Origin of the sequence: Massilia orientalis, from assembly GCF_030411975.2 — a bacterium.
Taxonomy (GTDB): domain Bacteria; phylum Pseudomonadota; class Gammaproteobacteria; order Burkholderiales; family Burkholderiaceae_D; genus Telluria; species Telluria orientalis.
This window is the reverse complement of the sequence record NZ_JASNRB020000014.1, coordinates 113,230-170,900: the sequence shown is the minus strand read 5'-3', so window position 1 is coordinate 170,900 and position 57,671 is coordinate 113,230. Positions and strand designations below refer to the sequence as shown.

Here is a 57,671-nt window from a genome sequence, read left to right as displayed (position 1 = left end):
CAACTGGAACCGTCCGACGACGGGCGCCGCCAGCTCCGCGCCGTTCGGCGGCGTGGGCAAGTCCGGCAACCACCGTCCGAGCGCCTATTATGCGGCCGACTACTGCGCGTACCCGGTCGCCTCCATCGAAACATCCGAACTGGACATGCCGGCCAAGCTGTCGCCCGGTCTCACCTTCTGAACGATATGCGCAACGCACGCGAATTCAACTTCGACGGCCTCGTGGGCCCGTCGCACAACTACGCCGGTCTCTCGTTCGGCAACGTCGCCTCGTTCAACAATGTGCGGAGCGCGTCGAACCCGCGCCAGGCCGCGCTGCAGGGCCTCGCCAAGATGCGCGCACTGGCCGCACGCGGCTTCGCGCAAGGCTTGCTGCCGCCGCAGGCGCGTCCGAACTTCCGTCTGCTGCGCCGCCTCGGCTTCACGGGCACGGATGCCGACGTGCTGGCACGGGCGTACCGCGAATCTCCGGTGATCCTCGCGTGCGCATACTCCGCATCGCCGATGTGGACCGCGAACGCCGCCACCGTCAGCCCGTCGGCCGACACGGCGGACGGCCGCGTGCACTTCACCGCCGCGAACCTGAACAACAAGCTGCACCGCGCGGAAGAACACGTGCAGGCGACGCGCACGCTGCGCGCCCTGTTCGCAAACCCGGACCGCTTCGTCGTGCACGACCCGCTGCCGTCGACGCCCGCGTTCGGCGACGAGGGCGCCGCCAACCACACGCGCTTCGCCAGCGCACACGGCGCGGCCGGCGTCGAATTCTTCGTGTATGGCCGCGTCGAGTTCGACCCGTCCGCGCCCGCGCCGACCAAGTATCCGGCACGCCAGACGCTGGAAGCATCGCAGGCCGTGGCCCGCCTGCATGGCCTGGACGCGGCACGTACCGTGTTCGCGTCGCAGAATCCGGCCGTGATCGACCAGGGCGTGTTTCATAACGACGTGATCGCGGTCGGCAACGGCAACGTGCTGTTCTACCACGACCAGGCGTTCGCCGACGAAGCGGCCACGCTGGAAGCGCTGCGCCGCGCGCTGGGCGTCACCGGCACCGACCTGCGCGCCGTGCGCGTGGACACGGGCGTCGTCCCCGTCGCCGACGCCGTCGCCAGCTACCTGTTCAACAGCCAGCTGCTGTCGAAGCCGGACGGCGGCATGGCGCTCGTCGTCCCGCACGAGTGCCGCGAGGTCGCGACCGTGGCCCGCTACCTGGAGCAGCTGGTGGCATCCGGAAGGTCGGGAAACGGCGCGATCGACGAGTTGATCGAATTCGACCTGCGCCAGAGCATGCGCAACGGCGGCGGCCCCGCGTGCCTGCGCCTGCGCGTGGTGCTCACGGACGAGGAAGCGGCCGCGATGCACCAGGGCGTGCTGATGACGGAAGACCTGTACGCGCGCCTCGTGCCGTGGGTCGAGCGTCATTACCGCGACCGCGTGGAGCCGAAGGACCTGGCGGACCCGCAGCTGGCCATCGAGTGCGCGGCCGCGCTGGAAGACCTGGAGCGCATCCTGGGCTTGCCCGGTCTTTACGACCTTTCATGATTTAATAGCGCATCGTTTCCGGGAGGGTGTACCTCGAAAAGCCGTCCAGGTTTTTCGACGTACACCCGAAGAAGCATAAGAGATCTGGACGGGACAACCCTGTCCGTACCAGCCGGGAACATGTGGCCACAAGCCGCGCCGAACCCGGCGCAACAACCAGCTTTTGGAGAAGCTAAAAATGAACAAAGACATGCCTCACGATCTGCGCACGCAAACCCTCGCGCTGGTCAACGAGAACAAGCCGGTGGACGCCTCGGAACAAGTGGGCGCGCTGATCGGCGCCTGGATCGGCGCCCTGGACGAGGACGACCTCGCCGGCATCGATCCCCGCAACCTCGCCGCCATCCTGTGGGATGCCTTCGCCCAGGTGGCGCAGCGCACGACCGACGGTTGCCAGATCGCGGAGAATCGCTACACGGACGGGCGCTGCGGCATGTCGACCGCCTTGCTGATCCTGAACGAGGACATGCCCTACCTCGTCGACTCGTTCGTGATGGCGCTGCGCCGCCAGCGCGTCGTCGCGTCGGGCGTGCTGAATACGGTGCTGCCCGTGCGCCGCGATGAAGCCGGGCGCGTGGTTGCCGTCGGCGAAGCGGGCGCGCCGCTGGAATCGTATGTCCTGTGCCTGCTGGCGGAAGACCTGCCGCAGGACGAGCTCTCCGAACTCGTCGCCCGCATCCAGATGGTCGCGCGCGACGCCGCCATCGTGCACCGCGACGCCGTCGCCATGGCCGACCGCATGACGGCCGTCGCCGCGGCAGCCGCCGCACAAGGCACGCCGTCCGGCCAGGAAGTGGCGGCCTTCCTCGACTGGGCCAAGAACGAAGGCTTCGAACCGTTCGGCTACGCCTATTACTTCGTCAAGCCGGGCGTGCGCGAACTCGAACGCGATATCCCGAGCCGCATCGGCGTGCTGCAGGATACGTCGCACCCCGTCTACGGCACCTGCCTGCAGAACATCCCGGGCGACTTCGAGATCCTGTCCAAGCGCGACGAGACGCTGTCGATCGTGAAGGCCGACGTGGCCGGCACCTTGCACCGCGACCAGCCGCTGGATTTCATCGGCGTGCGCGACACCGACACGCAGGGCAACACGATCGGCGAACACTGCTTCGTCGGCCTGTTCACCCGCGCCGCCACGTCGACCCCGCTGGCGCGCCTGCCGTTCGCACGCGGCCGCGTCGCGAAAGTGCTGTCGATTGCCGGCGTGCGCCAGGAAGGCTTCCGCGCCGAGAAATTCCTCGAGATCCTGGAGTCGCTGCCGCGCACGGAAGCGCTGGAAGCGGATCCGGACTGGCTTGCCCAGGTGTGCAGCTCCGTCGTCTCGCTGTACAAGCAGCCGCGCGCGAAAGTCTTCGCCCGCCGCGACGTCTATCAACGCCACCTGAACGTCCTCGTCTACCTGCCGCGCGAGCGCTACAGCGCCGCCGTTGTCGCCGCGCTGGCGCAGGCACTGAAGGAAAGCTCGGGCGCCGTCGACGTGCGCACGCAGACCCTCGTCGCCGATGGCCCGCTGGCCCGCGTCTACCTGATCGCCCAGGCCGCGCGCTATCCGCTCGACCTGGAATCGGACATCCAGAAACCGCTGCTGTCCGTGCTGGACGGCTGGCATGACCGCTACACGGCGCTGACCGACACGGTCGAAGATGTCCCGACCCGCAACGCGCTGCGCAAGATCCTGCCGACGCTGCCGGTCAACTACGTGGCCGCGACCGCGCCCGAAATCGCCTTCCGCGACGTGAGCGCGATCATCGCGAACGGCCAGCAGGGCCACGTCTCGGTCCGCATCGAGACGGATGAAGCGGGCGTCACGTCGCTGCGCCTGTACTCGACGAACACGATGCCGTCGCTGTCGCGCATCCTGCCGGCGCTGCAGAACGCCGGCGTCGCCATCGACCGCGAACAGAGCTTCTGGATCGACACGGCCGACGGCACGCGCCGCTACATCACGGGCCTGATCGTCGACGCGGATTCGGCCGCCAAGCTGGCCAAGCCGGGCGTCGCGGAAGTCGCGGGCGAACTGTTCGCCGCGCTATTCAACGACGAAGCGGAAGACGGCCGCCTGAACGGCCTGACCATCGAAGGCGGCCTGGCCATGCGCGAAGTGCAGCTCGTGCGCGCCTACATCAGCTACTGGCGCCAGGCGGGCAGCAAGTTCTCGACCCGCTACATGGCCGAGACGCTGCGTCCGCGCGCGAACCTCGTCAAGGAACTGGTCGAAGGTTTCGAGCTGCGCTTCGATCCGAAACGCAGCGCCGGGGAACGCGCCGAGGGCGATGCGAAACTGGCCGCGCTGAAGGCGGACCTGGCCAGGGTCAACCACGCCGACACCGAGGAAATCATGGCCGCGCTGGTCGATCTCGTGATGGCGACAGTGCGCACCAATTACTATCAAAACGATGGCGAGAAGATCATCTTCAAGCTCGACACGAGCCACCTGGCGCTCGTGCCGGAACCGCGCCCGTTCCGCGAGATCTATGTGTTCTCGCGCCGCTTCGAAGGCTTGCACCTGCGCGGCGGCCCGGTCGCCCGCGGCGGCCTGCGCTGGTCCGATCGCATGGAAGACTACCGCACCGAAGTGCTGGGCCTCGTGAAGGCGCAGATGGTCAAGAACGCCGTCATCGTGCCGGCCGGCTCGAAGGGCGGTTTCGTCTGCAAGCAGATGCCGAAGGATGCGGCGCGTGACGTCGTGGCGGCCGAAGGCGAAGCCGTCTACCGCCTGTTCATCGCGAGCCTGCTGGAAGTGACGGACAACCGCGTGCGCGGCGAGATCGTGCCGCCGACGGACACCGTGCGCTACGACCAGGACGACCCTTACCTCGTGGTCGCCGCCGACAAGGGCACCGCGACGTTCTCCGACATCGCCAACAGCATCGCCGTCTCGCGCGGCTTCTGGCTGGGCGACGCGTTCGCATCGGGCGGTTCGAACGGCTACGACCACAAGAAGATGGGCATCACGGCGAAGGGCGCGTTCGAAGCCGTGAAACGCCACTTCTACGAGATGGGCCACGACATGAACACGACCCCGGTGACGATGGTCGGCGTGGGCGACATGTCGGGCGACGTGTTCGGCAACGGCGTGCTGCTGTCGCGCCAGCTGAAAGTGCTGGCCGCGTTCGACCACCGCCACATCTTCCTCGACCCGAACCCGGACGTCGTCGTGTCGTTCAATGAGCGCAAGCGCATGTTCGCGCTGCCGCGTTCGTCGTGGGACGACTACGACAAGGAACTGATCTCGGAAGGCGGCGGCGTGTTCCCGCGCACCGCGCGCCACATCGAGCTGTCGCCGCAAGTGCGCGAAGCGCTGGCCATCGAAGAGACGTCGCTCACGCCGGAAGAACTGATGCACCGTATCCTGCTGGCACCGGTCGACCTGTTCTACAACGGCGGTATCGGCACCTACATCAAGGCGTCCACCGAGACCCATGCGCAGGTGAAGGACCGCGCCAACGACAACATCCGCGTCAACGGCAACGAGCTGCGCGTGAAGGTTGTCGCGGAAGGCGGCAACCTGGGCGCCACGCAGGCCGGCCGTATCGAATTCGCGCTGGCCGGCGGCCGCATCTTCACGGATGCGATCGACAACTCGGCCGGCGTGGACTGCTCCGACCACGAAGTCAACGTCAAGATCTGGCTCGACACCGAAGTCAACGCGGGCCAGCTGGACGAGGGCGAGCGCAATCGCCTGCTGACCGAGATGACGGGCGATATCGAGAAGCTGGTCCTGCGCGACAACACGCTGCAGACGCACCTGCTGGTGCGCGAGGCGCAGGCGCAATCGGACAGCGCCGTCGTCGACGGCTACGCTGCCCTGATCGCGAGCCTGGAGGCGGAAGGCGCCGTGTCGCGCGAGCTGGAGCAGCTGCCGAGCGAGACGGAACTGCAGCGCCGCAAGGCCCTGGGCCTGGGCTTGAGCACGCCGGAACTGGCCGTCGTCGTCGCCAACGTCAAGAACCGCTTCAAGCGCATCCTCGCCGCGCTGCCGCTGACGGAACAGCCGTGGGCCGAGACCATCCTGCGCCCGTACTTCCCGGCGCAGCTGGTCGCCACGCGCGATCCGCTGGCGCACCCGCTGGCCAACGCGATCCTCGCGACCGTGCTGGCCAACGAATCCGTCAACCGCTGCGGCCCGCTGATGCTGCGCGACCTGGCGCTGGAACACCGCATAGACGACGCCGAAGTCGTGAAAGCGTGGGGCCAGGCCTGGGCCGCGCTGCACCTGGCGCCCGTGTTCGAGGCACTGGACCATGACGCGCTGGTCGTGCCGCGCGACGTGTCGCAGACCGTCGATGCGCGCACCCGCGTGATGCTGCGCACCGTGATCGAAGGCGTGCTGTCGCTGCCGGCCGAGCAGGCCGGTGCCGGGGGCATGGAAGAGCTGTCGAACCTGTTCGCCCAGCCGGAACAACTGCGCCAGCTGATGCCGGCGAAGCTTGACGCGGACAGCCACGCGGGCCTGTCGTCGTCGTTCGTGCAGGCGTGGAAGGCCGTCGACACGGTCGAATCGCTGGCGGCGTTCCTGTTCGCGGCCGTCTCCGTCCAGCGTCCGCAAGGCATGTCGCTGGCCGAGTTCCTGCGCGTCGGCATGCTGCTGCGCGAACAGGCCGGCATCGACACCTTGGAACGCGGCCTCAAGCTGCCGGCCACCAGCAAGTCGCAGGAACAGCTGCGTAACTACGCGCTGCAAGCCCTGCGCCGCACGCAGCAACGCCTGCTGACGGAAGTGCTGGCGGCGAGCCGCACCAGCGGCGACATGCAGTCGGCCGTGCGCGAGCTGGCCGCGGCGATGGGCCTGTCGGCCGGCTACGTCCAGCCGACGGACCTGGAGCAGGCGATGCTGGCCGTGTGGTCGCTGTCGGAAGGGTCGAGCCCGGACCGCATCGCATCCGGCACCGCGGCGTCGACCGTCGCCACCACCGTCGCGAACCTGGCGTAAGCGATGGCGGCCACCTTACCGAAGGAAATCCGGGCACTTGCCGAAGGCGACTTCGGCGAGGTCGCCGCCCGCTTCGCGCAAGCCGGCTTCACGGTCGGCCTGCCCGCGAAGGGCGTGCTGACCGTGAAGGCTGCGACGCCGTCGGCAGCGCGTGCCGCCGTGCTGCTGTCGGTGGGCGTCCATGGCGACGAGACGGGGCCGATCGAGATGGTGGCCTACGCCATCGAGGCCCTGTCGCGCACGCCGGGCGAGGTCGCGGTGGACCTGATGCTGTGCGTCGGGAACATCGACGCCATCGCGGCCGGCAAGCGCTTCATCGACGCGGACCTGAACCGCATGTTCCGCGACCAGCGCGGCGACCTGGCCGGCACCTTCGAAGCCGGCCGGGCGGACACGCTGATCGCAGCCACGGCTGCATTCTTCGACGGCAGCGGCCCGCGCCGCTGGCACCTCGACCTGCACACGGCGATCCGCGGCTCGCGTTATCCGCGCTTCGCGATCGTGCCGGAGCTGATCGCGGACGAGCCTCGCCGCGCGCTAATCGCGTGGCTGGGCCTCGGCGGCATCGAAGCCGTCATCATGAACCCGGCATCCGCGGGCACGTACAGTTACTGGACGGCCGAGCGGCACGGCGCCGCGGGCACCACCGTCGAACTGGGACGCATCGGCACGCTGGGGCAGAACGACCTGTCGCAGTTCGCGGCGATGGCGTCGGCCTTGCACGGATTGCTGCGCGGGCAGGCGCAGGCGGGCGGCAACCAACCCATCGTGTTCAACACGGCCCAGTCGATCACCAAGCTGTCCGATGCGTTCACGATGAGCTTCGGGCGCGACACAGAGAACTTCACGCCGCTGAAAAAGGGTGACGTGATCGCGCGCGACGGCGATACCGTTTATACCGTTCAGCACGACGAGGAGTGCGTCGTGTTTCCGAATCCCGACGTGCGCGTGGGGTTGCGGGCAGGGATCATGGTGGTGCGCGCCGGTTGAAAGCGCGTTTGCGCCATGCGCGCTAGACTGGTTCTTTGGAACACAAAGGGGAGTCTTCACCCATGAGCAAGCTGTTTTCTCCGATCCAGCTCGGCCCGCTCGAGCTGGCGAACCGGATCGCCATCGCGCCGATGTGCCAGTACTCCGCCGACCGCGGTTTCGCCACCGACTGGCACATGATCCACCTCGGCCACCTCGCACTGTCCGGTGCCGGTCTCCTCATCATCGAAGCGACCGCCGTGACGGAAGAGGGGCGCATCACCTATGCCGACCTGGGCCTCTGGTCCGACGAGCATGCGGCGGCGCTGGAGCCCGTCGTCAATGCGATGCGCAAGCACGCACCGATCAAGATCGCCATCCAGCTCGCGCACGCCGGCCGCAAGGCATCGAGCGAGGTGCCCTGGAAGGGCGGCGCGAACATCCCTGCCGACCATGAGAATGGCTGGCAGACCGTGGCGCCGTCCGCGATCCCGCACGCGGAGGGCGAGACCGTGCCGCTGGCGCTCGATGCCGCCGGCCTGCAGCGCGTGAAGGACGGTTTTGTCGCCGCCGCGCGCCGCGCCGATGCGCTGGGCCTGGACGCCATCGAACTGCACGGCGCCCATGGCTATCTGCTGCACCAGTTCCTGTCGCCGCTGTCGAACCGGCGCGACGATGCATATGGCGGTTCGCTGGAAAACCGCATGCGCTTTCCGCTCGAGGTGTTCGAGGCCGTGCGCGCGGCCGTGTCGCCCGAGATGGTGGTCGGCATGCGTATCTCGGCCAGCGACTGGGTCGAGGGCGGCTGGGACCTGGAACAGAGCCTCGTGCTGACCAAAGCGCTCGAAAAACTGGGCTGCCAGTTCATCCACGTCTCGAGCGGCGGGCTGTCGCAGCACCAGAAGATCCCTGTGGGTCCGGGCTACCAGATCGAGTTCGCCGCGCGCATCAAGGCGAACACGCCAATGCCGACCATCGGCGTGGGCCTGATCACGGAAGCGAAGCAGGCCGAGACCATCGTGCAGACCGGCCAGGCGGACATGGTGGCGCTGGCGCGCGCGATGCTGTACGACCCGCGCTGGCCGTGGCATGCGGCGGCGGAACTGGGGGCGACGGTCAGCGCGCCGCCGCAGTACTGGCGCTCGCAGCCGCACGAGTACAAGCATCTGTTCGGCGATACGCGCCTGGGCCAGCGCTGACGGTCGTCGCAGGTTTTCCTCCGTTCGTTCCGCGTTTTACACCGTCCGTCGCATGCAGGCGGACGACCCCGGGTACCCTTGCTAGAGTGGCATGGTCAATAACAACAAGGCCATCCACCATGCGTACTCCGTTCGCCATCGCTCTCACCTGCGCCATCCTCGGCGGCTGCGCCATCATCGTCGCCCCGGGCGGCGATGGCGACTACCAGGTCCGCACGCCATTCTCCAGCGATTCCATCGAAGGTAACGGCGTGCCCGCGCGCGACGAGCGCACGATCGCCACCGTGCCGGCGCTGGAAGTGAACGGCACGATCACCGTCGACGTGCGCGTCGGCCCGGCGACGTCGCTGGTCGTGGAGGCGGACAGCAACCTGCTGCCGTTCATCCGCACGGAGCTGCGCGGCGACCGGCTGGTCATCGAGAAGGAGCGCTCGTTCCGCACCAACAATCCCGTGCGCGTGACCTATACGGTGCCGCGCTTGACGGACGTGCGCCACAATGGGTCCGGCCGCATGTCTGTGCAGGACCTGAACGGCGGACCGCTGGTGGTGGAAGAGCGGGGATCGGGTTCCGTGCTGCTGACGGGCCGCGTCGCCGGCCTGGACGCGGTACTGAACGGCTCGGGCAGCATCGACGCGACGACGTTGCAAAGCAGCGGCGGCAACCTGACCCTGAATGGTTCCGGCCGCGTCGTCGCGGGCCGCATGCAGGGCGAGCGCCTGACGGCGAGCCTGAACGGCTCCGGCCAGCTGCGCGTGACGGGTGCGGTGCGCCACCTGGCGGCGCGCTCGAACGGCTCCGGCCACCTGGACCTGGCGGACCTCGTCAGCGAGCAGGCGGACCTGTCGTCGACGGGATCGGGTGGCATGACCGCGAACGTGCGCCAGTCGCTCGTCGCGCAGAACGGTGGTTCCGGCGGCATCCGCGTGTATGGCAATCCGTCGCAGCGGACCGTGAGCGGGAAGCTCGTCCAGGTCGTGAATTAAAAACGCCGGCGCGAAGGCCGGCGTTTCGATTACAGCAGGTGGTCGAGCAGCTCCGGCCCGAACACCTCGCGGTACAGGCGGCCGGCCGGCACGCCCGCGTTCAGGAGACCGAGCCACTGGACCTGCATGAACTTGTGCGGGCCGCACAGGTAGACCGACGCCTCGTCGTGCGACCATGCCGGCAGCTTCGCCACGTCCATGCGGCCTTCGATCACGCCGGCGGCACCTTGACCCTCCTCGTGGAAGGTCACGACCGACAGGTTCGGCATCACGGACACCAGGCCTTCGACTTCCGCGCGCAGCGCATGGTGGCCGGCGTCGCGAGCGGCGTGCGCGAAGATCACGCGGCGCTGCGGATTCACCTGCGCCACGCGTTTCAGCGCGGAGACCATCGGCGTGACGCCGACGCCGGCCGACAGCAGCACGAGGGGTGCGTCGCCTTCCGTCTCCGGCAGGAACTCGCCGAACGGGTGCGACACCTGCAGCGTGGCGCCGACCTTCACGTTGGCGTGCAGCCAGTTCGACACTTCACCAGCCGGCGTATCGTTCACGCCGTCTTCGCGCTTCACCGAGATGCGCAGGTTTTCACCATTCGGCGCATCCGACAGGCTGTACTGGCGCAGCTGGTGACGGCCGCCCGGCAGGTCGACGGCGACGCTGACGTACTGGCCCGGCTTGAACGCGGGGACCGGCTTGCCGTCGGCGGGGACGAAGCGGATCGACAGCACGTTGACGGATTCCGTCTTGACTTCGACGACGTGCATCGGACGGGTGTCGCCCGGCTGGATGCCGGCCGTGCTGTACAGGTTCGCTTCCGCTTCGATCAGCAGTTTGGCGAGCGAGTTGTAGGCTTCCTTCCACGCGTTCAGCAGCGGTTCCGTGGCGGCGTCGCCCAGCGTGGCCGCGATGGATTCCAGCAGGTGCTTGCCGACGATCGGGTAGTGCTCGGCGCGGATGCCGACCGATACGTGCTTGTGCACGATGCGCTCGACGACGGGACCCAGCGCGCCCGGGTTGCCGATGTTGGCCGCGTACGCGAACACCGCCGATGCCAGCGACTGCTGCTGCGCCCCACTGGCCTGGTTCCCCATGTTGAAGATGCGGGTCAGTTCAGGATGCGCGCCCAGCATGTTCGTGTAGAACAGCTTGGTGATCGTCAGGCCGTGCTGGCGCAGGACGGGGACGCTGGCATCGATGTAGGGGCGGGAAGCTTCCGAAATCATGGTGGTTCCTTTAATTATGCATTTAAAATGCAGATTTAAGATTCAAAAAAAGGCCCGCGCGGCGGGCTTGCCATCAAATTTGAAGTTAGTCCTCGCTCACCGGCTCGGGCAGGGCCACGGCGGTTTTCGCTGCGGCGCCATCCAAAAACATGCGGTGCATGCGCACGACCTGTTCGCCCGTGTTGCCGGCGGTGGCGTGGGCCAGCGTGTAACGGTCCATCGCGTCGTAGAACGCCCGCATGCCTGCGCGCAGCATGCCGCGCAGCTGGCAATCCATCTTCAGCGCGCAGTCCGTGCCGTCGCAGTCGACCAGTTCGTCGTCTTCGCCTTCCAGCTTGCGCAGCACCTGGCCGATCGTCAGCGTGGCGGGATCGGCGGCGAGGCGCAGGCCGCCGTTGCGTCCGCGGGTCGCCTGCACCCAGCCCAGCTTGGCCAGTTGCCCGACCACTTTGACCAGGTGGTTCAGCGGGATGTCGAATTGCTTGCCGATCTCGGCCACCGTTACCGGATGCAGACGTTCTCCCGCGCGTTCCAGATAGATCAGGACACGCAGGCCAATATCGGAAAATCGGGTGAGTCGCATCGGATCAGCTCAGTGGTTACGAGCGTATTCTAACTCCATGGGCGTATTCTACATAAATCTGCATTAAAAATGCAGGTTTAACGGAAGTATTTTTTTCCCGCAGTGAAAGCGGTGCCGGAAACTGGCCCTATAATCGCGGACTTTGGACAAGACTACAGCGCTACCCGCGCCAAGAGGACGACGACGTGAACCAGACACTGAGCCAAAAGCTCTTTCGTACCAAGACGTCCGAGCACAAGCTCGATGACGGCCATGCCCACGCCCTGGGCCGCTCGCTGGGCTTGTTTCCCCTGACGATGATCGGCGTCGGCGCCACGATCGGCACCGGTATTTTCTTCACGATGGTGGAAGCCGTGCCGAAGGCCGGTCCGGCCGTCGTGCTGTCGTTCCTGATGGCCGCCATCACCGCGGGCCTCACCGCGCTGTGCTATGCCGAACTGGCCAACCGCGTGCCGGCCGCCGGCTCCTCGTATTCGTTCGCCTACGCCACCGTGGGCGAGTTCGCCGCGTTTATCGTCGCGGCCTGCCTGCTGCTGGAGTATGGCCTGGCCGCCAGCGCGACGGCCATCGGCTGGTCCGATTACCTGAACAACTTCCTGCAGAACGCGCTCGGCTGGCAGATCCCCGACGCGCTGCGCTCGCCGCTGGTGGTCGCGGGCAAGCACGGCGGCGTCGAATTCCACACGGGGCACATCAACCTGCCGCCGATCCTGCTCGTCGTGCTGTGCTGCGTCCTGCTGATCCGCGGTACCAAGGAATCGGCGACGACGAACGCCATCATGGTGCTGATCAAGCTGGCGATCCTCGTGTTTTTTTCCGCGATCGCGCTGTCCGGCTTCGACATCAACAACTTCCACCCGTTCGTCTGGCCGGCGGACGGCAAGGGCGTCGGCGGCCTGGCCGGCGTGACGGCGGCCGCGGGCACCGTGTTCTTCTCGTTCATCGGCCTGGACACCATCGCCACGGCCGGCGAAGAGGTCAAGGATCCGACGCGCGACGTCCCGATCGGCATCCTGGCCGCCCTCGTCATCGTCACCGTGTTCTACATGCTGGTCGCGATCGCGGCCCTCGGCGCCCAGCCGGCGTCGATGTTCGCGGGCCAGGAAGCGGGCCTCGCCGTGATCCTGCAGAACGTGACCGGCAAGGCATGGCCGGCGCTCGTGCTGTCGGCCGGCGCCGTCATCTCCGTGTTCTCGGTGACGCTGGTGACGATCTACGGCCAGACGCGCATCCTGTACGCCATCGCCAAGGACGGCCTCGTGCCGAACGCCTTCCGCAAAGTCAATCCGCGCACGCAGTCGCCGGTGACGAACACGCTGATCGTCAGCATCGCCGTGGGCGCCGTGGCGGGCCTCGTCGACTCCACCTTCCTGTGGGACATGGTGAGCATGGGCACGCTGGTCGCGTTCATGGTCGTGTCGATCGCGGTGCCGGTCATCCGCCGCAAGCAGGGCGAGACGGGCCGCAAGGGCTTTCGCGTGCCGTTCGGGCCTTACCTCGTGCCGGGGCTGTCGATCCTCGCGTGCCTGTATCTCGTCGGCGGATTGTCCAGCACGACTTATACGGTGTTCACCATCTGGATGGCGGTGGCCGTTCTCACGTATTTTGGGTATGGGATGCGGAACAGCCGGTTGAACAAGGCGGATGCGGCGCAGGCCGAGCTGACGCACTAAGCTCGTGAGCAGTCAAGGGGACGAATGCATGGCGCGTTTGGCCAGCGTCTCTTGCAGGGCTTTACGGAGTTCGGCCAGATCTTCCGGCGAAAGTTCCACTTCTTCGACACCACTGGCCGTCAAGCGCCACGTGTGCTGCGCGTCGATGAGGCAGATGCGGCCGCAATCTGGGAAGCCTGACTTGAAGGCGCCGAACGTCGCGGGATCGGCCCCGGCCAGCCGGGTTGCGCCGACATAAACGGCGTTCCGGTCACGGGCGAAGACGCCATCGTTCGTATTTCTCGTGTCCAGCTCTCGCACCGGCAGGTCGGCCCTGAACGTCGCCAGATCAGCTCCCTCGACCACGTCTGCACCATAAAGCACATAGTGACCATCGCTGGCATACCATGCGCATGGCTCGGTTTCCGTGGTCAACGCGGTTCCAAAGTGCGAGGGACATGTCAGCATTTTGAGCTTGTCGATGTTGACGGGTGGTGCGTCCGCTGTAACCCGACGCGTGTCACTGAACAGCGAACGTCCGTCGGTCATGTAGTCACCGACACCGAGCGCGCGCAGCCGGCCGATGTCGGGGTCGCTATCCTCGTGCGTGAATGACATCGTGGTGGTAGTGCGAGCGCGGATCGGTATCGGAATGCATGCGACGCCAGTCATGCACTGCCACAGCGTGGCCGGTTCATGGACATGCCAAACGTCGATGCGGTAGGTCTTCCCTGCGATGACGCCGTAACGGTTGCCGCCAACCTCCCGCGGCTTGACGTTGGCCGGACAGCTGATCGGGGCGTCCTTGATTGGGTTTCCCTTGCTGTCGTTCCATTCGGACTGGCACACCCCGACCGGAATATGGAAAGGCGCGATCACGAATAGCGGCCCCAGGGCGAGTATGGCCGCAATTTTGAGGTAAATTTTTTGTTTTGCGCTAAGCACGGACCCGTTCGTCTAAAAATGGTTGGGCGTTTGAAACTGCCAATAGTGTTGCCGTTCGGCTTTTCAAGACCCAGTGTACGGCCTGTATTGCGGTATGGACGATCGTCGCCGCATTCAGTGGATAAATCCATTTGTGCATACAAGTGAACGTCGCGCTAAGGTGTACCCAAGTTTCCCGTGCTCGCAATCAGGACGGCGCCGCACGAGGTTTTGTGTCCTGAATAGGCGACGGGAATGCCGTCGACGACGTGATGCGGATCGCCTTCCGCAATCGTGCAGTTGTCATGTCCCTTGATGGGACAACTGTAAACATCGCCGAGGCGTGCGACCGCAATGCCTTCAACCGTGACATGGGATGCGCTCGCACTCATGACCTTGCCGCCGTGAGAAGTGGCGTCACCGAGTCGAATTACGTTACGCATCGCGGCCCTTGTTATGTGGAGATGAGGACGTTGTGTCGCCGTGCGTATCTGCCCCGGCTTCGGGTGCGCCCAGGCTGACATATTCCAGGTCGCCACGCATGTCGTTGGCATTGCCGAGCCAATGCCAGGTAACCTCATGGGCGCCAATGTCAAGATGCTGTTCTTTGGGATCGGGGAAATGCCGGCCTTGTGTCACATAGGCTTGCCGATACCATTGATTGAACACGGAGGATGATGGATGACTTTGTGGCACCTCTGCGCGCCATATGCCGGTGAGCGGGCAGGTAAAGTGACCTTTGCATTGACGCGACAGCGTGGGCATGTCGCCATAACGGCCAATGCCCCGGATGACGAATGGATGTTCGGTGGCCGCAACCGGCACTGTCTGCTCGACCGGCTGGCCGAGATAATGAAACTGGATGCGGCCGTCTTCGTCACGCAAACCGGGACGGCTGCGATCGAACAGTTCGCCTTTTTCGTAATGGAGGGGGACCTGGGCGGCATTCCAGGCGAGATGGCGGTCCGTCATGGGATGCATCAGACGCGCGATCCAATACCCGTCGAGTGACGCGGCGGTGCTTTCGTATTGGGCTGCCACCCGTGTTTGCGGCTCGGAGGGAAGGGTCCAGCCTTCGGGTATATAGGCTTTTCCAGTGCGCGGCCCGGCCGAAAGCGGTACGGGTTTGGGTGGCGTTACAGGTTTGGGTACGACCGCTTTGGCGGCATTGATGAGGGTTTCCTTGTCCCCGTTCCACATTGGCAGTTTGGCGGGCGGTAGCGGCAATATTTTGTCTAGGTTGGGGAAGCGCAGGTCGGGATTTCTTTCGAGTGCGTTGGCGAGAACCAAGTAACGTTCAGAGCGGGATTTGTCGACCTCGGTAATGACGCTTGATGCAGTGGCTGGGCCTCTATCAAAGTTAGCGAAAAGGCGAGTCGCTGCCTTTGCGCTTCCCCATTTGACTGCTTGCTGAAAATACTGAAGCGCCGGCTCTTTTTTTGTCTTGTCTGAAATACCGAGCGTCGCATACTCCAAGCCTAGTTCATAGCCAGCTCTGCCATCTCCTTGAGCATATGCGCATTCCAACATCTTCATGCCCACATTTCTGTTGGCCCACGCCTCCGGTGGCTGATCGCTAGCGGCCAGAAGCTTCGCCCCGATATAGGTCTGCGCGGCCATGCTCCCCATGTCAGCGGCCTTTTGCCAGAATGCATACGCTACGGTTGCATCCTGCTCGAGCGGTCCAACGCCACCCATATAATAGGCGCCCATATTGTCCCAGGCGGCAGGAACGCCTTTTCGCATTAGATCCTCGGTCAGCGTAATAGCCTTTTCAATGTCTTGCGATAGACCAATTCCCCTTAAGTACAACCCGGCCAGATTGAATTGCGCTTTCCAATGGCCCAGTATCATTGCTTGCTCATACAGGGTCGCGACCTTCGCATAATCACGCTGTTGGGGCCATAGGTCATGGTTATCGAGCATCAGCGCCTGCTGGAACAGAGCCTCTGCTTCTGACGAGATCGGTGGATTGACGTTTGCTTCATGCTTGCATACAAAGTCCGCGCGGTGAGGGTCGAACGCTTCGAGTTTGGTAAAGCGCGGCAGCGCTGTGTCCTGTGAATGGTCTTTCATGGAGCATCCCGATAAGAGAAGTGCCAAAGCGACGATTGTCACTTTGGCAGCGAAAAATATATGATTGCGTGTAGCACCGCTATTGTTTTTTTTCACTTTATGCGAGCCTAACCAATGGCTCCCCGCGTGGATCTTCGAAGGGATGAATAAAGCTATTATTTTCTGGCGGGTGCCCAGCCAACTTATTCTTTTTATTCTGATCCATTAAGTCCAGCCAACTACTGCGTGTGGTTTCGACATCTTTCTTCGTTCCCTCGGCCCCATCCAAGTCCTTACCAGCCAGATTTCCCCAAACTCGTTTGCGGGCCGCCTTCGTAAAAGCCCATTCCTCGGTGCAAATGTTTAATTCGCTGTCGCCAGCCATGCTGCGTGCATTCAAGTTCGCGCTGCCCAGCGTAGTGTACACATCGTCCACGAACATCAATTTGCTGTGAATATAAATCTCCCGGTAGGAGCGCGGAATAACGTTGTATTCGCTGTAATTTCCTGTATCCAGATCGTCGTCTTTTTCTTTTTTAACTTCGGCATCGGTATTATTTTTAGCTCTATTTTTGGCTTCCGCTTCCGCTTCCGCTTCCGCTTCCGCTTTCGCTTTCGCTTCCGCTTTCGCTTTCTCTTCTGCTTTGGCTTTCGCTTTCGCTTCTGCCTCCTGCGCATCGTTGTCGCGCTTCTTGATCCGGATATGCTCGGCCTCCTTGCCGGCATCATAGGTCATCAGCATGGCGACAACGGTCTTGATGCCCAAGGCTTCAAGTTCGGCTCGTGGATTGGCGGGAGCGGTCTTCAGCGAATCCTTGACAATGAGGCCGCCCGAGTTTTTGGGGTCACCCTTGCGCCGGCCCTGCACCAGTGTGTCGTAGGCGCCGATTGACCGGCCTTGGCCCAGCTGGTTGATGGTGTCATAGGTATTCGGCACCATCTCGGCACGCTCGGGCTGCGGGATTACCACGAACATGTTCAGCGGCGCGATGTCAGCCGGTTTTGCGCCAGCCTGCATCATCGCCTGGCAGTACTGCTCCCGCAGTTGCTTGATCATACGGGGCCAGCCGTCCAGCTGGAAATACTGGTTCTCGACATAAATATAATTGACGGCGTTCGACGCTGCCAGGACGTACGCCTTGAGGATGGTAGCGTCTTCTTTTTCCGGGAAGGTACGCAGGACCTGCGCCCGGCATCGAGCACCGCGTGCCACAGGAAGATCCTTGGGATGGGCCGATTTGCGCTCCTTTTCCAGGCTACTGCTGAAAATCGAAGCGCCGTTCGCCATGCCATAGCCGCTGGCGTTATCCCATCCTTCCACAAAATTTTTGTTGAGGCTGTACAGCGCTTCACCTTGCACACGAATAGCGTAATCGCGGTAGGGTTTCAGGCGCCAGGGTTTCGTCCAGAAGGCGCCTTCGGGACTGTATTCGCGCAGGGGGTCATTAAAGCGGTGCTCGTTCGTGTCCCAATAGTCCGTTACACTGTTGAGGCCCATGACATAACCACACGAGTTTGCTTTGGTGGCGTTTGCCTTATCTGGGGCATAATCGATGAGAATCGGTTTTTGATGATGTGTGCCAATTTCCATCATGCCGGCAGCTTCAGTCAAAGTCCTGACGGAGCCGGGCAGATATTTCCCCACATTTTTACCGATTGCATCTGGATACGCTTTGCGCAGGCGAATTTCCAGATTGGTGAAACCTCCACGAAGCGCAATACGCCACCATGAACGGCAATACTCCTGCCGCAATTCCATCACCTCCGACGCTGACTTGCCAACAGTATCAGGGGCGCTCAACTCCGTCGGCAGCGTGGGCCATGGGATACCGCTCAGACTTCCGATATCCGGGACATTGTTAACAAGATTTGAAGCAATGTTGTAACCTGGAACCCACCCGACAAAAGGGGTGTGTGCATAAAAGACCAAGAGGCGAACTTTTACCCCTTCACGCGCCTTTGCGGTCAGCAGATCGCCATAGGTTGTACCGCGTGGCCAGACGTTTCCTTTGCGCACTAATTCCATGCCAGGGTCGAACCCCCAAAGCACCAGGTCAATACTACTGACCGCCGCGCGAATGTCTTTCTCGATAGCAGTAAATGCGTCTTGCCCGCAAATATGAAATTCCAGGTGATTGTTGTCATGAATAGGATGAGTCTTGCTGTCCTTTTCAAGAAACCATTGCAGGCTGCCTTTGGCGCGTCGCTTGATCATGTCGACGTGACTCTTTTCAGGATTCTGTATCTCTGAAAGAAGTCTGGTTAGATCGGTTGGCTGAGAGAGCGTCATATCGATGGGGTGTCTATTGATATGTACTTATTAGGAAGTGCCACGGTTACGCTGCGATAGCCGTTTCTCGGCATCCTCACCGTCGGCCCGATAACCTTTATTCGATAACTGTTGTTCGTTGTACTCGGGACTATCCGGATCGGATTCCATCCGCTCTCGCGCTATCGGCACATCGTGCAGCGTGCCATTATGTAGACGAACCTGATAAGTCGCTCCCTTCTCGGCTTTGTCCACCGTCAGGCGCCCGTACTCATCGAATAAACCTTTTTTGATTTCCGCGCCGTCTTTCAGCAGCGTATAGGGTTGTCCCGCAAACAGCGCTGGGGATGGCCCCGGGATGTGCTGGACTGAAAACGCCACATGGTGTTCAGGCGGAGTTTCCTTCAATGCAACCTCGATTGGCTTTGCTTCGGGAACGGGACCATTGGCTGGTCCGACCATGGCATGCTGGGCCGCATGTGAGCGCCAAGTGCCGTTGGTGCCTTCTTCGATACCCGATGCATTCCAGCGGGAATAGCTACCTCCGCCGTTGATCACGACTTCTTCCTTCGCCGTAATCGAGATACGATTGGCAGAATGCGTAATGTTCAGCTTGGCGAGAATATTGACGCTTTCCTTCAATGCCGTGATGTCGATGTCGGCACTGGCGGACACCAATTTCATGCCGGCCTTGTAGGCAAAAAGGCGTACGGCCTCCTTGACACTGACCAGCAAACTTTTTCCGGCGCTAATACTGGCATGTCCACCGCAAGTTAGGGCGTTGTGCTCAGTACTGATCATATGGGTTGAGCCTTCCGTGCTGGCTTCTATGCCGGCGGGACTGGCAAGTGTCAAATGAGGCGATTGAAACTCCGGAAACTGGCCTTTTTCACGCGAATTTTTCTGCCCTTTGATTGCCTTGATCTGGGCTTGAATCGCCTGGACGACCTGATCCTGATCGCCGCTTTGATGGGCCTGAGCCTGCAGTGCTGCTTGGGACAGATTGTCGAGCAGGTCGTGACCTTGCGTCATACGAGCCAGGGTTTCGGCCATGTCCGTGATGTGCGCCTCCGCATCGGGGCGCGCTTCGGTGGTGATCAATAAACCCTGTTGCGCACGCAAAGCGCCGTGCCCATCCGTGCGAAGCTCGAATCCCTGGCCTCTGGGGTCCTTGCGTCCGGCGTTGTCCTCGATGCGGGTAATATAGCCGAGGCTAAGCTGGCTGGCCTGGTGGTCGCTCTTTAACTGGGCCTGGATCTGGTTGGCCGTATCGTCGAGCACGAGATGGTTGCTGCGTCCGCCCGGCTGGTTGCCGCCGCCTGCGGTCAACTCCCGGCTGCGCAAGCCCGTCAGCGCCTGTTGTTCCGGCAGTTTCCAGGGCGGCATCGTGCTCTGGTTGTGCACACATCCAGTCACCAATGGGTGGTCTGGATTACCGTCGAGCCATTGCACAACGACCTCTGAACCGACTCGCGGATGGCTCGTCAGTCCTTTTTCGCCGCCAGCCCAGTTGGTGGCGACCCGCACCCAACAGCTGCTTGTCCCATCGCGGTCCCAATGAAAGCGAACTTGAATGCGTCCGTATTCGTCGACGTTCAGGCTGCCTCTTTCTTCGGGACCGACAACCAGCGCGGTTTGCAACGCCAACAATTTGGTATCGGTGCTCGCAAAACCACGTCCCGGGCGCCACGGCACGTTCTTGGGCTGACAAATGAAGCTGTTCTTGTATTCGGATGCCGTGTCTTTGCCGTGCAGGTAATTGTTGCTGGCTTCGTGATACACCTCAAGGATCAGAAATTCATTGTCCTTTGCCGTGTAATTGAAGTGACCGACCAGCCGAAACCACTTCCCTGGGGCGACGCTTCTGTTGTTGCCGCGCGCTTGGCAATACGTGCCGCGCGCCTCCATTTCTTCCATGCGTGCTCCAATGCGCAATCGCGTCTTCTTCTTGAGAACCTTCCTTGCTGTGATAGCGGATGTCAGGTGGATACGTATCAATAGGCTCGACACTGGGAGTGTCATCGGTGATCGTCAGCGTATGTCCCTTCTCCGTATGGTCGTACCAATACGCGTAGCCGTCCGCTTCCCAGCGCCGGGACAAATAATTGTGGTCCGACTCCGACCATTGAGTGCACATGGTGTATTGCGGCTGTTCACCCAGGACTTTCCATTCCCAGACAGGAAGCTGTCCATATTCCTTCAGGATTTCCGCAGTTTGCTGCTGAAGGGTCTGGTTATGAAACAAACGGTTATTTTGACGCAACCGCGCGTAGTGCAGCCAAGGAACGAGCTTTGCTTCATAAAAAGCAACGCCGCCATCGGTTTTTACGAGTTTAAATTCAGAAACGTAGCCCGTGAATGGCCGCAATTTGCCATTAGCCTGCACCAATGAAATGCAAAGTAACTTGCCTTGCATCGTTTCGAGCCCAATGCTTGCATTGTCGCTAAGCAGTTCGACGGTGAACTCGAAGTCCCGTGACAACGATTCCGTACCGCTGAAACGATTGACCATGAGCCGGCTTGGGGGCGCATCGTCATGCGGGAAAGATAAACGCAGCAGGCGTTTGTTCTGGTGGGCTTGTAGTAAGTCTTGCAGGAGCGTCATAAGCCGTTGTTCGTTGCGTTGGGAACTGGCGTATTAAACTATTGATTCTATGGTTGAAATAAGAAATTGATGATGCAGAGCTTCGTTCTTATGTTTCAAATCAAAAGACAGGCGGCGTGTATTCGACGTCAATGCTCGGGTGTAGTATTGCGGAGGCTAACCGCGATATGCCGCGGCCAACGTACACAAGTGGTTCGGAGCGCACACGCGAGAGAACGGGGCGATTGGAAGTCATGGGCTACATGCATGATTACGAAAAACGCAAAAGGCATGGAACGGAAGACTGAACTCGTTTGCCGAACCTGCAATCCAAAGCGCGTTTGCCAAACGATGCCAAGCATGCTGGATGCACGCCTTCGTCTCGGTTGCGGTCATGACAAGGTGGGCAAACAGGGGACGGAATACCTGCGAGGTTGGTACTCTATCAGAGCATCACGGCTCTAAAATGCGTCCTTTGTCACAGGGCTGATTTGACATTTGCGCCGACCTGTTCAGGCAACGACCATTGAACGACGGACGTATATTGACCGGTTGCCTGTACAGGAACCAGCGTGTTTGGCCTTCAGGAAAGGTAGTCGATGCGTCATGGTCGGCAGGACGATCGCATCGCCATCATCGACGTCCGGTTCGATTTCCGGACACGGTACCGGGACCAACTTGCGGGACTGACCGTGTATTCGCCGGGGACAGCCAGCAATGCCGGCCAGCGTGGCAGCTGGCCGTCGACACTGCGTCATCCCGGCAGAGTGCCAAAATGGGCGTCCAGCCTACCGAAATGATGCATTGAGTTTTACTGCGCGAGCGGCCGGACGTACGTCAGCAGGCTGACGAGCGTCTTGCCCGGCTCCTCCCACGGCACCATGTGCGCCGACCGCTCGAACCACACCGCCTGTTTCGACGGCGCCTTCACTTGTTTGAGCCACACCTCCGTCGGTGCCGTCGGCGTCGTGTAATCGTGCCGGCCCAGGAACATCACCACCGGGATCGGGAAGCTTTTCACGTTCGAAAAATCCACCTGCACGAACTCTGGCAGGATGCGGCCCAGCGTGAGCAGGCTGCCCTGGTCGATGTCCTTCACCTGCTGCGCATCGTATTCGGGCGACAGGCGCGGGCCGTCGAAATAATAGGCCGACTCGCTGCGGTAGGCGCTCAATCCGCCGTAGTACTGCGGCCATTTGCGCGCCACGATGATGCGTTCGCGCGTGATCGGCTGGTTGCCGGGGTAGGGCGCGATCGACTGCAGGTCGCGCAGCGCTTCCTCGTTCTTGTGCGCCTTCGCCTGTGCCAGCGCGTAGTCGAAGCTGATGCGTTCGTTCTCGCGCACGCTGATCACCTGGCCGATGCCGACGTAGGCATAAAACAGGTCCGGACGCTTCAGCGCCGCCTTCATGCTCACGATGGTGCCCCAGCTGTGGCCCATCAGGACCAGCTTCTTCTTGCCGTAGCGCCGGCGCAGGTGCTCGGCCACTTCGATGGCGTCGTCGACGTAGCGGTCGATGTGGATCGTGTCCGCGACCAGCGCGGCATCTGTCTCGCCGTACGTCTTGCCGGCGCCGCGCTGGTCCCAGTTCGCGATGGTGAAGTATTCCTCGAGCGGGCGTTCGAACTGCCACAGGGTCGGCGTGACGGGCGACGCGGGGCCGCCGTGCACGAACAGGATCATCGGGTTGTCGCGCTCCTGGCCGCGCACGGTGAGCCACTGGTCGATGCCGCCGATGCGCGTCTTGTACGATTCCTGCACGCCGTGCGGCGCGACGATTTTATCGAGGTCCGCCACGATGGCGCGGGCTTGCGCCCATGCCTGCGTCCGCACTTCCTGAATGTTGTCGTCCTGCGCGCGCACGTTCGCGCATGCGACGGCGAGCAGTGCCCAGATCCAGATCCGCTTCATACCGATTCTCCTTATGGGTGATGTGCAGGCAGTGTAAGGAATCGGCTCCGGGCCGGCAGGCCCGATGGCATGGATTGCGCATTGCGCGGTATGAGATGCAGACGGCGCGGATGGAATACTTGATACACTTGTTCGACTGTCAACCGATCGAGCCCACCATGAACCATTCCAACCTCCAGCCATCCCGCAACGACATCCTCCCGCCCCACGTCGACCATCTCAGCGCCATCCTGCCGGACGATCCGTTATTGATGATGGGCGCCGGCCCGGTGCCGATTCCCAGCGCGGTGGCCCGCGCGAATTCGCTGGTCATCAACCACCTGGGCGAGACCATGGCGAAGATCATCACCCAGGTCAAGGACATGGCGAGATACGTCTTCCAGACCCGCTCCAACTGGGTGCTGGGCGTGGCCGGTCCCGGATCGGCGGCGATGGAAATGGCGATCTGCAATCTGGTCTGGCCCGGCACGCGCGTGCTCTCGATCTGCAATGGCTTCTTCAGCGGCCGCATGGCGGAAATGAGCCGCCGCGCGGGGGCCGACGTCGTCACGATGAACGAGATCTTCCCGCACTCGATGTCGCTGGAAAGGCTGGAAGCGCTGCTGGACGAACACCGGCCGCACTGCCTGACGCTCGTCCAGGGCGAAACGTCCAACACCACGTTCAACAACGACGTGAAGAACATCGCGCGGCTGGCGAAGGCGCGGGGCTGCCTCGTCATCGTCGATGCCGTGTGCACGCTCAGCACGACGCCGTTCGAGATGGACGACTGGCAGGTCGACGCCGTGATCACGGGCGGGCAGAAAGGGCTGTCGTCGATTCCGGGCGTCTCGCTGCTCGCGTTCTCCGACGCCGCGTGGAGCCGGATCCGCGAACGGCCAACGCCGAATACGCACTGGTGCCTGGACGCCCTGCTGGCCGAGAATTTCTGGCACAAGGCGTCGTACCACTACACGGCGCCGGTGTCGGGCGTGCTGGCGCTGCACGAAGCCTTGCGCCTCGTGTGCGAGGAAACGCTGCCCGTCAGGTTCGCCCGCCACCTGCGCTGCTCGACCGCGCTGCAGGACAGCATCGAGGCGATGGGCCTGTCCCTGTTCGCGCCCGCGGAATCGCGGCTCAATTCGGTGGTCGGGATCAATCTGCCGGAGGGCATCACCAACCAGGCCGTCTGCTCCACGATCTCGAGCCGCTACCAGGTCGAGATATCGGGCTCCTTCGGCCTGCCGATCGTCCGGATCGGGCAGATGGGCGAGCAGTGCCGCGCGCATCACCTGTTCCGCACGGTGCACGCGCTGGGCAGCACGATGCGCGACCTGGGCGCGACCGTGGATCTGCCGTCCGGCATGGCGGAACTCGAGAACTCGCTGCAGCGCTCCAAGGCCGACTGATCACAGCACGCCCATCTCCTTGAGAAGGTTGTCCGCATGGTCGACCTTCTCCATGTTCCACAGGATGTAGCGGACGTCGACCTGGATGTCGCGCGTGGCGCGCGGATCGAAATCCCAGTCGGAGATGATCGAATCGAGCGTGCCGTCGAACGCGAGGCCCACCAGCTCGCCGCGCGCGTTCAATGCCGCAGAGCCCGAATTGCCGCCCGTGATGTCCAGCGTGGCGAGGAAGTCGACGGGCACCGTCTTCAGCTTCGGATCGGCCCAGCGGCCGAAGTCCTTCGCGCGGATGGCGGCCAGCTGGCGCGCCGGTGCATTGAACTCGCCTTCGCCCGTGTGCTTGGCGACGACGCCCTTCACGGTCGTGAACGCGGTCCATGAGCCGGTGCCGTCGGCGCCGTAGTCGCGGCCCTTGACGTTGCCGTACGTGACCCGCAGGGTGCTGTTCGCATCCGGGTACACGGCGCGGCCCTTGCTGTTCATGTACGCGATCTTCGCCTTCATGGTGCTGGCGTAGGTCTTCTGGATGCGCCCCGCCAGTTCGTCCTCTTCCGCCTCGCGCTTCATGTCGGCGTCGTACATCGCGACGGCGGCCTTGATGAAGCTGTCGCTGCTGGCCCTGAATTCCTGCGGGGTCTTCGTCAGCCATGCCGTGCGCACCTCTTTGTCCTGCAGGTGCGAGCCCGCGTAGATGCGGTCCAGTGCCGCTTTCAGCTCGGCCTCGCTCATGCCCGGCCCGATGCCCAGCGCGCCGTCGAAGGCGGCGTCGTGCTGGTCGGCCGGCTGCGCGTTGTACTGCTTCAGGAAGTTCAGCACGAGGGCCTTGTCGACCTTTTCATCATACGTGCGGTCCTGGCCGCCGATGACGGACGCCAGGCGCGGCAGGTCGCGTTCCTGGTAGCCGGACTTGCGCTCGACGTCCGGCTTCGTGCGCTCGTTCGCCAGACGGTACAGGGTGCGCGCCGAGTTCAGGAAGCGCGGCACCGAATACCCGAGGAAGAACTCGCGCCGCGAGTCGGCGTCGCGCCGGGCGATCAGTTTTTCGACCGCCTCGATGTCCGCACCGAATTCGGCCTTGCGCTGCGGGTCCGCGGCGACCCAGGCCTTCAGCGCATTGTGCTCGGCCGTCTTGCGCGCGAGGATGTCGCTGCCTTCGTAGCTGGCGATCATGCCCTTGCGGTTCTTGTAGTAGTTGTTGACGCTCGCGATCTGGCCCGCGTACTTCAGGTGCGCGGCGGGGTCGTTCTTCGTCTCGCGTTCGATGACGGCCAGCGTCTCGCCCGACGCCTTCACGAAGGCCGGATAATTCCAGTCGAACGTGAACGCCACTTCCGACGGCAGGCGGTGCCGGTTCGTGCGGCCCGGGTAGCCGAGGGCCATGACGAAATCGCCTTCCTTCACGCCGTCCTGCGCGATCCTGAGCCACAGCTTCGGGCGGTACGGGACGTTGTCCTTCGCGTAGTCCGCGGCCCTGCCGTCGCGGCTGACGTAGGCGCGATAAAAGCCGTAGTCGCCCGTGTGGCGCGGCCACATCCAGTTGTCCGTGTCGCCGCCGAACTTGCCGATGCCGCCAGGCGGCGCGTGCACGAGGCGCACGTCGCGGATCTCGAGCTGCTTGATGCGGTAGAACTCGAGGCCGCCGTAGAAGCTCGCGACGGTGCAGCGGTAGCCGGCATCCTTCTCGCATTCGGCGACGAGTATTTTCTGGTTCTTCTCCATCGCATCCAGGCGCGCCTTGCCCGTCAGTGCCGCGACGTCGGGTGTGATCACGCGCGTGCTGACGTTCGCGACTTCCTCCGTGACGAACACGCGGCTGCCCGGCGCGGCGGGCAGTTCCTCCGCCATCGTCTTCGCGAGGAAGCCGTCGGCGAGCAGGTCGCGCTGCGGCGTGGAGTTCACGGCCACGCTGTTGTACACGCAGTGGTGGTTCGTGATCACGAGGCCTTGCGGCGACACGAACGACGCCGAGCAGCCGCCCAGGCTCACGACGGCGCCCATCGGGAACGCGGTCAGCCGGGTCAGGGTGCTTGGGTCGAGCTTGAGGCCGGCAGCCTTGAGTTGCTGCGCGATTTGCGGCAGCTGCTGCGGCATCCACATGCCCTCGTCGGCCTGTGCGGAGAACGAGGCGACAATCGCGAGCGCAATGAGGGTTTGTTTCATGGCTTGTCCTTTATAGCTGCGCCCCGATCAGGTCGGCCAGCTTGCCGCCGATTTTCTCTATGAATGGACGGTTTTGCCACGCCTGCAAGGTGATGGGGCGCGCGTGTTTCCAGTCGTCTTCGAAGACAGCTTCTTGTTGCTTGGCAAAGTCAGGATCGAGCACGTTCAGGTTGGCCTCGTCGTTGAGGATGAACGAGCGGTTGTCGAAATTGGTGGAGCCGACCGAGACGAGCAGCGAATCGACGACCAGTGCCTTCACGTGGTACATCGTCGGCTGGTACTCGGCCATCTTGATGCCGGCTTCCAGCAATTCGCCCCAGCGCTCGCGCGAGGCGGCGCGCACGATGTCGGAATCGATGATGGGACCCGGCGTGATGATGCGCACGTCCACGCCCCGTTTCGCCGCCGCGACGAGCGCCTTCACGGCCAGTTCGTCCGGCACGAAGTACGAGTTCGACAAGTGAATCGTGTGGCGCGCCGCCGTGATGGCCAGCAGGTACATCAGGTGCATGCTCTCGCTGCCGCCCGTGGGCGAGCTGGAGAACATCTGCGCGGGCATGTCGCCCTGCGCGACGAGGGCCGGGAAGTAGGCAGGCCCGTCGAGGACGGCGCCCGTCGCCTTGGTCCAGTTGTCGTTGAACACGGCCTGCATCTGGCCGACGACCGGGCCTTCCACGCGGAAATGCGAATCGCGCCAATGCTCGGGATCCTGGGCGTGGCCGCGCCATTTGTCCGCGATGCCGACGCCGCCCGTGAAGCCGACCTTGCCGTCGACGATCAGGAGTTTGCGGTGCGTGCGGTTGTTCAGGCGCGCGAGTTTCCACCAGACGGGCTTGTGGTAGCGGTGCACTTCGACGCCGGCGCGGCGCATCTCGTCGAGCGACTTGTCGTCGATCTTCATGCTGCCGATCCAGTCGAGCAGCACGTGCACCTTGACGCCGGCGCGCGCCCGTTCCGACAGCGCGTCCGTGAATTCGCGGCCGATCGTGCCTTCCCAGTAGATATAGGTTTCGAAGCTGATGGACTTTTGCGCCGAGCGGATTGCGTCCAGCATGGCGGGAAAAATCTTGTCGCCGTTGAGCAGCACTTCGGCCTTGTTGCCCTCGATGATGGGCGGGCCCAGCAGCACGCCCAGCGAGCGGCGGAATTGCGGATCGTCCGTGTCGTACAGGCGCGTGAGCTGCGTGTCGATCTTTTTTTCGCCGGGTGCAAAGTTCAGCACGAGCAAGCCTGCCACGAGCGTGGCGATGCAGGTGATGAGGACGACCATGGGACGTTTGATACGCATGAGTTCGACTTTAAGACGTAAAAAAACCAACGCCAGCCGACGTTGGTTTTCAAAGCGGGGCTTGCACCTGCTTAGCGGACGCGGCCGCGACGCAGCAGATTCACGATTGCGAGCAGGATCACAGCGCCCAGGAACGAGACCAGCAGCGACGACACACTGAAGTCATCGGAGTTGATGGTGCCACTACCGAACAGCGGGGACAGCAGCCAGCCACCCAGGAAGGCTCCCACGATACCGACCACGACATTGAGAATCATGCCTTGCTCAGCATCCGTCTTCATGATCATGCTGGCGAGCCAGCCGAGCACACCACCAACAACGATCCAGATAATGAATAACATGTTGAGTCCTCCTCAAGTTGGAAAAAACATACTCCAGGCCAATTGAATGCCGAGGCCATGTGCAAAGTCTATTGATGCACACGGTACCGGGTCGGTGCGTTGCCGAACGTTAGACGCGCAAACTGCGGCGACGTTCTCTTGTTGTGCGGAATGTCCCCAACACGGTGCGTCACCGAACAGAAGCGCCTTGCTCGGCAGGCATATCGTTTAAGCCACTTTGCACCAAGTGAACACTACACCCCGGACCGCTTCGATTACTGAAAGGATTTCATCATGGCTATTTTCGACAACAGCACGAACGAGCAGAACAAGCAGAACCGCATGGTGACCGGGCTGTTCCCCGACCGCGCCAGCGCGGAGCGCGCCTACGGCGCCATCTCCACCCGCGGCTATACGAAGGACGACGTCAACCTGATGATGTCGGACACGACCCGCAAGACCCATTTCTCCGACACCGAGACTGAGCTGGGCAGCAAGGCCGCGGAAGGCGCCGCTGCCGGTGCAGGTATCGGCGGCACCATCGGCGCCGTGCTGGCCGGCGTGGCCGCCATCGGCACCTCGCTCGTGATCCCGGGCGCAGGCCTCGTCGTCGCCGGTCCGCTGGCAGCGGCACTGGCCGGCGCAGGCGCGGGCGGCATCACCGGCGGCCTGATCGGCGCGCTGATCGGTGCCGGCATCCCGGAAGAACGCGTCAAGCACTACGAGGAAGGCATCAACAACGGCGGCATCGTGATGGGCGTGACGCCGCGTTCGGACGAGGACGTTGCCTACCTGAACCAGACCTTCACCGATAACGGCGGCTCGCACGTGATCGGCACCGGCATCGGCGCAGCCGCGGGTGCCGCCACCGGCGCCGCACTGGGCGCGGCCGGCGGTCCGATCGGCATGGCGGCAGGTGCCGCGATCGGCGGCATCGCCGGCGGCATGGCCGGCAAGGGCGTGGGCGAAGTCGTCAACCCGAAATCGGGCGACGACCTGGGCGAACACTACCTGGCCAAGGGCACGGGCGCCGGCGCCGGCGCCGCAATGGGCGCGGCTGCGGGCTCCGTGGCAGGTCCGGTCGGTGCCCTGGCCGGTGCCGCGATCGGCGGCCTGGCCGGCGGCGCAGCGGGCCGCGGTGCGGGCGAAGTGGTGAATCCGCATTCGGAAGACCGCCTGCATGAACACAACCTGGCCCAGGGCACCGGTGCCGGTGCGGGCGCACTGACCGGTGCCGCCGTGGGCAGCGCGGCCGGTCCGATCGGCACTGTCGCGGGCGCAGCCATCGGCGGTATCGCGGGCGGCATGGCCGGCAAGGGCGCGGGCGAAGTCGTGAACCCGAAACCGGGCGACGACCTGCATGAGCACAACCTGGCCGGCGGCGTCGGTGCGGGTGGCGGTGCTGCAGCCGGTGCGGCAATCGGCGCCGTGGGCGGCCCGGTCGGCATGGCGGCAGGTGCAGCCATCGGCGGCATCGCCGGCGGCATGGTCGGCAAGGGCGCCGGCCACCTCGTGAATCCGACGGTAGAGGATGCGTACTGGCGCTCGAACTACCAAACGCAGCCGTACTACGCCACGGGCTACACGTACGACGATTATTCGCCGGCGTATGCGCTGGGCTACAACAATGCCCGCCGCTTCCCGTCCTACGACCTGGCCGAGCCGCACATGGCCGACGAGTGGGATCGCGTGAAGGGCCATTCGCGCCTGTCGTGGGAGCAGGCCAAGTCGGCCAGCCGCGCCGCGTGGGATCGCGTGGAGCGTGCCATTCCCGGTGATTCGGACCGCGACGGCCGCTGATCGATCGCGTCAATGAAAAAGCCCCGCGGCCAGCTCGGCCGCGGGGCTTTTTCGTTTGGGTACGGCCAGATTACTGCTTGACGGCTTCGACCTGGATCGCCAGCTTGACTTCCGGCTTGAAGCCCATCTTGACGCCGTAGTCCACGCCGAAATCGGCACGGTTGAACGTGGCCGACGCATCGGCGCCGCACACTTCGCGCTTCAGCATCGGGTGCTGGATGCACTTGAACGAATTGATGTGCAGGGTGACCGGCTTGGTCACGCCGTGCAGGGTCAGTTCGCCGTCGACGGTGGACGGTGCGTCGCCCTTGAACACGATCTTGCCCTTGTAGGTGGCGTTCGGGTACTTGGCCACGTCGAACATGTCCGGACCCTTGGCGTGCTCGTTCATCTTGGCGTGGCCGAAGTCCAGGCTGTTCGCGTCGATGGTGATGTCGACGGTGCCCGTCTTGGCCGCGCGGTCGACGACGATGCTGCCTTCCGTCTTGTCGAACTTGCCGCGCCAGTTCGACAGGCCGCCGAAGTGGTCGGCCTCGAAGCTCGGGTAGGTGTGGTTCGAATCGATCTTGTAGGTGTCGGCGGCGAAGGCGGCGCTGGAAGCGAAGGCGACGGCCAGGAGGGCGAGGTGCTTGAATTTCATGTAAGACGATCCTTTAACGATTGATGATGTTTATTGTCCCGCTGCGACGCGGAATTTGATGACGACTTCGTCGGCGACCATGCTCGTGTCCTTCCACTCGCCTTCGCCGATGTTGAAGGCCAGCCGCTTGATCGGCAGTTGCCCTTCGAAAACCTGTTTGCCGCCTTCCGGCTTGATGGTGACCGGGAAGGTCACGTCCTGGACCCGGCCCTTGATGGTCAGCTTGCCCGAGACGGCGAGCTTGCCCGCGCCGGCCGGCTTGATGGCGGACGAGACAAAGGTTGCCTTCGGAAACTTGGCCGAGTTGAACCAGTCCTTGCCGGCCACTTCCTTGTTGTACTCGGCCTCGCCGATGTCGAAGCTGGCCGTGTCGATGTCCACGCGCGCCGTCGCTTTTTCCGGGTGCGCCGCGTCGTAGTCGATCTGCGCGTTGAAGCTCTTGAATTTCGATTCGACCGGCACGTTCATCTGCTTGAACACGGCCGAGACGCTGCTGTGTGCGACATCCGTTTTCAGGGGGACGGCGCTGGCGATCAGCGTCACGCCGGCCAATACGGCAGCGAGGCCGCCACGGGTGAATTTCATGATTTTCTCCTTCAGTGGGAACGGCCGGGCAGCATGCGTCCGAGGGTGCCGTCGCGGTCGACGAATTGGTGCTTCAGGGCGGCGACCACGTGCAGGCCGACGAGGCCGGCCATGACCATGTTCAGCCAGTAGTGGATCGGCTTCAGCGTGTCGGCCAGCGCCGGATTCTTGGCGATGAACACCGGCAGCTGGAACAGGCCGAACCAGACGACCGGGAAGCCGGCCGCCAAGGTGTAGAAATAGCCGGACAGCGGCACGGCGAAGATCAGCACGTACAGCAGATGATGCAGGCCGTGGGCGGCGCCGCGCTGCCACGCGGGCATCGAGTCGGGCAGCGCCGGCGGGCGGTTCTTCAGGCGCCACAGCAGGCGGATCGTGGCGAGCAGCAGCACGGTCACGCCGGCCCATTTATGCCACGAAAAATACTTCAGCTTGGTGGGCGAGATGCCGGGAATGTCCGTCATCACGAGACCCAGCGTGAACGCACCGATGATCAGCACGGCGATCAGCCAGTGAAGCACGATGGCGGTCGTGGTGTAGCGCTGCATGACGGTCTCCGATGAATTAGTACGAATTAGAACTAAATATTACCAAACTACCCAGCACACTAGCATGAGTTGCGGGTAGCTGTGGATTTGCAATAGGGATACTTTAACGGTTCCAAATATTGCGCGGAAGCTATCCATACGGATAACTTTGTTCAGCCAGTGGGATAATCCGTGGCGCATATGCCATGTCTGCCCATGTGTGCACTGGGCCGCGCATGCGTGAAGGTAAAATGTTAAAAAAATGGATTTATAAAACATAATGACCCACACGCCCGGTCTGCCCCTGTTAGTGGCGGCGCTGATGCTGGCCTTGCCGGCGCATGCCGAGGAAGCGGCGCGTCGCGCCGAGTTCGCCGACCTGTCGATCGAAGAACTGGCCAACATCGACGTCACGTCCGTCTCGCGCCGGCCCGAACGCCTGCAGGACGCGCCGGCCTCCGTGTACGTGATCACGGCGGACGACATCCGCCGTTCGGGCGCCCGCAACCTCGCCGAGGCGCTGAACCTCGCGCCGAACCTGCAGGTCGCGCGCGGCAGCAACGCGAATTATTTCATCTCCGCGCGCGGCATGAACGGCACGAGCAACAGCCCGGCCAACAAGCTGCTCGTGATGATCGACGGCCGCTCGGTGTATTCGCCGCTGTTCTCCGGCATGTTCTGGGACGAGCCGGACGTGATGCTGGAAGACGTCGAGCGCATCGAAGTGATCAGCGGCCCCGGCGGCACGTTATGGGGCGTGAATGCCGTCAACGGCGTCATCAACATCACGACCCGCCACGCGCGCGACACCCAGGGAGATTTGCTCGTGCTGCGCGCCGACGTCGACGGCGCCCTGGCCGCGTTCCGCCACGGCGGCGCGATGGATAGCGGCCACTGGCGCGCCTACGGCAAGGCATTCGGACTGGGGCACAGCGAACTCGCCTCCGGCCGCGCGATCGACGACGACTGGACGCAGGGCCAGGTCGGCTGGCGCGGCGACTGGGAACGGGGCGCGGAGCGGTTCAGCGTCAACGCCAATGCCTGGCGCGGACGCGAGGGCCAGCCGGCGCCCGGCGTCATCGCGGCGCCGGGCGCCGGCACGGGCCTGGACGACATCCGGCTGCACGGCGCGAACGTCACGGGACGCTGGGAACATGTGCTCGACGGCGGCGGCAGCGTGACCGCGCAGGCGTATTACGATTACCGCTACCGCAAGGTGCCGCCCACGTTCACGGACGCCGTCGGCATCCTCGACCTGCAACTGCAGCACGCGCTGCCCGCGCACGGCCGGCACAGCATCGTGTGGGGCGGCGAATACCGCACCAGCCGGGACCGCGTCGACAACAGCCGCTTTGTCGCGTTCCTGCCCGCGCGCGACACGCAGACCTGGGCCAGCCTGTTCGCCCAGGACGAGGTGGCCCTGCGCGACGACCTGAGGGCCACGGCCGGCGTGCGCTGGGAGCGCAATCCGTACACGGGCACGGAATTCCTGCCGAACGTGCGCCTGTCCTGGCGCGCCACGCCGATGCACGCGTTCTGGGCGGCCGTGTCGCGCACCGTGCGCGCGCCGTCGCGGCTGGACGTGGACGCGTACGTGCCCGGTGCGCCGCCCTACCTGCTGGCGGGTGGCCGGGGCGTGCGGACGGAGACCGCGCGCGTGCTCGAACTGGGCTACCGCGGCCAGGCGGGGCAGATCGTGTCGTATTCCGTGACGGCGTTCCGCAACCTGTACGACCATTTGCGCACGCAGGACGTCACGCCTGCCGGGCAGATCGTGTTCGGCAACCTGATGGCAGGCCAGGCGCGCGGCCTGGAGGCGTGGGGCAATGTGCAGATGACGCAGGCGTGGCGCCTGTCGGCCGGTGCGACGCTGCTGCACGAGCAATTCGCGTTGAAGCCGGGCAGCCGCGACGAGGGCAGCCTGATGACGACGGGCCGCGATCCGGCCTGCACGGCCCAGCTGCGTTCCAGCCACGCGATCGACGCGGCGCGCGAACTGGAACTGGCCGTGCGCCGCAACGGCGCGCTGGGATTGCCGAACGTGCCGGCTTACTGGGCCGTCGATGCCCGCTTCGGCTGGCGTTTTGCGCCGGGGATGGAGTTGTCGGTGATCGGGACCAATTTGAACGGCGGCCATGCGGAATATGGCGTGGCGTCCGTGCGGACCGAGGTGCCAAGGACGGTGGGCGTGAAATTCACGTGGGAGAGATAAGCCCGTCGTTCCCGCGCAGGCGGGAACCCAATTTTGTACGAGCTGTCGAGACGCATACAGAACTTGGGCCCCCGCCTGCGCGGGGGCGACGTATCAGTTTTCGCGGCGCTATCCGCGGGAGACTTAGATGGCCTTCGCCAGCTGCGCCGCCAGGCCGGTGTAATTCGCCGGCGTCATGGCCAGCAGCAGGTCCTTGGCATCCTGCGGGATCGCCAGCTTGCCGATGAATTCCTGCAGCGCGTCGCGCGTGATGCCCTTGCCGCGCGTGAGTTCCTTCAGTTGCTCGTACGGGTTCTCGATGCCGTAGCGGCGCATCACGGTCTGCACCGGCTCGGCCAGCACTTCCCAGTTCGCGTCCAGGTCCTGCTCCAGGCGCGCCGGGTTCACTTCCAGCTTGTTCAGGCCGCGCAGGCAGCTGTCGTATGCGAGCAGCGCGTAGCCGAAGCCGACGCCGATATTGCGCAGGACCGTGGAGTCGGTCAGGTCGCGCTGCATGCGCGAGACCGGCAGCTTGTCGGCCATGTGGCGCAGCACGGCGTTGGCCAGGCCCAGGTTGCCTTCCGAGTTCTCGAAGTCGATCGGGTTCACTTTGTGCGGCATGGTCGACGAACCGATCTCGCCGGCCTTCAGCTTCTGCTTGAAGTAGCCGAGCGACACGTACGTCCAGATGTCGCGGTTCAGGTCGAGCAGGATCGTGTTCGTGCGCGAGATCGCGTCGAACAGCTCGGCCATGTAGTCGTGCGGTTCGATCTGGATGGTGTACGGGTTGAACGTCAGGCCCAGGCGCTGTTCGATGACGTTCTTCGAGAACGCCGGCCAGTCGAAGCCCGGATACGCGGACAGGTGCGCGTTGTAGTTGCCGACGGCGCCGTTCATCTTGCCGAGGATTTCCACGTCCGCGATGCGTTTCACGGCGCGTTGCAGGCGGGCGACGACGTTCGCGAATTCCTTGCCGAGCGTGGTCGGGCTCGCGGTCTGGCCGTGCGTGCGCGACAGCATCGGCAGGTCGGCGTTCGTGTGGGCGATCTCGGTCAGCCTGGCGATGACGGCCTGCAGCGACGGCAGCAGCACGCCGTCACGCGCAGCCTTCAGCATCATGCCGTGCGACGTGTTGTTGATGTCTTCCGACGTGCATGCGAAGTGGATGAATTCGGAAGCGGCGACCAGTTCCGGCACGTCCTTCACTTGTTCCTTCAGCCAGTACTCGACGGCTTTCACGTCGTGGTTCGTGACGGCCTCGATGTCCTTGATGCGGGCGGCGTCCGCGTCGGAGAAGTCGGCGGCCAGCTTGTCCAGCAGGGCGGATGCGTCGGCGGAGAACGGTTTCAGTTCGGCGAAGCCGGCCTGCGACAGCGCCTGCAGCCAGGCGATCTCCACTTTCACGCGGTGGTGCATGAAGCCGGCTTCCGACAGGATCGGGCGCAGCTTGTCGGTCTTGGCGGCGTAGCGGCCGTCCAGCGGGGACAGGGCCGACAGGGTCGAGGAGGATGCGGTAGAGGTCATGGGAGGAGGGAGGCGGTGAGTGCAAAAACGCGATTCTACCATCGGCAGGCTGGGGTTGGCCGCTTTGTCAAGTCTCATTTGGCCACCGTTGCGGGCGTTTCGCTGGCGTTTGGCGGGCGATAGGCCGATGTTATACTGTCTGCCAATCCACATGACTGAGCATCTATGAAACTCATCGGTTCCTTCACCAGTGCCTACGTGCGCAAGGCGCGTGTCGTCCTGGCAGAGAAAAAGCTCGACTATCAGTTCGAGCTGGAAAACGTCTGGGCGCCGGAAACGAAGATCGTTGCGTCGAACCCGCTGGGCAAGGTGCCGTGCCTCGTGATGGAAGACGGCAGCACGATGTACGACTCGCGCGTGATCGCGGAATACCTCGACACGCTGACGCCCGTGTGCAAGCTGCTGCCCGCGAACAGCCGCGACCGCGCCAACGTCAAGGTGTGGGAAGCGCTCGCGGACGGCGTGCTGGACGCGGCCGTGCTGGCCTACCTGGAGCGCACGTGGCGCCCGGGCGAGCAGCAGAGCCAGGCCTGGTTCGACCGCCAGATGGGCAAGGTGCACGGCGGTCTTGCCGTGATGGCCGAGAACCTCGGCGAGCAGCCGTTCTGCATGGGGATCCATTACACGCTGGCCGACGTCGCCGTCGGCTGCACGCTCGGCTGGCTGTCGTTCCGCTTCCCGGACATCGACTGGCGCAGCGCGTATCCGAACCTGGCGCGCCTGTTCGACAAGCTGTCGGAACGGCCGTCGTTCAAGGACACCGTCCCGCGCACCCACTGACCGTCGCCCAATGACGACGTCGTCCCGGCGGTTGCAAATGGCCGACATCGCACGCCTCGCGGGCGTGTCGACGTCGACCGTCTCGCGTGCGCTCAGCCACAGCCCCCTCGTCAACCAGGAAACGCGCGACCGCATCCTCGACCTCGCGCGCTCGCTGAACTACACGATCAACATCGGCGCGCAAAACCTGCGGCTGCAGCAGAACCGCACGGTGGCCGTCGTGATTCCGATCGAGCAGGCCACGCGCCAGCAGCTGTCCGACCCGTTCTTCCTGTCCATGCTCGGCAGCCTCGCGGACGCGCTCAGCGACCAGGGCTTCGACATCCTCGTCTCGCGCGTCGATGCCGACCAGGTCGACGCCGCCGCCGCCCCGTTCGACGGCGGCCGCGCCATCGGCGTGATCCTGATCGGCCAGGGCCGCCACCACGCTGAACTCAACAAGATGGCCGCGCGCGGCGTGCCGTTCGTCGTCTGGGGCGCGCAGCTGCCGCAGCAGTTGTACACGACGGTCGGCGGCGACAACGTCACGGGCGGCCGCCTCGCGACGGAACGCCTGCTGGCGCAGGGCCGGCGCCGCATCGCCTTCTTCGGCGACACGAGCCTGCCCGAAGTCGAGCAGCGCTACCGCGGGTACGTCGAAGCGCTGGCCGCGCACGGCCTGTCTCCCGATCCGCAACTGCACGTGGCATCGTCGTTCCTGCCCGAGAGCGGCGGCCAGTCCGTCGCGGAGCTGGCCCGGCGCGGCGTCGCGTACGATGCCCTGTTCGCCAGCAGCGACCTGCTCGCGATGAAATCCATCCACGCCATGCGCGCGCAGGGGAAAGACATCCCGGCCGACGTGGCCGTCGTCGGCTACGACGACATCGAATTATCGAGCTACTTCCACCCGCCGCTCACCACCGTCGCCCAGCCGCGCGACGTGGCCGCGCGCGCGCTCGTCGATGCGCTGCTCGTCCTCGTCGACGGCCGCGGCGCACCCTCCGTCCAGCTTCCCACCGAACTGATCGTCCGCGCCAGCGCCTGACCGGGCGTTGCCATTCCGCCCTCGTTGCACATTAATTTGCAAACGTTTGCAATTGCGACGATTTTTTTCCTCCGAAGTGAGAGAATCGCGCATGGCTAGCCGGTTGCAGCGTTTTTGCAACGTTATTGCAATCGTTTGCATTTTTCCAAAAATAGGGAAATAATGGCCACGTGCCTGACAAGGTGCCAACAAATCGAATACAAACGGAGGAGACATGGAAGTTCGCATGAAGCACACGGCGCGTGCCGTGGCGCTGGCTTTGCTGCACCTGGGTGCCGCGTCCGCACAGGAAGCCGCCGCGCCGGCGTCGTCGACCGATGGCCTGAAGATGGAGCGCGTCGTCGTCACCGGCACACCGATCGGTTCGAGCAAGATGAAGTCGAGCGTCTCGGTCAGCACGCTGGAAGCGGACGCCATCCAGAACCTCGCGCCGACCAGCGCCGCCGAAGTGCTGCGTTCGATCCCGGGCGTGCGCTCGGAGTCGTCGGGCGGCGAAGGCAATGCCAACATCACCGTGCGCGGCGTGCCCATCTCCGCGGGCGGCGCGCGCTACGTGCAGATGCAGGAAGACGGCTTGCCGGTGCTGCAGTTCGGCGACTTCAACTTCATCACCCCCGACAGCTACATCAAGATCGACGGCACCCTCGACCACGTCGAAGCCGTGCGCGGCGGCTCGGCCTCGACGCTCGCCACCAACTCGCCCGGCGGCATCATCAACTTCATCTCCAAGAACGGTGCGCAGCAGGGCGGCAGCATCGGTCTCACGCGCGGTCTCGATTACGACAGCACGCGCGTCGACTTCGACTACGGCGCGCCGGTCTCGGAGCGCGACCGCTTCTTCGTCGGCGGCTTCTACCGCCGCGGCGAAGGCATCCGCAACGCGGCCGGCAAGGACGAGCGGGGCGGCCAGCTGCGCGCGAACTTCACGCACGACTTCGACGGCGGCTACGTGCGCGTCTCGCTCAAGCACCTCGACGACCAGAGCCCGACGGCGCTGCCCGTGCCGGTCCTCGTGGGCAACGGCCACATCTCCGAAATCGCCGGCATCGACCCGCGCTACGCGTCGTTCTATTCGCCGTACTGGGTGCAGGACGTCTCGCTCACCAAGGGCAACGGCCACGTTGCGAGCGACGTCAACGACGGCCTGTCCGTGAAGAGCAATGCGATCGGCCTGGAAGGCGCGTTCGACCTGGGCAACGGCTGGACCGTGACGGACAAGTTCCGCAAGGCGTCCAACAGCGGCCGCTTCGTGGGCGTGTTCCCGGCCGACAGCGGCACGGTGGGCAACTATACCTTCGCGACGGGCCCCGACGCCGGCCAGGCCTACAACGGCCGCGCGTTCAACGCCGTCGTCTTCAACACGTCGATCGACGACGCGGGCAACACGCTGAACGATGCGCGCCTGACCAAGACGTTCAAGATCGACGGCGCGAAGCTGAACGTGACAGCCGGCTGGTACTCGTCGCTGCAGAAGCTGGGCCTGACGTGGAACTTCAACCAGTACCTGATGCAGGCGACCGGAGACGATCCCGCGCTGCTGAAGACGGCAAGCAGCACGCCGGGCTACGTCGGCCCGGCATTCGGCGCCTGCTGCTCGCGCGCGGTGGACGTCGAATACCGCACCAACTCGCCGTACGCGAACATCGGCTGGGAGCAGGGCACCGTCAACGTGGACGCCAGCGTGCGCCGCGACCGCCAGCACGCCGGCGGCAGCGCCAACATCGCCACCAATGCCGCCAGCTACCTGCCGGGTACCGTGCAGCGCGTCGACTACGACATCGGCCACACGTCGTATTCGGTGGGCGGCAACTGGAGAATCACACCGTCGCTGGCACTGTTCGCCCGCACGAGCGAAGGCGTGGCGTTCAACGCCGACCGCATCCTGTTCGGCACCCCGCTGGACGGCAGCGCGCCGATCAGCATCAACACGGTGAAACAGCTGGAAGGCGGCGTGAAATGGCGCAGCGGCGGCCTGTCCACGTTCCTGACGCTGTTCCATGCGAAGACCCGCGAAAGCAACTACGAAGCGACGACGCAGCTGTCGACCGCGAACAGCTACGACGCGAAAGGCGCCGAACTGGAAGCGGCCTATCGCGTGGGCGACTTCCGCGTCACGGGCGGCCTCACCTTGACCAATGCGAAGATCACCGCGACGGCACCGGGCGGCGAAGCCACGATCGGCCACACGCCGCGCCGCCAGGCGCACGCCGTGTACCAGCTCACGCCGAGCTACGACCTGGGCGCGGCCAACTTCGGCCTGGCCGTCGTCGGCACCGGTAAAAGCTGGGGCGACGATGCCAATACGCTGGTCCTGCCCGGCTACACCGTCGTGCATGCGTTCCTGAATTACCAGCTGACGCCGAAGGTGCAGCTGTCCCTGAACGCCAACAACCTGTTCAACCGCATCGGCTATACCGAGATCGAAGGCGACGGCCACGCCGCCCGCTCGATCACGGGGCGCGCCGTGAAGGCCAGCGTCAAGTACGCGTTTTAAGGATCCATGAGCACGATGTCCCATCCCCTGCGCCGCCTGCTCGACGGGCTGCCGCCGGCGCGCCACGCCGACGCGCAGCGCCGTTTCGCGCGCCACGAGGCCGTGCTGGCCGACCGCCTGCACCGCCTGTACGGCCATCTGCCCGGCCACGCCGCCTGGTTCGACAACCTGATGGCCGGGATCGGGGGCCTGATGGCCGCGCGCCCGGCCGCGCTGCAGGCGCTCGACGCCGCCCGCGAGGACGAGCCGCGCTGGTTCTGCGCACCGACGATGCTGGGCTACAGCGCCTACGTCGACCAGTTCGGGAGCGACCTGCGCGGCGTGAAAGAGCGTATTCCGCACCTGCGCGACCTGGGCGTCACGTACCTGCACCTGCTGCCGTTCCTGCGTCCGCGCGCGGGCGAGAGCGACGGCGGGTTTGCCGTGGCCAGCTTCGACGAGGTCGACCCGCGCTTCGGCACGATGGCCGACCTGGAAGACCTGACGGCGGCGCTGCGCGAAGCGGGCATCAGCCTGTGCTCGGACCTGATCCTGAACCATGTGGCCGACGACCATCCGTGGGCGCTGGGCGCCCTGACCGGCGACACCGCCATGCGCGCCTTTTTCCACGTGCTGGACGAAGACAAGGCGCGGGCGTATGAGCGTACGCTGGGCCAGGTGTTCCCGCAGGCGGCGCCCGGCAATTTCACGCATGTCCCGGCGCTGGGCGGCTGGGTGTGGACCACGTTCTATCCGTTCCAGTGGGACCTGAACTACGCCAACCCGGCCGTGTTCGAAGCCGTGGCGGTGGCGCTGCTGCGCCTCGCGAACCGCGGCATCGACGTGTTCCGCCTCGACTCCACCGCGTTCCTGTGGAAGCGCCTCGGCACCGACTGCATGAACCAGCCGGAAGCGCATCTGCTGCTGCAGGCGCTGCGCGCCATCGTCGACATCGCCGCGCCCGGGGTGCTGTTGAAGGCCGAGGCGATCGTGCCGACGCGCGAACTGCCCGCGTACTTCGGCGATACCAAGGCGCCCGAATGCCACCTCGCGTACCACAGCACGCTGATGACGGCCGGCTGGGCCGCGCTGGCCGAGGAAGACGCGGACCTCGTGCGCGCGGTCGCCGCCGCCACGCCGCCGCTGCCATCCGGCGCGAGCTGGCTGACCTATGTGCGCTGCCACGACGACATCGGCTGGAAGCACCTGCTGGCCGAAGCGGGCAGTCTCGACCGCCTGGCCGAAGTCGCGCGCACTTACAACGAAGGGCCCGGCGTCGGCTTCCAGGGCGGCCTCGCGACCAACGGCACGGCCGCGGCGCTGAGTGGCGCGGACGGATCCGAGGAAGGCATGCGGCGCCTGCTGCTCGTGCACGGCCTCGCGCTGTGCTTCGGCGGCCTGCCCGTGCTGTACATGGGCGACGAGCTGGCGATGGCCAACGACGACAGCTACCTCGCCGACCCGGCGAAGGCGCACGACAGCCGCTGGATCCAGCGCGCGCCGTTCGACGAAGCGCGTTACGCGGAGCGTGGCGATATCACGACGCCGGCCGGCCGCGCGTACGCGGGCCTGCGCCGGCTGATCCGGCAGCGCCGCGAGACACCGGACCTCGCGGCCGGGACGCCGTGCACGGTGCTGCCCGCCGGCGATCCGGCCCTGCTGGCGCTGGCGCGCGGCGAGCACTTCCTGGGCCTCTTCAATTTTTCCGGCCGCGCGTTGACCGTCGACCTGGCCGCGTACGGCCGCGCCGGCACGGTGACGCTGGCGCCGTGGGATCAGGTGTGGCTATGATGACGCAACGTGTAAATGGAACCGTCGCCGTGTTCGGCGAAGCGCTGGTGGACGACTTCGGCGACCGCCAGGTGATCGGCGGCGCGCCGTTCAACGTGGCGCGCCATTTGGCCGCGCTGGGGCAGGATGCCCTGATGCTCACCCGCGTGGGCCTGGACGAGAACGGCGCCCGCATGCGCGCCGAGTTCGAGCGCTTCGGCCTGCCGATGGCCGGGCTGCAGGTCGATGCGGCCTTGCCGACGGGCCGGGTGCGTGTGGAACGCCACGGCGACGGCGGCCACCGCTTCACGATCCTGCCGCACCAGGCTTATGATGCCATCGAGGCGGAGCCCGCGATGGCGGCCATGACGGCCGCCGCGCCCGCGACGCTGTATTTCGGCACGCTGGCCCAGCGCGAGCCGGCATCGCGCGATACGCTGGCGCGGCTGCTGGCGGCGACCGATGCCTGCCGCTACCTGGACCTGAACGTGCGGGAAGGGCAGGTGACGGAGCGCTGCGTGTTCGCATCGCTGCACGCGGCCGACATCGTCAAGGTCAACGAAGAGGAGTTGCAGGATTTGTTCGGCTGGTACACCCACATGCGGCTCCCGACGGACGACATGGCATGCGCCGACGTGCGCCACGCGTGCGCGACCTTGCTGCGCGTGTTCAACCTGACGGGCCTGATCGTGACGCTGGGGCCGCGCGGTGCCGTGTATTTCGGTGCCGACGGTGCGTATCACGCCACGCCGGCACCATCCGCGCCCGTGCAGCTGGCCGACACGGTGGGTGCCGGCGACGCCTTCTCCGCCGTGTTCCTGCTGGGCCGCGCGCGCGGCTGGGCGCTCGATGCCACGCTTGCCCGCGCCAACGAATTCGCCGGCGCCGTGTGCGGCATCGTCGGCGCCGTCCCGGACGATCATGCGTTCTACCGTCCATTCATCGACCGCTGGGAGCCATGATGGCCAAGCCGCGCATGACGTTCTGGCAGATCGTCAACATGAACATCGGATTCTTCGGCATCCAGTTCAGCTTCGGGCTGCAGCAGAGCAGCATGAGCCCCATCTACAAATACCTCGGCGCCGACGAGGCGAGCCTGCCGTATCTGTGGCTCGCGGGTCCCGTCACGGGCCTGCTCGTGCAGCCGCTGATCGGCGCGATGAGCGACCGCACCGTCAGCCGCTGGGGGAGACGTACGCCATACTTCCTGATCGGCGCGATCCTGTGCAGCCTCGGCCTGCTGGCGATGCCGTACAGCCCGACGTTGTGGATGGCCGCGAGCCTGCTGTGGATCCTCGACTCCGCGAACAACGTGACGATGGAACCGTACCGCGCCTTCGTCAGCGACAAGCTGCCCGCGAGCCAGCACTCGCTCGGCTTCCTCACGCAAAGCGCGTTCACGGGCCTGGGCCAGACGCTGGCCTACCTGACGCCGTCGCTGCTCGTGTGGATCGGCATGGACAAGGATGCCGTCAACGGCAGCCATATCCCGCAGGTCGTCGTCGCGGCATTCCTGATCGGCGCCGTGTGCTCGCTCGTCTCCGTGCTGTGGTCCGTCAAGACGACGCCGGAAGACCCGCTGTCGCCGCACGCGCTGGCGGCGCTGCGCGCGACGCCCGGCGGCTGGCGCCACACGCTGGCGGAGATCGCCGCGGCCGTGCGCGACATGCCGGTGACCATGAAGCAGTTGGCCCTCGTGAAGCTCTTCCAGTGGTACGCGATGTTCTGCTACTGGCAATTCATCACGCTGTCGCTGGCGCGTACCCTGTTCGGCACGAGCGACGCGGCCTCGCCGGGCTTTCGCGACGCGGGTCTCCTCAACGGCCAGATCGGCGCGTTCTACAACTTCATCGCGTTCCTCGCCGCGTTCGCGCTGGTGCCGTTCGCGCGGCGTCACGGGCCGCACGTCGTGCACGCCGTGTGCCTGCTGCTGGCCGGCGCCGGCATGCTCGCGATCCCGCACATCCACACGCCGGTGCTGCTGCTCGTGCCGATGGTCGGCATCGGCCTCGCGTGGGCCAGCATCATGGGCAATCCGTACGTGATCCTCGCGTCCAGCCTGCCGCCGGAACGCACCGGGGTCTACATGGGGATCTTCAACATGTTCATCGTGATCCCGATGATCATCCAGATCTTCACCTTGCCGCTGTACTACCATAGCTGGCTGGGCGGGAACCCGGAAAACGTGATCCGCCTGGCCGGCGCGCTGCTCGTTTGCGCCGCTTTCGCGATGCGGCTGGTGCGCTACAATGCCCCGGGTACGATCGAACGGACGGAGATGGCGTATGGTGAAGTGGAACGGGATGGCGGTGGTGTTCGGCGAGGTGCTCGTTGAGGAAGGCGCGGGCGCCCCGGTCGTGGGCGGCGCCCCGTTCAACGTGGCGCGCCACCTGGCCGCCTTCATGGCACCGCCCCTCTTGATCACCCGCATCGGCGACGACCGCAACGGCGCCGCCGTCCGCGCCGAGTTCGAGCGCTTCGTGATCCCGGAAACGGGCTTGCAGATCGACACGATGGAAGAAACGGGCCGCGCCGTCGTCGAGCGCCAGGGCGCCAGTCATCGTCTCACTTTGCTGCCGCGCCAGGCCTACGATTTCATCGACCCGTCGCTGGCCGCCGCGAGCGTTTCCGGCGGCGCGTACGACACCGTATATTTCGGTACGCTGGCCCAACGCGAAGAACGCTCGCGCCTCGCGCTGGCGGCCGTGCTGGACGCGACGCCGGCGGCCAAGCGCTTCCTCGACCTCAACCTGCGCACGGGCCACGCGACCGAACCGATCGTCACGAAGGCGCTGACGGCGGCCGACATCGTCAAGGTCAACGAGGAGGAATTGCAGGCGCTGTTCCAGTGGTATTTCCAGATCGGCCCGAACGACGCGGCGCTGTCGACGGAAGAGGTGCACGCGGCCTGCCGCGCGCTGATGGACCGCTTTTCGCTGGAAGCACTGATCGTGACCCTGGGCCACCGCGGTTCCGTGTACTTCGGCGCGGACGGCAGCTACGTCGCCACCCGCGACAACCCGGCGCCGCCGTTCGTGATCGACACGACGGGCGCGGGCGACGCCTTCGCCGCCATCTTCATGCTGGGCCGCGCGCGCGGCTGGCCGCTGGAACTCATCCTGGCGCGCGCCAACGAATTCGCCGGCGCGATCTGTGCGGTCAGCGGGGCGGTGCCTGCCGACATGGGTTTCTATGACAAGTGGGTCGCACGCTGGCGCGAGGCATCTTAAAAAGGAACCTCGAGAAACCGTCGCGAGCGGAAGCAATGTTGGCCGAGAAGCGCAGCCGTACTTACGGTACGGCCGGTCCGCCGTAGCGGAGCATCGGAGGCCAACAGTGCGACGCGCAGCAGGTTTATCGACGTTCCTTATTCGCCCATCTGCGATTGCAGGTAATTCTGGATGCCGACCTTGACGATGAGGTCGAGCTGCGTCTCCAGCCACTCGATGTGTTCCTCGGTGTCTTCGAGAATCTCCAGCAGCAGGTCGCGCGACACGTAGTCGTGCGCGATCTCGGCGGCGGCGATGCCTTCCTTGACCGTGACCTGGGCCGCGCGTTCCAGCTTCAGGTCGCATTCCAGCATCTCCTGTACCGATTCGCCGATCAGCAGCTTGTGCAGCGCCTGCAGGTTCGGCAAGCCGTCGAGCATCAGGATGCGGTCGATCAGGCGGTCGGCATGCTTCATCTCGCCGATCGATTCGTCGTATTCTTTCTTGCCCAGCTTGTCGAAGCCCCAGTGCCTGTACATGCGTGCATGCAGGAAATACTGGTTGACTGCGGTGAGCTCGTTGGTCAGCTGAGCGTTGAGCAGCCGGATGATGTTGGGATCGCCCTTCATGGATTGCCTTTTCGTGCGGTTGTCGTCATAGCATCATAGCAAACCACGAGCCAGGCGGGGGCATACGGTGGAGGAGGGTCATATCGCCGCCAGTGCCAGACCGCCCGCCGCCAGCAACGACACGGCCCCGATCACGATGCCCACCGTGCGCCGCCGGTTGGTGAGCGACCACAGCACGACGCCGGACAGCGACAGCAGGATGATGGAACCGGCCAGCGTGTCCACGAGCAGGATCCATGCGGCACTCATGCCCACGCCCTTGTGCAGGTTGACGAGGGTGCCGAAAACATTGTTCTCGGCGCGCTTGACGGTGACATAGCTGTTACCGACCCAATACTCGGCCTGGACATTGCCGGACGGTGAAGTAAAACTGGCGCTCCAGCGCGCGGGCTGGATCAGGGACTTGTCGCCCCACGCGACCGGGCGCGCCGCCTCGGCTGTTACGCGTCCGGGCTCCGGCTCCAGCCGCAACGAGCGCTTGAGCCAGGTCGCCAGCGCCTGCGGACTGCCGGGTGACGGACTGGGCAAGGGAACCTGGACCGTGGACGCCTGCGCCTGGACGGCGGGAATTTTCATCACGGCACGGTGGTTGAGGAGGATGCCAGTGCTGCCGAACAACAGGCCGAGCACGGCGCCCCATAGACCTATCCAGCCATGCGTCTTGCGCAGCCATTTGACCATGACGGCGCGACGCGACGGCTGCGGGGGCGGCTGGACCGTAAAGGGCGCTTGGGGTGGGCGGAACGGGATTACGGGCATGGGAGTGAAATCCGGATGCGTCGGAAGTCACATATTACCAAGACCGGGTCGTGCATGGTCGGGTGCACGTACCGATTTTGCATGGCAATATCGGGCGCCGCGGCGGCCTGCGCGGGAAGATGCGTGGATCAGGCGACGAGCCTGTCGGCCGGCGCACGGCGCAGCTCGGTGACGACAGTCTTGCTTTCCAGGTGCTCGTGCATCACTTCGCGCGCATAGCTGACGCATTTGCCGCAGCAGGTGCCGACGCCCAGTTCCTTGTACAGGTCGGCCATCGACGTGAGGCCGAGGTCGACCGCCTGGCGGATTTCGCGGTCGGAGATGTTATTGCAGACACAGACGATCATGGACGGTTCCGGTGGTGGATGCATCACAGGCCGTTGCTTCTTGGTCTATAATGCGAATCATTCTCATTACCCTTCGTATTCTGCTCAAGTTGGATCGCGAATGCAAGCGTTTTTGTTGCGTTGTTGCGTTAAATGAAGGCTGAGAGATCGGAAGTAGACAAACCGCAAATAGAAATAATTCGCATTTAGGTTTATGATGTACCCAACCGTAAAAGCATCGCATCACTACCCGGAAGCGACACCATGACTCTTGCTCCTACCCTGACCACGCTCGACAGCCTCAAGGCCGGCCAGAGCGGCACCGTGATCCATCTCGCGCCGAACGCGGTCGGCAGCCGCGACGGCGGCATCGACGTGTCGCGCCGCCTGATGGAACTGGGCTTCGTGCCGGGCGAGCGCATCCGCATGCTCAAGCGCGGCCTGCCCGGCGGTCCGCTGGCGGTCAAGGTCGGCCAGTCGACGTTCGCCCTGCGCCGCTTCGAGGCGGCGCTGGTCTCGATCCAGCCGGAGTAATGGAACCAATATGGGAGCAGTAGATCAGCAGGTCCAGGCGGCCGCAAAAACGCCGCTCATCGCCCTGCTGGGTAATCCGAACTGTGGCAAGACTGCCCTGTTCAACCGCCTGACCGGCGCGCGCCAGAAGGTCGCGAACTACGCCGGCGTCACCATCGAACGCAAGGAAGGCAGCTTCACGCTGCCGGGTGGCCGCGCGTTGCGCGTGCTCGACCTGCCGGGCGCCTACAGCCTGAACGCCCACACGCCCGACGAAGCGATCACGCGCGACGTCGTCGCCGGCCTGCGCGCCGGCGAGCAGACGCCGGATGCCGTCGTCTGCGTCGTCAACGCGACGAATTTGCGCCTGAACCTGCGCCTCGTCCTCGAGATCAAGCGCCTGGGCCTGCCGATGGTGCTGGCGCTGAACATGGTCGACGTGGCGAGGAAGCGCGGCATCGAGATCGACACGGCGCGCCTGTCGAAAGAGCTGGGCATGCCCGTCATCGAGACCGTGGCCATCCAGGCGGGCGGCGAGAAGGGCCTGCTGGCGGCGCTGGAAGCCATGCCGTTCGACCTGCAGATCAAGCCGAACCCGCTGTCGGCCATCGACGCCGTCCCGGTCGAGGAAACGCAGCGCGAGGTGCGCCGCATCATCGACGCGACGGTCGGCTTCGACAACGACAAGGGCAATCTGAGCGAGCAGATCGACCACGTCGTGCTGCACCCGGTGATCGGCCCCGTCATCCTGGCGGCCACGATGTTCCTGATTTTCCAGGCCGTGTTCAGCTGGGCCGCCGTGCCGATGGACCTGATCAAGAACGGCGTCGACGCCATCGGCCAGTGGGTCGGCGGCGCCATGGCCGATGGCCCGCTGCGCAGCCTGATCGTCGAGGGTATCCTGGGCGGCGTCGGCAGCGTGCTCGTGTTCCTGCCGCAGATTTTGATCCTGTTCTTCTTCATCCTCGTGCTGGAGGATTGCGGCTACCTGCCGCGCGCCGCGTTCCTGCTCGACCGCATGATGGGCGGCGTCGGCCTCTCGGGCCGCGCGTTCATCCCGCTGCTGTCGTCGTTCGCCTGCGCGATTCCCGGCGTGATGGCCGCGCGCACGATCCAGAATCCGCGCGACCGCCTCGTCACGATCATGATCGCGCCGTTGATGACGTGTTCCGCGCGCCTGCCCGTGTACGCGCTCGTGATCGCGGCGTTCATCCCGAACCGCGAACTGGCCGCCGGCATCAACCTGCAGGGCATGGTGCTGTTCCTGCTGTACGCGGCCGGCATCATCAGCGCGATGGCCGTCGCTTATGTATTCAAACGCACGATGGGCGCCAAGGGCCACCAGCCGCTGATGCTGGAACTGCCCGCCTACCACTGGCCGCACCTGAACAACCTGGCGTTGGGCCTGTGGGAACGCGCGCGCATCTTCATCACCCGCGTGGGCACCGTGATCCTCACCCTGATGGTGCTCGTCTGGTTCCTGTCCAGCTTCCCGGGCGCACCGGAAGGCGCGACGCATCCGCCGATCTACTACAGCATCGCGGGCATGCTGGGCCGCGCATTGGCCGTCGTGTTCGAACCGATCGGCTTCGGCTGGCAGATCTGCATCGCGCTCGTGCCGGGCATGGCCGCGCGCGAAGTGGCCGTCGGCGCGCTGGGCACGGTGTACGCGTTGTCGGGCGGCGGCGACGACGTGGCCAGCTCGCTGACGCCGATCATCGCCGCATCGTGGAGCCTGCCGACGGCGTTGTCGCTGCTCGCATGGTATGTGTTCGCGCCGCAGTGCCTGTCGACGCTGTCCGTCGTGCGCCGCGAGACGGGCAGCGTGCGCTACGCGCTGCTGATGGCCGGCTACATGTTCGCGCTCGCGTACACGGCCTCGTTCCTGACCTTCCACATCGCACGGTCCGTGCTGGGGAGCTGATCATGCTGCAATACCTGATCGTCGCAGTCATCGTCGCCTTCGCCGCGCTGTATGCGGCGGTCAAGTACCTGCCCAAGGCGTGGCGCGAAAAGCTCGTCTACAAGCTGTCGGGCGGCACCGGCCGTGGCCGCATCGTGCAGTGGCTCGGTACAGATTCGAGCTGCGGCAGCGGGTGCGATACGTGCGGCACGTGCGAGACCGAGCCGCTGCCCGAGAAGGATGCGAAAGGGCGCAAGATCATCCAGGTGCACGTCCAGCGCTAAAACCCGTCGCCCCCGTGAAGGCGGGGGCCCAATTCTGTAGGCGTCGACGCAAAGTACTTGGATTCCCGCCTGCGCGGGAACGACGGTTCATGCCGTCCCAAGAATTCCCATCAACCGCTTCGCATCGAACGGCGCCCTGACCTTGATGTCGTTGTCGAAGTAGCAGTACACATCCCCATTCTCCGCCCAGGCGCGGATGCGCGCGGCCCAGCGTTCCAGCGATGCGTGCTCGTACCCGCTCGCATACAGCTCGTGCACGCCGTGCAGGCGGATGTAGACGAAGTCCGCCGTCACGTCATCGACCTCCAGCCATTTGCCGGCCGTATCGGCCACCACCAGCGCCACGTTGTACTTGCGCAGCAGCGGCGGGAGCTGCCACAGGAAGGGCCCGAGCTTCTCGCGCAGCGCGAACACGCCCGACGCGAGCACGTTGGCGAGCGGCGTCTCGATGCCGCGCAGCTTGAGCATGTGGGTGAGGAAGCGGTTGCCCTTCACGGCGAAGATGAAACCGGGCGGCGTTGCGTCGTACCACGCCGCGTAGCTGGATGGGCGCTGCAGCGAATAAAAGGAACCGTTGATCTCGATGGTGGGCAGGGCGCGCGATCCGGTGCCAGTTCGCGCGCCTGCGCGAGGCCGGGCGGATAAAACACCCCGCGCCATGGTTCGTAACGCCAGCCCGAGATGCCGATGTAGATTGCGCCCATGCCCCCAGTCTAGGGCAAACCGCGGAAATCAGGCGCGCCGGCGGCGCCACAATCCGATGCCGCCCACGCCCGCCAGCAGCATCGCCCACGTGGGCGCTTCCGGCACGGCCGGCACCGATTCCGTGCCGGGCAGGGCGGCCGACATCGTGAATGTCGTACCGTCCGTCCACAGCAGGTGGTGTTCCGAACCGCCGTACGGGTTGAACTGGTAGTCGTAGACCATCTGCCCCGTCGTGACGAAATGGCCGCCGCCGTAGAGACCTTCGGGATCGCTGGAATACTCGCTGACGCCGAACGACAGGCCGCTCTCCGCGGAGAAGCGGAAGCTGTCGGCGTCGCAGTGGTAATAGGTATTGCTGCCCGCGGCGCAGGCCACGTAGTCCTTCGCATCGACCAGCAGCGACGTCAGCTCGCCCCGCTCGAGGACCCCGTCGCCGTTGGCATCGACGCCGGTGAACGAACCGTCGATGCGCAGGCCGGGCAGGAAGGCGGCGGCTTCCTGGTCGTAGAAGCCGGTGTAGCTGAAGGCCCAGTGAGACGTCTGGGCGTGGGCGACTGTGCTGGCCAGCAGCAGGGCGCCGGCGGTGGCGATGAATTTCATTGGCAGGACCTCGTGGAGCGACAAGGGACAGCCTACCTTTCCGTCCACGAAAGTCCTACGGATTTAACATATGTGTCGCCGCTCAGCCACAGTGCATGAATTACTTCCCGGCTTGCACCACCGGCAGCTCGATCGCGCTCTCCAGTCCGGGCGCGTGATAGACGCGCTGCGTCGCCTTGCGATAATCGCCCGGCTTGGCGTAGAAGATGTTCGGCACGAACGTCTGCGGGTTGCGGTCGTACAGCGGGAACCAGCTGGACTGGATCTGCACCATGATGCGGTGGCCCGGCAGGAACACGTGGTCGACGTTCGGCAGCGCGAAGCGATAGCGCTCGGCCTTGTTCGCGGGGATCGCGGCCGGCTTGTCCAGGCCCTGGTAGTAGCGGCCGCGGAAGATGTCCATCGCGATCGGCAGCTGGTAGCCGCCCATTTCCGGCTGCGCCGCGACTTCGTCCGGGTACACGTCGATCAGCTTGACGACCCAGTCGCTGTCCGTGCCCGACGTCGACGCGTACAGGTCGACCATCGGCTGGCCGGCCAGCTGCAGCGGGGCGGTGAGCGGAGCGGTCGTGTAGGTCAGCACGTCGGGGCGATCCGAATAGCTGCGCTGGTCCGTCACGAGCCACGGCTTCCACACGTTGGCGTCGTTCAGGTGCACGGGACGGGGCACGAACGGCACCGGCTTCGCCGGATCGGACACGTATTCGTCGAATGCGGCCGTCTTGTCGGCCTTGCCCTGCGCCTTCTCGAACGCGAGGCCGAAGCCCGGCTTCAGGTACAGCGGCGTGGCGGCCGGCACGAGCGGCCACTGGTCGAGACGGCGCCAGCGATTGACGCCGGTCTGGTACGACCACACGGGCGGCGTGTCGAACGCGGGGGCGCCATCCTTCAGGTACTGGTTGAAGAACGGGAGCATGACTTCACGGCGGAATTCGCGCGCGGTGTCGCCCGTGAATTTCAGCGCGCCCAAGGTCGAGCCTTCGTAATTGACGCCACTGTGGCGCCACGGGCCCACCACCAGCGAATTCAGTTTATTGGTCCTGTCCTGCGGCTCGACGGCGGCATAGGTTGCGTAGGCGCCGTAGATGTCTTCCTGGTCCCAGCGGCCGACGACGGTCATCGTCGGCACGGCCAGCGGACGCCTGGCGAGGATCTTGTCCAGCGCCTGCTCCTGCCAGTAGTTGTCGTAGGCCGGATGCTCGAACAGCTTCTTCGTGAAGTTCAGCTGGTCGACACCGTAGAGGTGCGCGAAGTCGGAAGTGGAGCCCGCGCGCAGCCAGGCGTCGTAGTCGTCGTTGATGCCGGTGACGATCTTCTCGCCTTCGCCGCGCGCTGCGTTCTGGCTGGCGATGTAGGCGAGGTTCGGGTTGCGGAACGCGCCGTTGTGGAACCAGTCGTCGCCGCGCCAGCCGTCGACCATGGGGCTCATCGGCACGGCGGCCTTCAGCGCCGGGTGCGGGTCGACGAGGGCCATCAGCACGGTAAAACCTTCGTAGGACGAGCCGACCATGCCGACCTTGCCGTTCGATTGCGGGATATTCTTGATCAGCCAGTCGATCGTGTCGTACGCGTCGGTCGTGTGGTCGACTTGTGTGTTGTTCAGCGGGCCGCGCACGGGGCGCGTCATCACGTAGTCGCCTTCCGAGCCGTACTTGCCGCGCACGTCCTGGAATACGCGGATGTAGCCGTTCTCGATGAAGGCGTCGTCACCGTCGCCGAGAATCGACGTGATGTGCGGGCTCTTCATGCGGCCCGCGCGGCCCGAGGCGTTGTACGGCGTGCGCGTCAGCATGATCGGCGCCTTGCCGTCCATGATGCTCTTCGGGATCACGATCACGGTATGCAGCTTGACGCCGTCGCGCATCGGGATCATGACGTCCTGCTTGACGTAGTCGGCGTTCGGGACCGTCGTCTCGAATTTTCCGGCCGGGATATCCGGCGCCATCGGTGACGTCTGGGCGTGCGCGGCGCTGGCGAAGGCGGCGGCAAGCACGAGGGAAAGGACGGACAGGGACGGCAGGCGGTAACGCGGCATCGGATTGGTCTCCACGGGACGGTTGAGTGAGCAATCTTGGATAAAGATTGCAACCGAGCATGGTACCGAACCGTGGAAAAGTCTGCAAACGCGCCACCAAAACACCGGGGTCAGAGCCCTGTTTTTGGAAATTTCCCAAAAACGGGCTCTGACCCCGGTTTAAAGAAATGGTCTGGGGATCAGGCGGGCAGGAGCTTGCGGCCTGCCGGTGTCGCGACGGCCGGCGTGCTTGCGGCCAGCTTGAAGGTGCTGACGACGGCATCCAGTTCGCGCGCCTGTTCCTGCAGCGCGGCTGCGGCGGCGGCGGCTTCTTCGACGAGGGCCGCGTTCTGCTGCGTCGCGTCGTCCATCTGCGCGATCGCCTGGTTGACCTGCGCGATGCCCAGGCTCTGTTCCTGGCTGGACGCCGCGATGTCGCGCATCAGGACTTCCGCACGGCGCACCGAGGCGACGATCGCTTCCATCGCGTGGCCCGCGCCGTCGGCCAGCGTGCTGCCCGCGTCGACCTTGGCGACCGAGTCCAGGATCAGCTGGCGGATCTCTTTCGATGCCGCCGCCGAGCGCTGCGCCAAGGTGCGCACCTCGCCCGCGACGACGGCGAAGCCGCGGCCCTGTTCGCCCGCGCGCGCGGCCTCCACGGCCGCGTTCAGCGCGAGGATATTGGTCTGGAAGGCGATGCCGTCGATGACGCCGATGATCTCGGCAATCTTGCGCGAGCTTTCCGTGATGGCGCCCATCGTGCGCACGACTTCCGCCACGACGGCGCCGCCTTTCTCGGCCGACTGCGCCGTCTCGGACACGAGGCGGTTCGCTTCCATCGCGTTATCCGCGTTGTGGCGCACGGTGGTCGTCAGTTCTTCCATCGCGGCCGCCGTCTCTTCGATGCTCGACGCCTGCGCTTCCGTGCGCGCCGACAGGTCCAGGTTGCCGCGTGCGATTTCCTCGGTGGCGTCGGCGATCACATGGCTGCTGTCGCGCACCTTGCCGATCGTGCCGCTCAGCGAGCCGACGAAGCGGTTGAACGCCTGCGCCAGCTTGCCGACTTCGTCCTCGCCGTCCGCCTGCAGACGGCGGCTCAGGTCACCTTCACCGTCGGCGATCTCGCCCAGCATGCAGGCCGCGCCCATCACCGGCGCCGAGATGGCGCCCGCGACGAACCAGATCGCGGCGAGACCGACGGCACCGCCGACGAGGGCGGCAACGATGGCGGACACTGCGGCCGTCTGTCCGATGTTACCGAGCACTTCGGCCTCCGGCACCTCGGCCACGACGTACAGGTTCAGCTCCGGCACATACGACGAGGCGACGAACTGGCGGCCCGCCGGCGCGTCGTAGCGGCTCGAGGCGAATGCTTGCTTGCCCAGCAGAGAACGTACGAGTTCGGGCGTGAAACCGGGCTGCTTGTCGAGGGTGTGGTGGCCGTCGAGCAGGCTGCGGTCGCGGTGGACCAGCAGCGTACCGTCATTGCTCACCAGGTAGACGTAGCCGGATTTGCCGAGGCGGTAGCTGCGGATGCTGTTCGCCAGCGCTTCGGCGGACAGGCCCAGTCCGGCGATCGCCAGCTTGCCGCCCGGCGTCTGCACGCGCGAGTCGATGAACAGCGTGTAGACGCCCGTGGTGCCATCCTTGTCCAGGTTGAGCGAATAGGACACACCGCTGTCCAGGAATTTCTTGAACCACGCATCCTTGTCCGACTGCTTGTCGATCGTGCGGTCGAACCCTTTTTCGGTGAAGTATTTCGACGTCGTGTCCGATACCCAGAACACGGTGGCCGCGTGGTTGGCCTCGAACAGGCGCCTGGACTGCGCGGTCCACGCGGCGAGGCCGTCGTCCGGATTGCCGGCGTCTTCCCACGCCTGCAGGAAAGTGTTGTTCGCCAGTGTCTGCGAGATCGCGGCGGGTTCCGCGATCTGGCGCTGGATGTCGTTGCGGATGGCGCTGATCCGCGCAGGCAATTCATTGTCGACGACGCGCTCGCGCATCTGCGCGCTCGTCATCGAAATGGACAAGGTGGAGGAAATGGCGATGAAGACGAGCAGGCACACGCCCATGCTGAGCATGAGCTTGCTGCGGATGCCGAGTTGACGAAAGTTCATGAGCGTGAATTGATTTGTGGAAAGTCACATGGAGTGTAATCAGGGAAGCGTTGGATGAAGCCCGTCATTCGTGAACTTCGTCAAATTACATGCCTTGACGCGGCATCTCTACAACGTTCTTTTATAGTCTTGTAAATGGTCAGGGAGCTGATCTTTCCAGCGATATATGGGCTATCTTCCCTGGAGTATGTTGTCGGTTTGCTTCTGGTCGGCACGCAAGAATGCTAAGCTACCGCCTTTCCCATCCTGGTACACGCTGATGATCGTCGTCCATCACCTGAACAACTCGCGCTCCCAGCGTATCCTGTGGCTGCTGGAAGAACTGGGCCTGGACTACGAGATCAGGAAATACCAGCGCGATCCGAAGACGATGCTGGCGCCGCCCGAACTGCGCGCCGTGCACCCGCTCGGCAAGTCGCCCGTGATCCAGGATGGCGACACGATCGTCGCGGAATCCGGTGCGATCGTCGAATACCTCGTCGACCGTTACGGTCCGGCGCTGGCGCCAAAGCCGGGCACGCCCGAGCGGCTGCGCTACACGTATTTCCTGCACTACGCGGAAGGCTCGGCGATGCCGCCGCTGCTGTTGAAACTCGTATTCGACCAGGTGGAGAAAAGCCCGGCGCCGTTCTTCGTGCGTCCGATCGCCAAGGCCATCGCGAACAAGGTCAAGAGCAGTTACGTGCTGCCGCAGATCCGCCAGCACCTGGCGTACCTGGAGGGGGAATTAAGCACGCACACGTGGTTCGCGGGCGACGCGTTTTCCGCCGCCGACATCCAGATCAGCTTTCCGCTGGAAGCGGCAGCCGCGCGCGGCGGATTGGATGGGCAATATCCGAACCTTGTCGCCTTCCTCGGCAAGATCCACGCGCGCCCGGCCTACAAGCGTGCGCTCGAACGGGGCGGACAATACGATTTTGTGAAGTAAGAGACACATGGCGAAGCTGCTGGCCATCGACGGCCTGAACATCGTGCGGCGCGTATACGAGGCGAGTCCCGAACCGGACTCCGACCTCAAGGCGAGCATCGCCCTGCGCCACGCGTTCTCGTCGTTCCGCAACCTGCTCGAAGCGCACGCGCCCACGCACGTGCTGGCCGCGTTCGACTACGGCGGCCCCACATGGCGGCACGCGCTGTATCCGCGCTACCGCGAAGGCCGGGCGCCCATGCCGGGCGTGCTGCGCGAGGCGCTGCCGGAATTCCACGACCGCCTGCGCAGCGTCGGCCTGCACGTGCTGATGCTGCCCGAGGTCGAGGCCGACGACGTCATCGGCACGGGCGTGATGCGCTGGCTGGCGGAGGGGCGTGGCGATGCCGTCGTCGCCACCACCGACAAGGACTTGCACCCGCTGATCGCGCACGGCGCGCTCGTGTGGGATCATTTCAAGGGAGAGTGGCACGACGATGCCTGGGTGCGCAACAAGTTCGGCGTCGCGCCCGAACGCCTGCACGACCTGCTGGCGCTGATGGGCGACCCGACGGACGGCGTGCCGGGCGTGTCGAAGATCGGCATGAAGACGGCGGCGCGGCTGCTGGGCGCGTACGGCGACCTGGACGCCGTCATGGCCGGCGCCGGCATCCTCAAGACGCCGCTGGGCGAACGCCTGCGCGCGGAACGCGAGATCCTCGAGGTGTCGCGCAAGCTGGTGCAACTGAAGACCGACGTGCGGCTGGGCGTCACGTGGAACATGCTGGCCTACGAGTCAGACTGAAGAAAGGAAATCGATGCTCAAGGCGATCATCGTCGACGGTAGCGCCGTCGCGCGCGGCCTCCTCAACACGGTGCTGACGGACGGCGGCTACGACGTGGCCGGCCAGGCCCATACGGCGGCGGCCGGATTCGCGCTCGCGCTCAGGCACCAGCCGCACATCTTCTGCATCGCGCGCGAACAGTTCGAGGATGGCCGGGAAGCCGTCGACCAGCTGCGCGCGCAACTGCCCAAGACGCTGATCTTCATGGTCTCCGGCTCGCTCGACGCGCCCGCCATCCAGGCCGCGGTCGCGGCCGGCGTGCACGGCTTCATCGTCAAGCCGTTCAAGGCCGACACGGTGCTGCGCACGATCCGCAATACCGTCATCTCCATCGTCAAGAAGCACCGCGGGCCTTGACCTTCAGGTTCGGCGCCGCAGCTCCTCCACGGCGATGGCCGCCAATTCCTGCAATGCCTTGATCTCGCGCGCGCGCAGGCGGCGCGGCTCGCTGTCCAGCACGCACAGTGTGCCGAGCGCATGGCCGCCCGCATCGACCAGCGGCACGCCGGCGTAGAAGCGCACGCGCAGCGGTCCCGTGACGAGCGGGTTGGCGGCAAAGCGCGCATCGCGCGACGCGTCTTCCACCATCAACGGTTCTTCCTGCACGATCGCATGGCTGCAGAAGGCCCAGTCGCGCGGCGTTTCCGCGAGGTCGACGCCGGTGCGCGCCTTGAACCACTGGCGGCGCGACGTCAGCACCGTGACCAGCGCCATCGGACAATCCGTCACCTGCGTTGCCAGCCACGTCAGGCGGTCGAACACGGGCTCCGGCGCCGAGTCCACCAGGCCGCTCGCCGCGACGGCGGCGAGGCGTGCCTTTTCGTCCGGCGGCACAGGATGTCCCGGCGCGTGACCGGGGCGAAATTCGGGATCGGTGGCCAGCCCGGCCCGGGGTGGCGCTTGCCCGGCCTTGGCGGCCAGCAGGCGCGTCACGGCGGACAGGCGCACGCGCCGGTGGCCGCCCGGCGTCTTCCACGAGGGCAGGGCGCCGCTCTCCAGCCAAAGCTGGGTCGTGCTGACGGCCACGCCGAGCAGGCGCGCGGCGGCGGCGGTGGTGAGGACGGGATCGTCCGAATCGTCGATGCGGGGTGTCGGCATGGTCACGGCATTCTACTTGTATAGGTGTCATTCATCAACGAAATTGACGGATTTGAGTTGTTGCTTTGCCGGATATCCGGCAAGTATTTGATTATATGACTCAAGTATTTGTTGACTATCGGAAATTTGCCGATCAGAATCCAATAAATTAGTCAAATCCGTCAAATCAAGTAAGGCAACCATGCCCCTGTCCCACCTCCGCCCGCGCGGCGAAGCCGCCCGTCTCGATGTGTTGCGCAAGCTGAACCTGCTCGACACGCCCCCGAGCGAGGCCTTCGACCGCATCACCCGCATGGCCGCCCAGTTGTTCGGGCTGCCCATCGCGGCCGTGTCGCTGACGGACAGCAACCGCCAGTGGTTCAAGTCGCGCGTGGGCGTCGAGCACGACTCGATCCCGCGCATGAAGGCGCCATGCGGGCAGGTGGCCGACGAGCGCGCGCTGCTGGTCATCGAGGACC

The 57,671-nt window shown here is 64.7% G+C and carries 47 protein-coding genes and 1 pseudogene (2 of these 48 only partly in view); 24 read left to right on the top strand and 24 right to left on the bottom strand.

Annotated elements, in window-relative coordinates; genetic code table 11:
- The 6 genes from astD to QPK29_RS22225 form a co-directional block, all read left to right on the top strand.
- Positions 1-181, top strand: partial view of a succinylglutamate-semialdehyde dehydrogenase gene (gene astD / locus QPK29_RS22250; protein WP_371771359.1) — the final stretch only. It extends 1,304 nt beyond the left edge of the window; 181 of the gene's 1,485 nt are visible here — the last part of the coding sequence; its start codon lies off the left edge, out of view; it ends in the stop codon at positions 179-181.
- A gap of 5 nt (positions 182-186) precedes the next feature.
- On the top strand, positions 187-1,542 hold the full coding sequence (astB, locus tag QPK29_RS22245; protein ID WP_371771358.1) for an N-succinylarginine dihydrolase: 1,356 nt from the start codon (positions 187-189) through the stop codon (positions 1,540-1,542).
- Positions 1,543-1,732: 190 nt separating this feature from the next.
- Entirely contained in the window at positions 1,733-6,478 is a 4,746-nt protein-coding gene (locus tag QPK29_RS22240; RefSeq protein ID WP_371771357.1) for an NAD-glutamate dehydrogenase domain-containing protein, read from the top strand.
- A 3-nt stretch (positions 6,479-6,481) separates the two neighbouring features.
- On the top strand, positions 6,482-7,468 hold the full coding sequence (locus QPK29_RS22235) for a succinylglutamate desuccinylase (RefSeq protein ID WP_371771356.1): 987 nt from the start codon (positions 6,482-6,484) through the stop codon (positions 7,466-7,468).
- 62 nt (positions 7,469-7,530) lie between these two features.
- Entirely contained in the window at positions 7,531-8,646 is a 1,116-nt protein-coding gene (locus QPK29_RS22230; protein ID WP_056123797.1) for an NADH:flavin oxidoreductase/NADH oxidase, read from the top strand.
- 119 nt (positions 8,647-8,765) lie between these two features.
- Entirely contained in the window at positions 8,766-9,632 is an 867-nt protein-coding gene (locus tag QPK29_RS22225) for a head GIN domain-containing protein (RefSeq protein WP_056123801.1), read from the top strand.
- A 29-nt stretch (positions 9,633-9,661) separates the two neighbouring features.
- Here QPK29_RS22225 and QPK29_RS22220 read toward each other — a convergent pair whose 3' ends face one another.
- Entirely contained in the window at positions 9,662-10,855 is a 1,194-nt protein-coding gene (locus QPK29_RS22220; RefSeq protein WP_371771355.1) for a globin domain-containing protein, read from the bottom strand.
- An 85-nt stretch (positions 10,856-10,940) separates the two neighbouring features.
- The gene (locus QPK29_RS22215) at positions 10,941-11,438 is read right to left on the bottom strand and encodes an RrF2 family transcriptional regulator (RefSeq protein WP_371771354.1); all 498 of its coding nucleotides are present in this window, start codon (positions 11,436-11,438) and stop codon (positions 10,941-10,943) included.
- A 185-nt stretch (positions 11,439-11,623) separates the two neighbouring features.
- On the opposite strand from QPK29_RS22215, the gene QPK29_RS22210 reads away from it, so the two are divergent.
- Entirely contained in the window at positions 11,624-13,111 is a 1,488-nt protein-coding gene (locus QPK29_RS22210; protein ID WP_056123808.1) for an APC family permease, read from the top strand.
- A gap of 12 nt (positions 13,112-13,123) precedes the next feature.
- On the opposite strand, the gene QPK29_RS22205 is transcribed toward QPK29_RS22210, so the two are convergent.
- The 7 genes from QPK29_RS22205 to QPK29_RS22175 form a co-directional block, all read right to left on the bottom strand.
- The gene (locus QPK29_RS22205; protein ID WP_371771353.1) at positions 13,124-14,035 is read right to left on the bottom strand and encodes a hypothetical protein; all 912 of its coding nucleotides are present in this window, start codon (positions 14,033-14,035) and stop codon (positions 13,124-13,126) included.
- Between the two features lie 155 nt (positions 14,036-14,190).
- The gene (locus QPK29_RS22200; protein WP_371771352.1) at positions 14,191-14,457 is read right to left on the bottom strand and encodes a PAAR domain-containing protein; all 267 of its coding nucleotides are present in this window, start codon (positions 14,455-14,457) and stop codon (positions 14,191-14,193) included.
- Entirely contained in the window at positions 14,450-16,090 is a 1,641-nt protein-coding gene (locus QPK29_RS22195) for an SEL1-like repeat protein (protein WP_371771351.1), read from the bottom strand. Before QPK29_RS22195 ends, QPK29_RS22200 begins: the two co-directional genes overlap by 8 nt.
- Before the next feature lie 97 nt (positions 16,091-16,187).
- On the bottom strand, positions 16,188-18,284 hold the full coding sequence (locus QPK29_RS22190; RefSeq protein WP_371771350.1) for a phospholipase D-like domain-containing protein: 2,097 nt from the start codon (positions 18,282-18,284) through the stop codon (positions 16,188-16,190).
- Positions 18,285-18,389: 105 nt separating this feature from the next.
- Entirely contained in the window at positions 18,390-20,255 is a 1,866-nt protein-coding gene (locus QPK29_RS22185; protein ID WP_371771349.1) for a type VI secretion system Vgr family protein, read from the bottom strand.
- The gene (locus QPK29_RS22180; protein WP_371771348.1) at positions 20,137-20,943 is read right to left on the bottom strand and encodes a type VI secretion system Vgr family protein; all 807 of its coding nucleotides are present in this window, start codon (positions 20,941-20,943) and stop codon (positions 20,137-20,139) included. Before QPK29_RS22180 ends, QPK29_RS22185 begins: the two co-directional genes overlap by 119 nt.
- Before the next feature lie 790 nt (positions 20,944-21,733).
- Complete coding sequence (locus tag QPK29_RS22175) at positions 21,734-22,834, bottom strand: alpha/beta hydrolase (RefSeq protein WP_371771347.1); 1,101 nt, start codon at positions 22,832-22,834, stop codon at positions 21,734-21,736.
- Between the two features lie 158 nt (positions 22,835-22,992).
- On the opposite strand from QPK29_RS22175, the gene QPK29_RS22170 reads away from it, so the two are divergent.
- Positions 22,993-24,222 carry a pyridoxal-phosphate-dependent aminotransferase family protein gene (locus QPK29_RS22170; RefSeq protein ID WP_371771346.1) on the top strand — a complete coding sequence of 410 codons (1,230 nt, stop codon included), beginning with the start codon at positions 22,993-22,995 and terminating at the stop codon, positions 24,220-24,222.
- Here QPK29_RS22170 and QPK29_RS22165 read toward each other — a convergent pair whose 3' ends face one another.
- The 3 genes from QPK29_RS22165 to QPK29_RS22155 form a co-directional block, all read right to left on the bottom strand.
- Positions 24,223-26,382, bottom strand: coding sequence for a S46 family peptidase (locus tag QPK29_RS22165; RefSeq protein WP_371771345.1), 2,160 nt, complete (start codon positions 26,380-26,382; stop codon positions 24,223-24,225).
- A gap of 10 nt (positions 26,383-26,392) precedes the next feature.
- Entirely contained in the window at positions 26,393-27,670 is a 1,278-nt protein-coding gene (gene cls, locus QPK29_RS22160; protein WP_371771344.1) for a cardiolipin synthase, read from the bottom strand.
- 71 nt (positions 27,671-27,741) lie between these two features.
- Positions 27,742-28,011: a GlsB/YeaQ/YmgE family stress response membrane protein gene (locus QPK29_RS22155; RefSeq protein ID WP_056123834.1), complete on the bottom strand. Its 270-nt coding sequence runs from the start codon at positions 28,009-28,011 to the stop codon at positions 27,742-27,744.
- 273 nt (positions 28,012-28,284) lie between these two features.
- Between QPK29_RS22155 and QPK29_RS22150 the strand changes: the two genes are divergently transcribed.
- Positions 28,285-29,790, top strand: a complete 1,506-nt coding sequence (locus QPK29_RS22150; RefSeq protein WP_267875377.1) for a hypothetical protein — start codon at positions 28,285-28,287, stop codon at positions 29,788-29,790.
- A gap of 70 nt (positions 29,791-29,860) precedes the next feature.
- Here the strand turns inward: QPK29_RS22150 and QPK29_RS22145 are convergent, their stop codons facing one another.
- The 3 genes from QPK29_RS22145 to QPK29_RS22135 are packed head-to-tail and all read right to left on the bottom strand — an operon-like array spanning position 29,861 to position 31,563.
- Entirely contained in the window at positions 29,861-30,430 is a 570-nt protein-coding gene (locus tag QPK29_RS22145; protein ID WP_056123841.1) for a YceI family protein, read from the bottom strand.
- A 30-nt stretch (positions 30,431-30,460) separates the two neighbouring features.
- Positions 30,461-31,015, bottom strand: a complete 555-nt coding sequence (locus tag QPK29_RS22140; protein WP_160410670.1) for a YceI family protein — start codon at positions 31,013-31,015, stop codon at positions 30,461-30,463.
- An 11-nt stretch (positions 31,016-31,026) separates the two neighbouring features.
- Complete coding sequence (locus QPK29_RS22135) at positions 31,027-31,563, bottom strand: cytochrome b (protein WP_160410669.1); 537 nt, start codon at positions 31,561-31,563, stop codon at positions 31,027-31,029.
- Between the two features lie 259 nt (positions 31,564-31,822).
- Here QPK29_RS22135 and QPK29_RS22130 point away from each other — a divergent pair, with 259 nt between their 5' ends.
- Positions 31,823-33,754, top strand: a complete 1,932-nt coding sequence (locus QPK29_RS22130; RefSeq protein WP_371771343.1) for a TonB-dependent receptor plug domain-containing protein — start codon at positions 31,823-31,825, stop codon at positions 33,752-33,754.
- Positions 33,755-33,877: 123 nt separating this feature from the next.
- Here the strand turns inward: QPK29_RS22130 and purB are convergent, their stop codons facing one another.
- Positions 33,878-35,257 carry an adenylosuccinate lyase gene (purB, locus tag QPK29_RS22125; protein WP_156403889.1) on the bottom strand — a complete coding sequence of 460 codons (1,380 nt, stop codon included), beginning with the start codon at positions 35,255-35,257 and terminating at the stop codon, positions 33,878-33,880.
- Positions 35,258-35,422: 165 nt separating this feature from the next.
- Here purB and QPK29_RS22120 point away from each other — a divergent pair, with 165 nt between their 5' ends.
- The 7 genes from QPK29_RS22120 (at position 35,423) to QPK29_RS22090 (ending at position 44,534) form a co-directional block, all read left to right on the top strand.
- Positions 35,423-36,037 (top strand): glutathione S-transferase family protein, encoded by a 615-nt coding sequence (locus QPK29_RS22120; protein WP_160410668.1) that lies wholly within the window; start codon positions 35,423-35,425, stop codon positions 36,035-36,037.
- A gap of 37 nt (positions 36,038-36,074) precedes the next feature.
- Positions 36,075-37,061 carry a LacI family DNA-binding transcriptional regulator gene (locus tag QPK29_RS22115; RefSeq protein WP_082577462.1) on the top strand — a complete coding sequence of 329 codons (987 nt, stop codon included), beginning with the start codon at positions 36,075-36,077 and terminating at the stop codon, positions 37,059-37,061.
- Between the two features lie 214 nt (positions 37,062-37,275).
- On the top strand, positions 37,276-39,555 hold the full coding sequence (locus tag QPK29_RS22110) for a TonB-dependent receptor domain-containing protein (RefSeq protein WP_371771342.1): 2,280 nt from the start codon (positions 37,276-37,278) through the stop codon (positions 39,553-39,555).
- A 6-nt stretch (positions 39,556-39,561) separates the two neighbouring features.
- A complete protein-coding gene (locus QPK29_RS22105; RefSeq protein WP_371771341.1) occupies positions 39,562-41,325 on the top strand; it encodes an alpha-amylase family glycosyl hydrolase in 1,764 nt (587 codons plus the stop codon).
- A complete protein-coding gene (locus tag QPK29_RS22100; RefSeq protein ID WP_371771340.1) occupies positions 41,322-42,266 on the top strand; it encodes a PfkB family carbohydrate kinase in 945 nt (314 codons plus the stop codon). The genes QPK29_RS22105 and QPK29_RS22100 overlap by 4 nt, the downstream gene beginning before the upstream one ends.
- Entirely contained in the window at positions 42,263-43,639 is a 1,377-nt protein-coding gene (locus QPK29_RS22095) for an MFS transporter (protein ID WP_371771339.1), read from the top strand. Before QPK29_RS22100 ends, QPK29_RS22095 begins: the two co-directional genes overlap by 4 nt.
- Positions 43,590-44,534: a PfkB family carbohydrate kinase gene (locus QPK29_RS22090; protein WP_371771338.1), complete on the top strand. Its 945-nt coding sequence runs from the start codon at positions 43,590-43,592 to the stop codon at positions 44,532-44,534. The genes QPK29_RS22095 and QPK29_RS22090 overlap by 50 nt, the downstream gene beginning before the upstream one ends.
- A gap of 137 nt (positions 44,535-44,671) precedes the next feature.
- Here QPK29_RS22090 and bfr read toward each other — a convergent pair whose 3' ends face one another.
- The 3 genes from bfr to QPK29_RS22075 form a co-directional block, all read right to left on the bottom strand.
- On the bottom strand, positions 44,672-45,142 hold the full coding sequence (gene bfr / locus QPK29_RS22085) for a bacterioferritin (RefSeq protein ID WP_056123876.1): 471 nt from the start codon (positions 45,140-45,142) through the stop codon (positions 44,672-44,674).
- 78 nt (positions 45,143-45,220) lie between these two features.
- The gene (locus tag QPK29_RS22080; protein WP_082577463.1) at positions 45,221-45,901 is read right to left on the bottom strand and encodes a PepSY-associated TM helix domain-containing protein; all 681 of its coding nucleotides are present in this window, start codon (positions 45,899-45,901) and stop codon (positions 45,221-45,223) included.
- A gap of 128 nt (positions 45,902-46,029) precedes the next feature.
- Positions 46,030-46,248, bottom strand: coding sequence for a (2Fe-2S)-binding protein (locus QPK29_RS22075; RefSeq protein ID WP_371771337.1), 219 nt, complete (start codon positions 46,246-46,248; stop codon positions 46,030-46,032).
- 243 nt (positions 46,249-46,491) lie between these two features.
- Here QPK29_RS22075 and QPK29_RS22070 point away from each other — a divergent pair, with 243 nt between their 5' ends.
- Genes QPK29_RS22070 through QPK29_RS22060 form a run of 3 tightly spaced genes read left to right on the top strand, consistent with a single transcriptional unit; the run spans position 46,492 to position 48,927 of the window.
- Entirely contained in the window at positions 46,492-46,761 is a 270-nt protein-coding gene (locus QPK29_RS22070; protein ID WP_052170598.1) for a FeoA family protein, read from the top strand.
- Between the two features lie 10 nt (positions 46,762-46,771).
- The gene (feoB, locus tag QPK29_RS22065; RefSeq protein ID WP_160410667.1) at positions 46,772-48,664 is read left to right on the top strand and encodes a ferrous iron transporter B; all 1,893 of its coding nucleotides are present in this window, start codon (positions 46,772-46,774) and stop codon (positions 48,662-48,664) included.
- A 2-nt stretch (positions 48,665-48,666) separates the two neighbouring features.
- Positions 48,667-48,927: a DUF6587 family protein gene (locus tag QPK29_RS22060; protein WP_056329755.1), complete on the top strand. Its 261-nt coding sequence runs from the start codon at positions 48,667-48,669 to the stop codon at positions 48,925-48,927.
- Positions 48,928-49,014: 87 nt separating this feature from the next.
- Here QPK29_RS22060 and QPK29_RS22055 read toward each other — a convergent pair.
- The 4 genes and pseudogenes from QPK29_RS22055 to QPK29_RS22040 form a co-directional block, all read right to left on the bottom strand.
- Positions 49,015-49,631, bottom strand: a pseudogene (locus QPK29_RS22055) (DUF72 domain-containing protein).
- A gap of 28 nt (positions 49,632-49,659) precedes the next feature.
- Complete coding sequence (locus QPK29_RS22050; protein ID WP_371771336.1) at positions 49,660-50,232, bottom strand: PEP-CTERM sorting domain-containing protein; 573 nt, start codon at positions 50,230-50,232, stop codon at positions 49,660-49,662.
- A 100-nt stretch (positions 50,233-50,332) separates the two neighbouring features.
- On the bottom strand, positions 50,333-52,267 hold the full coding sequence (locus QPK29_RS22045; RefSeq protein WP_371771335.1) for a CocE/NonD family hydrolase: 1,935 nt from the start codon (positions 52,265-52,267) through the stop codon (positions 50,333-50,335).
- Positions 52,268-52,446: 179 nt separating this feature from the next.
- A complete protein-coding gene (locus QPK29_RS22040; RefSeq protein ID WP_371771334.1) occupies positions 52,447-54,363 on the bottom strand; it encodes a methyl-accepting chemotaxis protein in 1,917 nt (638 codons plus the stop codon).
- Positions 54,364-54,622: 259 nt separating this feature from the next.
- Here QPK29_RS22040 and QPK29_RS22035 point away from each other — a divergent pair, with 259 nt between their 5' ends.
- From QPK29_RS22035 to QPK29_RS22025, 3 genes are read left to right on the top strand one after another with little or no spacing between them, the layout of a single operon-like run.
- On the top strand, positions 54,623-55,291 hold the full coding sequence (locus QPK29_RS22035) for a glutathione S-transferase (RefSeq protein WP_371771333.1): 669 nt from the start codon (positions 54,623-54,625) through the stop codon (positions 55,289-55,291).
- Between the two features lie 7 nt (positions 55,292-55,298).
- Positions 55,299-56,075 (top strand): 5'-3' exonuclease, encoded by a 777-nt coding sequence (locus tag QPK29_RS22030; protein ID WP_056123905.1) that lies wholly within the window; start codon positions 55,299-55,301, stop codon positions 56,073-56,075.
- A 13-nt stretch (positions 56,076-56,088) separates the two neighbouring features.
- Positions 56,089-56,472, top strand: coding sequence for a response regulator (locus QPK29_RS22025; RefSeq protein ID WP_056123907.1), 384 nt, complete (start codon positions 56,089-56,091; stop codon positions 56,470-56,472).
- A gap of 3 nt (positions 56,473-56,475) precedes the next feature.
- Here QPK29_RS22025 and QPK29_RS22020 read toward each other — a convergent pair whose 3' ends face one another.
- On the bottom strand, positions 56,476-57,213 hold the full coding sequence (locus QPK29_RS22020; RefSeq protein WP_371771332.1) for a GAF domain-containing protein: 738 nt from the start codon (positions 57,211-57,213) through the stop codon (positions 56,476-56,478).
- Between the two features lie 181 nt (positions 57,214-57,394).
- Here QPK29_RS22020 and QPK29_RS22015 point away from each other — a divergent pair, with 181 nt between their 5' ends.
- Positions 57,395-57,671, top strand: the 5' portion of a protein-coding gene (locus QPK29_RS22015) for a putative bifunctional diguanylate cyclase/phosphodiesterase (protein WP_371771330.1). It continues 1,502 nt past the right edge of the window; 277 of the gene's 1,779 nt are visible here — the first part of the coding sequence; its start codon is at positions 57,395-57,397; its stop codon lies off the right edge, out of view.

Bases quoted from the DNA above. Each gene is read 5' to 3' on its own strand.
- astB (WP_371771358.1), top strand. From the start codon at position 187: ATGCGCAACGCACGCGAATTCAACTTCGACGGCCTCGTGGGCCCGTCG.
- QPK29_RS22240 (WP_371771357.1), top strand. From the start codon at position 1,733: ATGCCTCACGATCTGCGCACGCAAACCCTCGCGCTGGTCAACGAGAAC.
- QPK29_RS22235 (WP_371771356.1), top strand. From the start codon at position 6,482: ATGGCGGCCACCTTACCGAAGGAAATCCGGGCACTTGCCGAAGGCGAC.
- QPK29_RS22230 (WP_056123797.1), top strand. From the start codon at position 7,531: ATGAGCAAGCTGTTTTCTCCGATCCAGCTCGGCCCGCTCGAGCTGGCG.
- QPK29_RS22225 (WP_056123801.1), top strand. From the start codon at position 8,766: ATGCGTACTCCGTTCGCCATCGCTCTCACCTGCGCCATCCTCGGCGGC.
- QPK29_RS22220 (WP_371771355.1), bottom strand. From the start codon at position 10,855: ATGATTTCGGAAGCTTCCCGCCCCTACATCGATGCCAGCGTCCCCGTC.
- QPK29_RS22215 (WP_371771354.1), bottom strand. From the start codon at position 11,438: ATGCGACTCACCCGATTTTCCGATATTGGCCTGCGTGTCCTGATCTAT.
- QPK29_RS22200 (WP_371771352.1), bottom strand. From the start codon at position 14,457: ATGCGTAACGTAATTCGACTCGGTGACGCCACTTCTCACGGCGGCAAG.
- QPK29_RS22195 (WP_371771351.1), bottom strand. From the start codon at position 16,090: ATGAAAGACCATTCACAGGACACAGCGCTGCCGCGCTTTACCAAACTC.
- QPK29_RS22190 (WP_371771350.1), bottom strand. From the start codon at position 18,284: ATGATCAAGCGACGCGCCAAAGGCAGCCTGCAATGGTTTCTTGAAAAG.
- QPK29_RS22185 (WP_371771349.1), bottom strand. From the start codon at position 20,255: ATGGAAGAAATGGAGGCGCGCGGCACGTATTGCCAAGCGCGCGGCAAC.
- QPK29_RS22180 (WP_371771348.1), bottom strand. From the start codon at position 20,943: ATGACGCTCCTGCAAGACTTACTACAAGCCCACCAGAACAAACGCCTG.
- QPK29_RS22175 (WP_371771347.1), bottom strand. From the start codon at position 22,834: ATGAAGCGGATCTGGATCTGGGCACTGCTCGCCGTCGCATGCGCGAAC.
- QPK29_RS22170 (WP_371771346.1), top strand. From the start codon at position 22,993: ATGAACCATTCCAACCTCCAGCCATCCCGCAACGACATCCTCCCGCCC.
- QPK29_RS22165 (WP_371771345.1), bottom strand. From the start codon at position 26,382: ATGAAACAAACCCTCATTGCGCTCGCGATTGTCGCCTCGTTCTCCGCA.
- cls (WP_371771344.1), bottom strand. From the start codon at position 27,670: ATGCGTATCAAACGTCCCATGGTCGTCCTCATCACCTGCATCGCCACG.
- QPK29_RS22155 (WP_056123834.1), bottom strand. From the start codon at position 28,011: ATGTTATTCATTATCTGGATCGTTGTTGGTGGTGTGCTCGGCTGGCTC.
- QPK29_RS22150 (WP_267875377.1), top strand. From the start codon at position 28,285: ATGGCTATTTTCGACAACAGCACGAACGAGCAGAACAAGCAGAACCGC.
- QPK29_RS22145 (WP_056123841.1), bottom strand. From the start codon at position 30,430: ATGAAATTCAAGCACCTCGCCCTCCTGGCCGTCGCCTTCGCTTCCAGC.
- QPK29_RS22140 (WP_160410670.1), bottom strand. From the start codon at position 31,015: ATGAAATTCACCCGTGGCGGCCTCGCTGCCGTATTGGCCGGCGTGACG.
- QPK29_RS22135 (WP_160410669.1), bottom strand. From the start codon at position 31,563: ATGCAGCGCTACACCACGACCGCCATCGTGCTTCACTGGCTGATCGCC.
- QPK29_RS22130 (WP_371771343.1), top strand. From the start codon at position 31,823: ATGACCCACACGCCCGGTCTGCCCCTGTTAGTGGCGGCGCTGATGCTG.
- purB (WP_156403889.1), bottom strand. From the start codon at position 35,257: ATGACCTCTACCGCATCCTCCTCGACCCTGTCGGCCCTGTCCCCGCTG.
- QPK29_RS22120 (WP_160410668.1), top strand. From the start codon at position 35,423: ATGAAACTCATCGGTTCCTTCACCAGTGCCTACGTGCGCAAGGCGCGT.
- QPK29_RS22115 (WP_082577462.1), top strand. From the start codon at position 36,075: ATGGCCGACATCGCACGCCTCGCGGGCGTGTCGACGTCGACCGTCTCG.
- QPK29_RS22110 (WP_371771342.1), top strand. From the start codon at position 37,276: ATGGAAGTTCGCATGAAGCACACGGCGCGTGCCGTGGCGCTGGCTTTG.
- QPK29_RS22105 (WP_371771341.1), top strand. From the start codon at position 39,562: ATGAGCACGATGTCCCATCCCCTGCGCCGCCTGCTCGACGGGCTGCCG.
- QPK29_RS22100 (WP_371771340.1), top strand. From the start codon at position 41,322: ATGATGACGCAACGTGTAAATGGAACCGTCGCCGTGTTCGGCGAAGCG.
- QPK29_RS22095 (WP_371771339.1), top strand. From the start codon at position 42,263: ATGATGGCCAAGCCGCGCATGACGTTCTGGCAGATCGTCAACATGAAC.
- QPK29_RS22090 (WP_371771338.1), top strand. From the start codon at position 43,590: ATGGTGAAGTGGAACGGGATGGCGGTGGTGTTCGGCGAGGTGCTCGTT.
- bfr (WP_056123876.1), bottom strand. From the start codon at position 45,142: ATGAAGGGCGATCCCAACATCATCCGGCTGCTCAACGCTCAGCTGACC.
- QPK29_RS22080 (WP_082577463.1), bottom strand. From the start codon at position 45,901: ATGCCCGTAATCCCGTTCCGCCCACCCCAAGCGCCCTTTACGGTCCAG.
- QPK29_RS22075 (WP_371771337.1), bottom strand. From the start codon at position 46,248: ATGATCGTCTGTGTCTGCAATAACATCTCCGACCGCGAAATCCGCCAG.
- QPK29_RS22070 (WP_052170598.1), top strand. From the start codon at position 46,492: ATGACTCTTGCTCCTACCCTGACCACGCTCGACAGCCTCAAGGCCGGC.
- feoB (WP_160410667.1), top strand. From the start codon at position 46,772: ATGGGAGCAGTAGATCAGCAGGTCCAGGCGGCCGCAAAAACGCCGCTC.
- QPK29_RS22060 (WP_056329755.1), top strand. From the start codon at position 48,667: ATGCTGCAATACCTGATCGTCGCAGTCATCGTCGCCTTCGCCGCGCTG.
- QPK29_RS22050 (WP_371771336.1), bottom strand. From the start codon at position 50,232: ATGAAATTCATCGCCACCGCCGGCGCCCTGCTGCTGGCCAGCACAGTC.
- QPK29_RS22045 (WP_371771335.1), bottom strand. From the start codon at position 52,267: ATGCCGCGTTACCGCCTGCCGTCCCTGTCCGTCCTTTCCCTCGTGCTT.
- QPK29_RS22040 (WP_371771334.1), bottom strand. From the start codon at position 54,363: ATGAACTTTCGTCAACTCGGCATCCGCAGCAAGCTCATGCTCAGCATG.
- QPK29_RS22035 (WP_371771333.1), top strand. From the start codon at position 54,623: ATGATCGTCGTCCATCACCTGAACAACTCGCGCTCCCAGCGTATCCTG.
- QPK29_RS22030 (WP_056123905.1), top strand. From the start codon at position 55,299: ATGGCGAAGCTGCTGGCCATCGACGGCCTGAACATCGTGCGGCGCGTA.
- QPK29_RS22025 (WP_056123907.1), top strand. From the start codon at position 56,089: ATGCTCAAGGCGATCATCGTCGACGGTAGCGCCGTCGCGCGCGGCCTC.
- QPK29_RS22020 (WP_371771332.1), bottom strand. From the start codon at position 57,213: ATGCCGACACCCCGCATCGACGATTCGGACGATCCCGTCCTCACCACC.